57 protein-coding genes (2 of these 57 only partly in view) are annotated in these 56,082 nt (G+C 69.0%); 27 read left to right on the top strand and 30 right to left on the bottom strand.

Annotated elements, in window-relative coordinates; all coding sequences use genetic code 11:
• The 3 genes from FDZ84_RS10575 to FDZ84_RS10565 form a co-directional block, all read left to right on the top strand.
• Positions 1-52, top strand: partial view of a phosphoribosylaminoimidazolesuccinocarboxamide synthase gene (locus FDZ84_RS10575; RefSeq protein WP_168585756.1) — the 3' portion only. 842 nt of this gene lie to the left of the window's left edge; the window shows 52 of its 894 coding nt (coding positions 843-894); its start codon lies off the left edge, out of view; its stop codon occupies positions 50-52.
• 154 nt (positions 53-206) lie between these two features.
• Entirely contained in the window at positions 207-1,097 is an 891-nt protein-coding gene (locus tag FDZ84_RS10570) for an IS982 family transposase (protein ID WP_168584373.1), read from the top strand.
• Positions 1,098-1,266: 169 nt separating this feature from the next.
• The gene (locus FDZ84_RS10565) at positions 1,267-1,977 is read left to right on the top strand and encodes a DUF2334 domain-containing protein (protein WP_168585755.1); all 711 of its coding nucleotides are present in this window, start codon (positions 1,267-1,269) and stop codon (positions 1,975-1,977) included.
• 421 nt (positions 1,978-2,398) lie between these two features.
• On the opposite strand, the gene FDZ84_RS10560 is transcribed toward FDZ84_RS10565, so the two are convergent.
• Positions 2,399-3,034: an MBL fold metallo-hydrolase gene (locus FDZ84_RS10560; protein ID WP_168585754.1), complete on the bottom strand. Its 636-nt coding sequence runs from the start codon at positions 3,032-3,034 to the stop codon at positions 2,399-2,401.
• Positions 3,035-3,439: 405 nt separating this feature from the next.
• The gene (locus FDZ84_RS10555) at positions 3,440-3,841 is read right to left on the bottom strand and encodes a hypothetical protein (RefSeq protein ID WP_168585753.1); all 402 of its coding nucleotides are present in this window, start codon (positions 3,839-3,841) and stop codon (positions 3,440-3,442) included.
• Positions 3,842-4,103: 262 nt separating this feature from the next.
• Here FDZ84_RS10555 and purS point away from each other — a divergent pair, with 262 nt between their 5' ends.
• Genes purS through purL form a run of 3 tightly spaced genes read left to right on the top strand, consistent with a single transcriptional unit; the run spans position 4,104 to position 7,329 of the window.
• Positions 4,104-4,343 (top strand): phosphoribosylformylglycinamidine synthase subunit PurS, encoded by a 240-nt coding sequence (purS, locus tag FDZ84_RS10550; protein ID WP_010312709.1) that lies wholly within the window; start codon positions 4,104-4,106, stop codon positions 4,341-4,343.
• Positions 4,340-5,017, top strand: a complete 678-nt coding sequence (purQ, locus tag FDZ84_RS10545) for a phosphoribosylformylglycinamidine synthase subunit PurQ (RefSeq protein WP_168585752.1) — start codon at positions 4,340-4,342, stop codon at positions 5,015-5,017. Before purS ends, purQ begins: the two co-directional genes overlap by 4 nt.
• Entirely contained in the window at positions 5,014-7,329 is a 2,316-nt protein-coding gene (gene purL, locus FDZ84_RS10540) for a phosphoribosylformylglycinamidine synthase subunit PurL (protein ID WP_371812828.1), read from the top strand. The genes purQ and purL overlap by 4 nt, the downstream gene beginning before the upstream one ends.
• 490 nt (positions 7,330-7,819) lie before the next feature.
• Here the strand turns inward: purL and FDZ84_RS10535 are convergent, their stop codons facing one another.
• The 3 genes from FDZ84_RS10535 to FDZ84_RS10525 all read right to left on the bottom strand — a co-directional run bounded on the left by FDZ84_RS10535 (position 7,820) and on the right by FDZ84_RS10525 (position 11,013).
• Positions 7,820-8,917 (bottom strand): pentapeptide repeat-containing protein, encoded by a 1,098-nt coding sequence (locus FDZ84_RS10535; RefSeq protein WP_168585751.1) that lies wholly within the window; start codon positions 8,915-8,917, stop codon positions 7,820-7,822.
• Entirely contained in the window at positions 8,910-10,052 is a 1,143-nt protein-coding gene (locus FDZ84_RS10530; RefSeq protein ID WP_168585750.1) for a pentapeptide repeat-containing protein, read from the bottom strand. Before FDZ84_RS10530 ends, FDZ84_RS10535 begins: the two co-directional genes overlap by 8 nt.
• Positions 10,053-10,275: 223 nt before the next feature.
• A complete protein-coding gene (locus tag FDZ84_RS10525; protein ID WP_168585749.1) occupies positions 10,276-11,013 on the bottom strand; it encodes a lysozyme in 738 nt (245 codons plus the stop codon).
• Between the two features lie 543 nt (positions 11,014-11,556).
• On the opposite strand from FDZ84_RS10525, the gene FDZ84_RS10520 reads away from it, so the two are divergent.
• The gene (locus FDZ84_RS10520) at positions 11,557-13,722 is read left to right on the top strand and encodes a bifunctional diguanylate cyclase/phosphodiesterase (protein ID WP_305852030.1); all 2,166 of its coding nucleotides are present in this window, start codon (positions 11,557-11,559) and stop codon (positions 13,720-13,722) included.
• A gap of 234 nt (positions 13,723-13,956) precedes the next feature.
• Here FDZ84_RS10520 and FDZ84_RS10515 read toward each other — a convergent pair whose 3' ends face one another.
• Entirely contained in the window at positions 13,957-14,538 is a 582-nt protein-coding gene (locus FDZ84_RS10515; RefSeq protein WP_168585748.1) for a type VII secretion system-associated protein, read from the bottom strand.
• Between the two features lie 181 nt (positions 14,539-14,719).
• On the opposite strand from FDZ84_RS10515, the gene FDZ84_RS10510 reads away from it, so the two are divergent.
• From FDZ84_RS10510 to FDZ84_RS10495, 4 genes are all read left to right on the top strand, one after another.
• Positions 14,720-15,142, top strand: a complete 423-nt coding sequence (locus tag FDZ84_RS10510; protein WP_168585747.1) for a PRC-barrel domain-containing protein — start codon at positions 14,720-14,722, stop codon at positions 15,140-15,142.
• Between the two features lie 241 nt (positions 15,143-15,383).
• A complete protein-coding gene (locus FDZ84_RS10505) occupies positions 15,384-16,556 on the top strand; it encodes a S8 family peptidase (RefSeq protein WP_168585746.1) in 1,173 nt (390 codons plus the stop codon).
• A gap of 256 nt (positions 16,557-16,812) precedes the next feature.
• Positions 16,813-17,613 carry a DNA-binding response regulator gene (locus FDZ84_RS10500; RefSeq protein ID WP_168585745.1) on the top strand — a complete coding sequence of 267 codons (801 nt, stop codon included), beginning with the start codon at positions 16,813-16,815 and terminating at the stop codon, positions 17,611-17,613.
• A 375-nt stretch (positions 17,614-17,988) separates the two neighbouring features.
• Positions 17,989-18,144 (top strand): hypothetical protein, encoded by a 156-nt coding sequence (locus tag FDZ84_RS10495; protein WP_168585744.1) that lies wholly within the window; start codon positions 17,989-17,991, stop codon positions 18,142-18,144.
• An 18-nt stretch (positions 18,145-18,162) separates the two neighbouring features.
• On the opposite strand, the gene FDZ84_RS10490 is transcribed toward FDZ84_RS10495, so the two are convergent.
• Positions 18,163-18,999 carry a transposase family protein gene (locus FDZ84_RS10490; RefSeq protein WP_168584616.1) on the bottom strand — a complete coding sequence of 279 codons (837 nt, stop codon included), beginning with the start codon at positions 18,997-18,999 and terminating at the stop codon, positions 18,163-18,165.
• 275 nt (positions 19,000-19,274) lie between these two features.
• Between FDZ84_RS10490 and FDZ84_RS10485 the strand changes: the two genes are divergently transcribed.
• Both FDZ84_RS10485 and FDZ84_RS10480 read left to right on the top strand, forming a co-directional pair.
• A complete protein-coding gene (locus FDZ84_RS10485; protein WP_168585743.1) occupies positions 19,275-19,664 on the top strand; it encodes a sterol carrier family protein in 390 nt (129 codons plus the stop codon).
• A gap of 325 nt (positions 19,665-19,989) precedes the next feature.
• Positions 19,990-20,478, top strand: a complete 489-nt coding sequence (locus FDZ84_RS10480; RefSeq protein WP_168585742.1) for a hypothetical protein — start codon at positions 19,990-19,992, stop codon at positions 20,476-20,478.
• Between the two features lie 136 nt (positions 20,479-20,614).
• Here the strand turns inward: FDZ84_RS10480 and FDZ84_RS10475 are convergent, their stop codons facing one another.
• From FDZ84_RS10475 to FDZ84_RS10465, 3 genes are all read right to left on the bottom strand, one after another.
• Complete coding sequence (locus FDZ84_RS10475; protein WP_168585741.1) at positions 20,615-21,544, bottom strand: hydroxymethylglutaryl-CoA lyase; 930 nt, start codon at positions 21,542-21,544, stop codon at positions 20,615-20,617.
• Positions 21,541-22,815 carry a hydroxymethylglutaryl-CoA reductase, degradative gene (locus tag FDZ84_RS10470; RefSeq protein ID WP_168585740.1) on the bottom strand — a complete coding sequence of 425 codons (1,275 nt, stop codon included), beginning with the start codon at positions 22,813-22,815 and terminating at the stop codon, positions 21,541-21,543. Before FDZ84_RS10470 ends, FDZ84_RS10475 begins: the two co-directional genes overlap by 4 nt.
• Positions 22,816-22,914: 99 nt before the next feature.
• The gene (locus FDZ84_RS10465) at positions 22,915-24,750 is read right to left on the bottom strand and encodes a GAF domain-containing protein (protein ID WP_168585739.1); all 1,836 of its coding nucleotides are present in this window, start codon (positions 24,748-24,750) and stop codon (positions 22,915-22,917) included.
• 201 nt (positions 24,751-24,951) lie between these two features.
• On the opposite strand from FDZ84_RS10465, the gene FDZ84_RS10460 reads away from it, so the two are divergent.
• Genes FDZ84_RS10460 through FDZ84_RS10445 form a run of 4 tightly spaced genes read left to right on the top strand, consistent with a single transcriptional unit; the run spans position 24,952 to position 31,292 of the window.
• Positions 24,952-27,009 (top strand): hydantoinase/oxoprolinase family protein, encoded by a 2,058-nt coding sequence (locus FDZ84_RS10460; RefSeq protein ID WP_168585738.1) that lies wholly within the window; start codon positions 24,952-24,954, stop codon positions 27,007-27,009.
• Positions 27,010-27,034: 25 nt separating this feature from the next.
• Positions 27,035-29,185, top strand: a complete 2,151-nt coding sequence (locus FDZ84_RS10455) for a hydantoinase B/oxoprolinase family protein (protein ID WP_168585737.1) — start codon at positions 27,035-27,037, stop codon at positions 29,183-29,185.
• 27 nt (positions 29,186-29,212) lie between these two features.
• Complete coding sequence (locus FDZ84_RS10450) at positions 29,213-30,484, top strand: CaiB/BaiF CoA-transferase family protein (RefSeq protein ID WP_168585736.1); 1,272 nt, start codon at positions 29,213-29,215, stop codon at positions 30,482-30,484.
• A 1-nt stretch (position 30,485) separates the two neighbouring features.
• Complete coding sequence (locus tag FDZ84_RS10445) at positions 30,486-31,292, top strand: enoyl-CoA hydratase/isomerase family protein (protein ID WP_168589948.1); 807 nt, start codon at positions 30,486-30,488, stop codon at positions 31,290-31,292.
• A 197-nt stretch (positions 31,293-31,489) separates the two neighbouring features.
• On the opposite strand, the gene FDZ84_RS10440 is transcribed toward FDZ84_RS10445, so the two are convergent.
• The 4 genes from FDZ84_RS10440 to FDZ84_RS10425 all read right to left on the bottom strand — a co-directional run bounded on the left by FDZ84_RS10440 (position 31,490) and on the right by FDZ84_RS10425 (position 33,741).
• Positions 31,490-31,687, bottom strand: a complete 198-nt coding sequence (locus FDZ84_RS10440) for a DUF397 domain-containing protein (RefSeq protein WP_168585735.1) — start codon at positions 31,685-31,687, stop codon at positions 31,490-31,492.
• Between the two features lie 326 nt (positions 31,688-32,013).
• The gene (locus FDZ84_RS10435; protein WP_168585734.1) at positions 32,014-32,217 is read right to left on the bottom strand and encodes a DUF397 domain-containing protein; all 204 of its coding nucleotides are present in this window, start codon (positions 32,215-32,217) and stop codon (positions 32,014-32,016) included.
• A gap of 21 nt (positions 32,218-32,238) precedes the next feature.
• Positions 32,239-32,490, bottom strand: a complete 252-nt coding sequence (locus tag FDZ84_RS10430) for a Scr1 family TA system antitoxin-like transcriptional regulator (protein WP_256413750.1) — start codon at positions 32,488-32,490, stop codon at positions 32,239-32,241.
• 189 nt (positions 32,491-32,679) lie between these two features.
• Positions 32,680-33,741, bottom strand: coding sequence for a helix-turn-helix domain-containing protein (locus tag FDZ84_RS10425; protein ID WP_246868918.1), 1,062 nt, complete (start codon positions 33,739-33,741; stop codon positions 32,680-32,682).
• Positions 33,742-33,890: 149 nt separating this feature from the next.
• On the opposite strand from FDZ84_RS10425, the gene FDZ84_RS10420 reads away from it, so the two are divergent.
• Positions 33,891-34,295 (top strand): hypothetical protein, encoded by a 405-nt coding sequence (locus tag FDZ84_RS10420; protein ID WP_168585732.1) that lies wholly within the window; start codon positions 33,891-33,893, stop codon positions 34,293-34,295.
• 27 nt (positions 34,296-34,322) lie between these two features.
• On the opposite strand, the gene FDZ84_RS10415 is transcribed toward FDZ84_RS10420, so the two are convergent.
• Complete coding sequence (locus FDZ84_RS10415; protein WP_168584088.1) at positions 34,323-34,595, bottom strand: hypothetical protein; 273 nt, start codon at positions 34,593-34,595, stop codon at positions 34,323-34,325.
• Between the two features lie 391 nt (positions 34,596-34,986).
• Between FDZ84_RS10415 and purF the strand changes: the two genes are divergently transcribed.
• Together purF and purM are read left to right on the top strand one after the other, a co-directional pair.
• Positions 34,987-36,504, top strand: a complete 1,518-nt coding sequence (gene purF / locus FDZ84_RS10405; RefSeq protein WP_168589946.1) for an amidophosphoribosyltransferase — start codon at positions 34,987-34,989, stop codon at positions 36,502-36,504.
• 108 nt (positions 36,505-36,612) lie between these two features.
• Positions 36,613-37,725, top strand: a complete 1,113-nt coding sequence (gene purM / locus FDZ84_RS10400; RefSeq protein ID WP_168585731.1) for a phosphoribosylformylglycinamidine cyclo-ligase — start codon at positions 36,613-36,615, stop codon at positions 37,723-37,725.
• A gap of 680 nt (positions 37,726-38,405) precedes the next feature.
• On the opposite strand, the gene FDZ84_RS10395 is transcribed toward purM, so the two are convergent.
• Complete coding sequence (locus tag FDZ84_RS10395) at positions 38,406-38,594, bottom strand: DUF3073 domain-containing protein (protein WP_010312648.1); 189 nt, start codon at positions 38,592-38,594, stop codon at positions 38,406-38,408.
• 237 nt (positions 38,595-38,831) lie between these two features.
• Here FDZ84_RS10395 and FDZ84_RS10390 point away from each other — a divergent pair, with 237 nt between their 5' ends.
• On the top strand, positions 38,832-39,719 hold the full coding sequence (locus FDZ84_RS10390; RefSeq protein ID WP_223839807.1) for a hypothetical protein: 888 nt from the start codon (positions 38,832-38,834) through the stop codon (positions 39,717-39,719).
• Between the two features lie 91 nt (positions 39,720-39,810).
• On the opposite strand, the gene FDZ84_RS10385 is transcribed toward FDZ84_RS10390, so the two are convergent.
• From FDZ84_RS10385 to FDZ84_RS10370, 4 genes are all read right to left on the bottom strand, one after another.
• Positions 39,811-40,620 (bottom strand): methyltransferase domain-containing protein, encoded by an 810-nt coding sequence (locus FDZ84_RS10385; protein WP_168585730.1) that lies wholly within the window; start codon positions 40,618-40,620, stop codon positions 39,811-39,813.
• Positions 40,621-41,102: 482 nt separating this feature from the next.
• Complete coding sequence (locus tag FDZ84_RS10380) at positions 41,103-41,663, bottom strand: aerial mycelium formation protein (protein ID WP_168585729.1); 561 nt, start codon at positions 41,661-41,663, stop codon at positions 41,103-41,105.
• A gap of 154 nt (positions 41,664-41,817) precedes the next feature.
• Positions 41,818-42,960 carry a folate-binding protein YgfZ gene (locus tag FDZ84_RS10375; protein WP_168585728.1) on the bottom strand — a complete coding sequence of 381 codons (1,143 nt, stop codon included), beginning with the start codon at positions 42,958-42,960 and terminating at the stop codon, positions 41,818-41,820.
• Complete coding sequence (locus tag FDZ84_RS10370) at positions 42,957-43,355, bottom strand: transcriptional repressor (protein WP_210435676.1); 399 nt, start codon at positions 43,353-43,355, stop codon at positions 42,957-42,959. The genes FDZ84_RS10375 and FDZ84_RS10370 overlap by 4 nt, the downstream gene beginning before the upstream one ends.
• A gap of 166 nt (positions 43,356-43,521) precedes the next feature.
• On the opposite strand from FDZ84_RS10370, the gene FDZ84_RS10365 reads away from it, so the two are divergent.
• Complete coding sequence (locus tag FDZ84_RS10365) at positions 43,522-44,370, top strand: aminodeoxychorismate lyase (protein ID WP_168585726.1); 849 nt, start codon at positions 43,522-43,524, stop codon at positions 44,368-44,370.
• Positions 44,371-44,545: 175 nt separating this feature from the next.
• Here FDZ84_RS10365 and FDZ84_RS10360 read toward each other — a convergent pair whose 3' ends face one another.
• Positions 44,546-45,058 (bottom strand): DinB family protein, encoded by a 513-nt coding sequence (locus tag FDZ84_RS10360; RefSeq protein ID WP_168585725.1) that lies wholly within the window; start codon positions 45,056-45,058, stop codon positions 44,546-44,548.
• Positions 45,059-45,142: 84 nt separating this feature from the next.
• A complete protein-coding gene (locus tag FDZ84_RS10355) occupies positions 45,143-45,784 on the bottom strand; it encodes an FABP family protein (protein WP_168585724.1) in 642 nt (213 codons plus the stop codon).
• A gap of 186 nt (positions 45,785-45,970) precedes the next feature.
• Here FDZ84_RS10355 and FDZ84_RS10350 point away from each other — a divergent pair, with 186 nt between their 5' ends.
• The gene (locus FDZ84_RS10350) at positions 45,971-46,777 is read left to right on the top strand and encodes a class I SAM-dependent methyltransferase (protein ID WP_246868917.1); all 807 of its coding nucleotides are present in this window, start codon (positions 45,971-45,973) and stop codon (positions 46,775-46,777) included.
• Positions 46,778-46,889: 112 nt separating this feature from the next.
• Here the strand turns inward: FDZ84_RS10350 and FDZ84_RS10345 are convergent, their stop codons facing one another.
• The 7 genes from FDZ84_RS10345 to FDZ84_RS10320 form a co-directional block, all read right to left on the bottom strand.
• Positions 46,890-47,189, bottom strand: a complete 300-nt coding sequence (locus FDZ84_RS10345; RefSeq protein ID WP_168585723.1) for a DUF1416 domain-containing protein — start codon at positions 47,187-47,189, stop codon at positions 46,890-46,892.
• Positions 47,190-47,307: 118 nt separating this feature from the next.
• Complete coding sequence (locus FDZ84_RS10340) at positions 47,308-48,156, bottom strand: sulfurtransferase (protein WP_168585722.1); 849 nt, start codon at positions 48,154-48,156, stop codon at positions 47,308-47,310.
• Between the two features lie 30 nt (positions 48,157-48,186).
• Positions 48,187-48,636, bottom strand: coding sequence for a DUF4395 domain-containing protein (locus tag FDZ84_RS10335; RefSeq protein ID WP_168585721.1), 450 nt, complete (start codon positions 48,634-48,636; stop codon positions 48,187-48,189).
• A gap of 107 nt (positions 48,637-48,743) precedes the next feature.
• The gene (locus FDZ84_RS40595; protein ID WP_350945149.1) at positions 48,744-48,818 is read right to left on the bottom strand and encodes a putative leader peptide; all 75 of its coding nucleotides are present in this window, start codon (positions 48,816-48,818) and stop codon (positions 48,744-48,746) included.
• Positions 48,819-48,961: 143 nt separating this feature from the next.
• On the bottom strand, positions 48,962-49,402 hold the full coding sequence (locus FDZ84_RS10330; RefSeq protein WP_168585720.1) for a thioredoxin family protein: 441 nt from the start codon (positions 49,400-49,402) through the stop codon (positions 48,962-48,964).
• Positions 49,399-50,202 (bottom strand): LmeA family phospholipid-binding protein, encoded by an 804-nt coding sequence (locus FDZ84_RS10325; RefSeq protein WP_168585719.1) that lies wholly within the window; start codon positions 50,200-50,202, stop codon positions 49,399-49,401. Before FDZ84_RS10325 ends, FDZ84_RS10330 begins: the two co-directional genes overlap by 4 nt.
• A gap of 57 nt (positions 50,203-50,259) precedes the next feature.
• Complete coding sequence (locus tag FDZ84_RS10320) at positions 50,260-51,018, bottom strand: alpha/beta hydrolase (protein WP_168585718.1); 759 nt, start codon at positions 51,016-51,018, stop codon at positions 50,260-50,262.
• A gap of 189 nt (positions 51,019-51,207) precedes the next feature.
• On the opposite strand from FDZ84_RS10320, the gene FDZ84_RS10315 reads away from it, so the two are divergent.
• Entirely contained in the window at positions 51,208-51,960 is a 753-nt protein-coding gene (locus FDZ84_RS10315) for a response regulator transcription factor (RefSeq protein ID WP_168585717.1), read from the top strand.
• A 296-nt stretch (positions 51,961-52,256) separates the two neighbouring features.
• On the opposite strand, the gene FDZ84_RS10310 is transcribed toward FDZ84_RS10315, so the two are convergent.
• Positions 52,257-53,486 carry an APC family permease gene (locus FDZ84_RS10310; protein ID WP_168585716.1) on the bottom strand — a complete coding sequence of 410 codons (1,230 nt, stop codon included), beginning with the start codon at positions 53,484-53,486 and terminating at the stop codon, positions 52,257-52,259.
• A 141-nt stretch (positions 53,487-53,627) separates the two neighbouring features.
• Between FDZ84_RS10310 and mshD the strand changes: the two genes are divergently transcribed.
• The 3 genes from mshD to pstC all read left to right on the top strand — a co-directional run.
• Positions 53,628-54,575 (top strand): mycothiol synthase, encoded by a 948-nt coding sequence (mshD, locus tag FDZ84_RS10305; protein WP_256413749.1) that lies wholly within the window; start codon positions 53,628-53,630, stop codon positions 54,573-54,575.
• Between the two features lie 220 nt (positions 54,576-54,795).
• Positions 54,796-55,911 (top strand): phosphate ABC transporter substrate-binding protein PstS, encoded by a 1,116-nt coding sequence (gene pstS, locus FDZ84_RS10300; RefSeq protein WP_168585714.1) that lies wholly within the window; start codon positions 54,796-54,798, stop codon positions 55,909-55,911.
• Positions 55,912-55,981: 70 nt separating this feature from the next.
• On the top strand, positions 55,982-56,082 hold the 5' portion of the coding sequence (gene pstC / locus FDZ84_RS10295; RefSeq protein ID WP_168585713.1) for a phosphate ABC transporter permease subunit PstC. 955 nt of this gene lie beyond the right edge of the window; the window shows 101 of its 1,056 coding nt (coding positions 1-101); it begins with the start codon at positions 55,982-55,984; its stop codon lies beyond the right edge, outside the window.

The raw sequence follows: 56,082 nt of genomic DNA, 5'->3' as shown, positions 1-56,082 counted from the left end.
CGAGCGGATCACCGGTCAGTCCTTCGCCGACTGGCTCGCCCCCGCGGAGTAAGCCGAAACCACCCCACCCGGGCGTGATTTCTCGCGAAATCGCGACCGTCGGGCCTTAAGCGGTCGGCCGCTTTCGCCTAGATGATTGATTCCGTGAAGATCATGTGAAGGGGGCCGGTGTGACGGCCTGGGAGGAGGGTGTTCAAGATCAAACTGTGACGAAAGAACTGAACACCCTCCTGACCGCACTCTACGTGCTGATCGATGACCATGTCGTCCCGGCTCGGACCGGACGGGGACGGCGCCCGCTGTTCACCGACAGTGAGTTGCTGACGCTGGCGGTGGCTCAGGTTCTGCTGCGTTACAACGGTGAGCGTCGCTGGATGCGGCACGTGCATAGCAACCCCGAGCTGCTGGCGATGTTCCCGCACGTGCCTCGCCAGCCCGGATACAACAAGCGTTTGAGGAACGCGCAGCCCTTGCTGTGCAAGGCAATCATCACCCTGGCCGCGTGCTGCCCGTCCTGGTTCGACGACCTGTGGATCACCGACGCCACCCCGGTGCCATGCGGCATGTCCCGGGAGACGGTGAAACGCTCGGACCTGGCCGGCCACGCCAACTATGGTTACTGCGCGTCACACTCCAGGTGGTACTGGGGCCTGAAGCTCTACCTCGTGTGTACCGGGGACGGGATGCCGGTCATGTGGTGCCTGGCCGACCCCAAGATCGGCGAACGCGAGGTGCTGGCCGCGTTACTCGACAACAACCACTACCTGATCCGCAACGGCCAGATTCTGTTGGCCGACAAGGGTTTCTCCGGCAAGGAGTTCAAGAAACTCACCGAGTCGAAGCAACTGCGGCTACTGCGCCCGGACCGCAAGGACGAAACCTACGCATGCGGCAACCTCGGCGGTGTGCGCCAGTGGATCGAGTCGGTCAACCAGACCCTCAAAAGCCAACTCGGCCTCGAACAGCACGGCGGACGCACCCCGGCAGGCGTGTTCACCCGCGTCGCCCAGCGCTTGCTGGCCATGGCCGCAGGCATCTGGCACAACTGGGAAACCGGCGCGACCAGCAAACGCTCACTCATCGCGTTCGACCACTAACACCAACTTCACGGAATCAATCATCTAGTAGGGGAATGCGTCGGCGTGTCGGCGTCCCGAGATGCCGGGGCGTGCCGAAAGTGGGCGACGTGGAGGTTCGCCGGATTTGCGCCGGGGCGACACCTGGCGGTCAGGTCTCGGACACCCTGGCCAGGCGGAATGAGGGACCGTGAGCACGCCGCTCGTCGTGTCGTTGTCCGGCCTCGGTCTCCGGGTGTTGGACCAGTGCGCGGATTTCGCCGCCGCACTGGACAGCCGCCAGGTCCCGTTGTCCCTACTGATCTCGCCGCACCCCGATCATCGCGAAGCCCGTAGCCCGCAGTCCCCGGTGCTGCACTGGGTGGCGGAGCGCCTGGCGCGGCGCGATGCCGTCAGCCTGCACGGCTTCGCCCGGGTGTCCCCGGGCCTGCGCGCCCGACTCGCGCCCGCTCGGCTTCCGGCGCACGAAGCCGGGCTCCGGCTGGCCGCCGCGTCGGCCGTGCTGGAGCAATCCGGGTTGCGGACGAACACCTTCATCCCGCCGCGCTGGCTCGGCTCGCCCGGCACGGTCACCGCGTTGCAGCGGCGCGGCTTCTCGGTCTGCGCGGATGCGCTGGCGGTCCGCGAACTCGCGACCGGAAGGGTGCACCGGGCGCGGATCCGGGTGCTGGGACCGGGCGAGCGGGTCGAACCGTGGTGGTGCCGGGCGCTCGTGCTGGGGGTCGGGCGGGCAGCCAGGCGCGGCCAGTTGGTCCGGCTCGCGCTGGACGCCGCTGAGCTGCGGAAACCGGGTGCTCGGCAGGCAGTGCTGGACGCCATCGACCTGGCGCTGCACCACGGCGCCCGACCGGTCACCTATGCCTCGTTCGCCCGCGGGTCGGCGCACCTCGGAAGTGGATGAGAACCACTTCATCCGCAGGGCCCAGCCGGCCCAACCTCCGGCGGGCGGGCTCCCGATCGTCCATTCCAGCAAGCCCTGACCTGCATCGAGAACGCCGACGATCGGTTCGACGATGCCGATGATCGGTTCGACGACTGCGACGACCACCTGGAGCACGACGACCACCACCACCAGGACGTCGACGACCAGGACGTCGACGTCGACCACCACCACGTCGACCACCAGGACGTCGACGTCGACCACCACCACGTCGATGACCGGGACGACGACCGGGACGACTGACACCACCCGTCCCGCCATCGGCGCAGCGGGCCGGTCGTCTCCGGTGCGTGGCTTCCGAGCCTGCGAGGACGAGGCGCCCCACCTGGAGCGAGCGGTCCGCGTGCGCCGTCAGCCGACGGGAAGGTCGGCCGGAGGTGGGTCACAGCGTGGTCTGGGTGCCCTTGGGCAGGACCTCGACGGCGGTGTCCTTCGGGCCGAGCTGCTCGAACATGCGGTAGTGCATCTGCGGCATTGCCAGCACCGCTTCGTGGATCGGCACCGCCGCGCGCGGCGCCACCGCGCGCAGGAAGTCGACCGCTTCGGAGAGCTTCAGCCACGGTGCCCCGGTCGGCACGCCGAGCACGTCGATCCGCTGCTCGGGGACGAAGAACGAGTCGCCGGGGTGGTAGAAGGCCCCGTGGTCGACGACGTACCCGATGTTGTCGATGACCGGGATGTCCGGGTGGATCACGGCGTGGGTGCCGCCGACGACGTTGATCGCCGCGCCACCCAGCTCCAGCGACTCGCCGGGCCGCGCGGTGGTCGCCGCCAGCCCCTTCTCGGCGACCGCCGAGGCCGAACCCGGGTCGACGATCAGGTGGGCGTCCGGGTTGGCCGAGAGCAGGGCGGGCAGCCGGTCGAGGTCCAGGTGGTCGAAGTGCTGGTGCGTGATCAGCACGGCGTCGAGGTCCCGGAGGTCCTCGAAGTCCGCGGCGAACTTGCCGGGGTCGATGAGCAGCCGCGCCGAGTCGGTCTCGATCAGCACGCAGGCATGTCCGAAGTGGGTGATCTGCACGGTGTTTCCTCCTAGCTGTGCCGGCAACCCCACTCTTCCACGACCTACCCGCCCCGGCGCAGGCCCGACGAACCCCACCATTCCGACTGGTCACACGCGACCACCCGACCACGTCCCCCCGGGGGACTGCAATTTCAATGGAAATCAGAGGTCCGATTTCCATTGAAATTGCGGAAGTTCTCCACAGCCGTCGGCGTGTCGGGATGCAACACGCCGACAATCCGCGATTTTCTTTGAGCCTTTTCCATCCTGGTCGATCCGCAGTCGCGACACCGGAAGTCCCACGACGCGAGATCGTCGCAGGTGAACGCCTTACGCCGTCAGCTGAACTTTCACGGGTGAGGGGCACCCGTGCCCGGATTGCCGGGTCGTGGGTGCCCCTCGCTCAACCCCCGGAGGGGCGGGTCACTTGGTGACGGTGATCTTCATCGTCGGTCCCGCGCCGCCGCCGATGCGGGTGTGCACGTCGTAATCGCCCGGCGGGACGTCCGCGATGGTGGCAACTGCCTCGGCCTGGCCGTCGCGGTCGTTCACGACCTGGGCCAGGCCCTCGTCCGCGCCGAACGGGTGATCCCCGTTGCGCACGAACGCCGCCGACGAGATCCAGTTGACCCCCTCGGAGCCGTGCTCCAGCCGCAGGACCAGCGTGTTGCCCGCCCGGACCTGCGCCTTGTCGGCGGTCAGCAGCGGTTCCGCCGGCGCCGCGGCCACCGGCGCCGAGCTCGGAGCGGCCATCGCCGGAACGGTGGTGGTCAGCGCGAGGCCGGTGAGCAGACCGGCCGCCAGCAGCGTCTTGAATGTGCGCATGGGTATGCGTTCCCCCTAGATAACCTGCGATCAACGCAGGGGTTTGGTTTCCCCGGACATATAGACGGCCGAACGCCCCGAAGGTTTAGACAACCGGCGAAAATGTGACACAAGACACGCGTAAACGCGTCGGTGGTGAGCCACGCCGCACCCGCGGCCCCTGCTGCGACGGGCGAACTCCCAGCTCAGTTACCCTTTGGCGGTACTGCTGGCCATCCGCCGGGGTCCCGGCGGATCTGCACGGAAACCGGGAGCAGCACCCGTGGCCCGAGTCGTTGTCGACGTCATGCCGAAGCAGGAAATCCTCGATCCGCAGGGACAGGCGGTGGCCAACGCGCTGCCCCGTCTCGGATTCGACGGCATCACCGAAGTCCGCCAGGGGAAGCGGTTCGAGCTGGAGGTCGCCGACGACGTCGACGACGACACGCTCGCCAAGATCGCCGAGACGTTGCTGGCCAACCCGGTCATCGAGGACTGGACCGTCCGCCGGGTGGAAGCATGAGCGCGAAGATCGGCGTGGTCACCTTCCCCGGCACCCTCGACGACGTCGACGCCGCTCGCGCGGTGCGCCGCGCCGGTGCCGAATCGGTCGCCCTCTGGCACGCCGACCACGACCTGAAGGGCGTGGACGCGGTGGTCGTGCCCGGCGGCTTCTCCTACGGCGACTACCTGCGCTGCGGCGCGATCGCCAAGTTCGCCCCGGTGATGACCGAGGTCGTCGAGGCCGCGCGCAAGGGCATGCCGGTGCTCGGGGTGTGCAACGGCTTCCAGATCCTGTGCGAGTCCGGGCTGCTTCCCGGAGTGCTGACCCGCAACGCGGGCCTGCACTACGTCTGCCGCGACCAGTGGTTGAAGGTGGAGAACAACAGCAGCGCCTGGACCACCCGCTACGACGCGGGCGCCGAGCTGCTGATCCCGATCAAGCACGGCGAGGGCAACTACATGGCCGATGAGGCCGTCCTCGACGAGCTCGAAGGCGAAGGCCGGGTGCTGTTCCGCTACGAGGGCGAGAACCCGAACGGTTCGCAGCGCGAAATCGCGGGCATCACCGACGCGCGCGGGCGGGTCGCGGGCATGATGCCACACCCCGAACACGCGATCGACGCCCTGACCGGCCCCACCGACGACGGCCTCGGCATGTTCCTGTCCGTTCTGGATGCACTGGTGGCAGCGTGAGCAAATTGGCAAAGGTGGACACCGACGGCCGGGCCGTCGAATTCGACACAGTCGAGCAGGCAAAAGTCTCCCCGGACACCGCCCAGCCGTTCCGCGAGCTCGGGCTGAGGGACGACGAGTACGCCCGGATCAGGGAGATCCTGGGCCGCCGGCCCACCGAGGCCGAGCTGGCCATGTACTCGGTGATGTGGAGCGAGCACTGCTCCTACAAGTCGTCGAAGGTGCACCTGAAGTACTTCGGCGAGACCACCACGGACGAGATGCGCGAGAAGATGCTCGCGGGCATCGGCGAGAACGCCGGCGTGGTCGACATCGGCGACGGCTGGGCGGTCACGTTCAAGCTGGAGAGCCACAACCACCCGTCCTACGTAGAGCCCTACCAGGGCGCGGCCACCGGTGTCGGTGGCATCGTCCGCGACATCATGGCCATGGGCGCCCGGCCGGTCGCGGTGGCCGACCCGCTGCGCTTCGGCCCGGCCGACGCCCCGGACACCAAGCGCGTGCTGCCTGGCGTGGTCGCCGGGGTCGGCGGCTACGGCAACTGCCTGGGGCTGCCGAACATCGGCGGCGAGGTCGTCTTCGACGAGTGCTACGCGGGTAACCCGCTGGTCAACGCCATGTGCGTCGGCGTGATGAAGGTCGAGGACCTGCACCTCGCGCACGCCAGCGGTAAGGGCAACAAGATCATCCTGTTCGGCGCGCGCACCGGCCTGGACGGTATCGGCGGCGTGTCGGTGCTGGCGTCGGAGACGTTTGACGGCGACGAGAGCGGCACCGGTCGCAAGAAGCTGCCCAGCGTGCAGGTCGGCGACCCGTTCGCCGAGAAGGTGCTCATCGAGTGCTGCCTGGAGCTGTACCACGCGGGCCTGGTCGTGGGCATCCAGGACCTCGGCGGTGCGGGCTTGTCCTGCGCCACCTCGGAGCTGGCGTCGGCCGGTGACGGCGGCATGCGGGTGGACCTGGACCAGGTCCCGCTGCGGGCGACCGGGATGAACCCCGCGGAGATCCTCTCCAGCGAGTCGCAGGAGCGGATGTGCGCCGTCGTGGAGCCGTCCAACGTGGACGCCTTCATGGAGGTCTGCCGCCGCTGGGACGTCACCGCGACGGTCATCGGCGAGGTCACCGACGGCGAGAACCTGGAGATCTACTGGCACGGCCAGCTCGTGGTGGACGTGCCGCCGCGCACCGTCGCGCACCAGGGCCCGGTGTACGAGCGCCCGGTCGAGCGGCCCGCCGAGCAGGACCTGATCGTCGCGGACAACGCGAACACGCTGGCCCGCCCGTCCACTCCGGACGAGCTGCGGGAGACCATCCTGCGGATGGTGGCGTCGCCGAACCTGTGCTCCCGGGCGTGGGTCACCGACCAGTACGACCGGTACGTGCGCGGCAACACCGTGCTGGCCCAGCCGTCGGACGGCGGCGTGCTGCGCATCGACGAGGAGTCCGGGCGCGGCATCGCGGTCGCCACCGACTGCAACGCCCGCTACACCCGGCTCGACCCGTACGCGGGCGCGCAGCTGGCGCTGGCCGAGGCCTACCGCAACGTGGCGACCACCGGTTCCACGCCGGTGGCGGTCACCAACTGCCTGAACTTCGGTTCGCCGGAGGACCCGGGCGTCATGTGGCAGTTCCAGCAGGCGGTGCGCGGCCTGGCCGACGCCTGCCAGGAGCTGGGCATCCCGGTGACCGGCGGCAACGTCAGCTTCTACAACCAGACCGGAGCGAAGCCGATCCTGCCCACGCCGGTGGTCGGCGTGCTGGGCACGATCGACGACGTGACCCGCCGCATCCCCACCGGAATCGGTGGCGAGGAAGGCGAAACGCTGCTGCTGCTCGGCGAGACCCACGAGGAGTTCGGCGGCTCGGAGTGGGCGCGCGTCACCCACGACCACCTCGGCGGCGTGCCGCCGAAGGTCGACCTGGCGCGCGAGAAGCTGTTGGCGGAGATCGTGGTCGCGGGCTCCCGCGACGGCATGATCTCGGCGGCGCACGACCTCTCCGAGGGCGGCCTGGCGCAGGCGCTGGTGGAGACGGCGCTGGTCGGCGAGTGCGGTGCCCGGGTGGTCCTGCCCGAGGGCGCGGACCCGTTCGTCTGGCTGTTCTCCGAGTCGGCGGGCCGGATCCTGGTGGCGGTCCCGCGCACCGAGGAACTCCGCTTCACGGACATGTGCACGGCCCGGGGCCTCCCGTGGGCCAAGGTCGGTGTCGCGGACGCGGGCTCCCAGAGCCTGGACATCCAGGACGTCGCGGACATCCCCCTGGCGGAACTCCGCGAAGCCTGGGAAGGCACCCTCCCGGCGCTCTTCGGCTGATCCCGAGCTGCCGCGAACGGCCCGTTCACCTCGTCTATCGAGGCGAACGGGCCGTTCGCTTCATCGGCCAGTGGAGAACTCCATCGTTGCACCTCCCGTTGACCGGCATGTCGTGCAATCAGGTCTCGGCTCGGCTTCTCGCTCAACGCGCGCTTGCAAAGTCGGTCGAAGACCGTGCTTAGCGCAGTCACGGCCCCGGTGTCGTCCACGAGGTGACCGCCCACCGCGTACTCCTGGGCCTCGTGAGTGTTGCTTCCGGTAAGAACCGGAAGCAACACTCACGAGACCTGACCAGCTGAAACGTCAACTTCAACGCGCAGGGAGAACCATGTTCTGGCTTCAGGCGAGCACTCGCGCGCTTCAGGCGAGCACTCGCGCGCCTGCGCATCTGACCGCGAGACCTGGTCCGGCGGAACCCCTCCCCTCGCCGGACCGCATAGTGGCCGGGCGCTCCGCCCCCGACCCGGCGTCCGGCCACCCCCTTCTCGGGCTACGCGCTCCCGGCCTTCCAGCCGGCGGGGAGGATGACTTCGTGGTCCGAGCTGGTCGTGATGCCGGTGTTCTGGACTGCACCGTGGAATGTGGTGTCGAGCATGATCGCGGCGGCTTCAAAGCGGATCGCTCGGAAGTCGGCCTCGCCGGTGAACTCGGCTTCCACCATGGACATCCGGTCGGTGAAGACGGCGTCCGAGAACTTGCTGCGGCCGTTGAAGCGGGTCCCGTCGAAGCTCGCGCGGCCGTGGAACTTGACTCGGCTGAACCACGCGCGCTCATGGAAAACCGCCTTCTCGCAGCGGAAGCGGCCGAACAGCCGGCCGGTTCCGAGGGTCGTCGCCGTGAACCACGCCGGGCCGCGGAACTCGCAACGGCTGAAGTTGTTGCTGCTGAACAGCTTCGCGTGGCGCAGCATGAGCGTGCCGATCTTCCGGCCGGACAGGTCGACGTACTCCAGCGTCGCGTTCGTCAGGTCGAGGTCGTATGCCGGTGCATCGGCATCTTCCGCACGCGGCAGCAGTTCAGCGATTAGCCGCTGCGCGGTCAGCCGCACCTGGAGCTTCCGCTCCGCGTCATCCACGGCCTCCGCGTTCCAACGCCGCTCCTGATCGGCCGCGAATCCCGAGGTGGGCGCGTTGGAATCAGCGCTGTAGCGAGGATGGGCGAACGGTCGCCGCAGGTACGAGCACAGCACGTCGATCACGGTCTGCGCGTAGTCGGGGTTGCTCCGCGCGAGCCCGGCGAGGGCGTGTAGCGCACCGACCCGGACCTGATCGGTCTCGTGCCCCAGGAGTTCCACGGCGCGGGCGAAGCGCTCGTCGGCGACCCGATCGCGGTCGAGTTCCGCTCGCCGGTTTTCCAGTTCGTGGCGCTGCCGCTCGGTTTTCTGCCGCTCCTCCTCGATGCGTCGCCGCCGATCGTTGAGCCAGAGCGCGTAGAGCGCAACGATCGAACCGGCGGCCAACCCGCCAGTCCGCAGCGCGTCGGCGCCGGTCGTCCTGGGGTCAAACATCAGCAAAGCGATGCTGACGGCGACGAGCACCACGACGGCGACGGCGATCGTCGCGACCAGCCCGATCTTGCGCTCATCCATGCGAAGGATTCTGCCCGACCGCATGCACCCGGATGCGTGCGCGATTCGCATCCGTCAGGGGTTCGAGCTGCCAATCCTCCGGCACCTGGGCGTGGATCGATGTGTCGACCTCGGTGTTGTACAGCGCGACGCTGGGCAACGGCTCGCGCACGCGGAGATCGACGCCGCCGTCGAAGCGCGCGTGCCGGAGGTCGAGCCCGGCGTGGAAGGCCGCCTGCCGGAAGGACACGTGCTCGGCGCACTTCGCCGTCTGCATATCCACCTCGCCGTGGAACTCCACGAGCTCGAAATCGATCGGTGCGCGACCGTGCAGGCACTGCAAGCTGGCCCTGCCCCGGAACACCGCCCCGGCGGCGCGCAGCGGGTGCAGGAAGGTGGCGTCGCCGAGGTCCACCTTGCCCAGGAAGACTGTCCCCTCGAAGTTCGTCTTGTGGCGAAACCAGCAGGCCTGGGCCTCGAAGGTGCCGACGACCCTGCCGGACAGGTCGAAGCGGTCCAATCGGGCGGCCGCGACGTCGATGTCGTAGCGGGGCGGGTGCGCATCGGAGGTGGTCGGCAGCAGCGACACGACGAGCTTGGCTGCGGTCTGCCGCACCGTCCGCTCGCGTTGCTGCTCATCGGTGACCACGTCCACGCTCCGCTCGATCGTCCACTTCGGATGGTCGAACGGTCGCCGCAGGTACGAGCACAGCACGTCGAGCACGGTCTGGGTGTATTCGGGTTGGTTGCGGGCGAGCCCCGCGAGGGCGTGCATGGCGCCCACCCGCACCTGGTCGGCCTCGTTGCCGAGCAGCTCCACCGCCCGCGCGAAGCGCTCGTCCGCCGCGCGGTCCCGATCCTGGTCGGTCCGGCGATCCTCCAGGGCTTGCCGCTGCTGTTCTAGCGCGTAGCGCTGCCGATCCAGCTCCTGCCGCTGGCTATCGAGCTCCTGCCGCTTCTCCTCGACGCGTCGGCGCCGGTCGTTGAGCCACAGCGCGTAGAGAGCGACGACCGAGCCGGCCGCCAGCCCGCCGGTTCGCAGCGCGTCGGCGCCGGTCGTCCGGGGATCGAAGACCAGTAAGGCGATGCTGACGCCGATCAGCACCACGACGGCGACGGCGATCGTTGCGACCAAGCCGATCTTGCGTTCACCCATGCGAGCGATTCTGCCTTGCGCGACGCGCCATTCGGCACCTGGAGCCTGCGCGCATCGACGCCGCGGCTCGGGCTCGGGGAGCGGCGATTTCGCGCGAAATCGTCATCCGGCACGCGTGGGATGTGACGGTTTCGCGCGAAATCGCCACCCACCCCGGACCGCGCGCGCCCGGGAAAGCCGACCACGCGGTGCCGGGGTTTGCCGGCACCGCGTGGTCGACCGGTCAGCCGTTGGCCAGCGCTTGGAGGCGGTCGTAGGCGCCGTTGAACGCGTTCTTGTCCAGCGGCGACGACGTGTACTGCCAGATCGTCCAGATGCCCCAGTTGTAGGGCAGCTGTCCGACGGCGCTCGCGTAGCGGGCGACCCACAGCGGGTTGGTCGAGCTGAAGTCGCCGCCCACGCACTGGTTCCACCAGCTGGTGCTGGTGTAGATGACTGGCCAGCGCCCGGTGCGGGAGTGGTAGGTGTCGCTGAAGTCCTTGATCCAGGCGGTCATCCCGCTCTTGGACTTGCCGTAGCAGGTGCCCCCGTACGGGTTGTACTCCATGTCCAGCGCGCCCGGCAGGGTCTTGCCGTCCTTGGACCAGCCGCCGCCGTTGTCCACGAAGTAGTTGGCCTGCGCGGCGCCGCTGGAGCGGTCCGGCAGCGCGAAGTGGTACGCCCCGCGGATCATGCCCACGTTGTAGGAACCGTTGTACTGCTGGGCGAAGTACGGGTTCTTGTAACTCGTGCCCTCCGTCGCCTTGACGTAGGCGAACCGCATGCCCTGGTCCCACCAGGACTTCCAGTTCACGTTGCGCTGGTAGCTGGCGACGTCCATGCCGGCCACTGTGGCCAGCGGGTCGACGTCCGGGGTCAGCAGCGGGTCATCGCCGCCGCCCTCGTGCTTGCGGATCTGCGAGCCCATCGTGGCGTTGGTCTCGGTTCCGCTCGGCGGTTCTTCGGTCACCTGCGTGCTCATCGCGCTTTCCCTTCCCGGAAGGGGTGTGCTGGCTTGCGTGGGCGAGCACAGGAGAAGAACGCCTGCGCAGGCAACCGATATTAAGGAGATCAGGTGTAATCGGCGACCACGTCCACTCGGAAGGCTCATCGATGCCTCTCGGGGTGTAGTTGCGGTGCGTCGTCGGGGGACCAGGCATCGGGCCCCAAAAGTGTGGCGAGAGGTTTTCGTGAGATGTAGACCCTGTGTTAGTTTTTAACCAGAATGGCCCAATCCGGACACCGCGTGTGAACCGCGGGTCCTCCGGGGTGTAGTTCTGGGCCGCGCACAACCGCTGGCTGCACGTCTCGAAAACATCAGATGTATTGGTAACGCAGCGCTGCCCGCGATCAACTAGTTGCGGACGGTAGCTGCAAAGCGGGGCTTGGCCACCTGGATGGCCTGCTCGAATGAGGTGTACAGCTACCCCGGGTGCCGTACATGATGTTCGACCGCCGGACCCATCCGGTCGTATGCTCCGAACGAACGGCCCAGGCGAGTAGGACGAGTGGAGGGCGCCCAGGCATGACTGGCTGGACAGCGCCGGTGCCCAGCGCTCACGGGGTGGTCGCCGAGGTGAACCGAGCCGATCGACGACGCTTCGCGGCTGTCTGGGCGCAGGCCCTGATGGGCACCAGCTACGTGCCGATGACCAGCGTCGAGGTCGAAGGCCGGCTGTACGGCTACACAGATCGCCTGGTCGACGCGCTGCTCAGCGATCCGTTCGACCCGTCCGCCGCGCGGTCGGTCGGGGTGGACCTGGTCGCGGTGCACTTCACCAGCGCGGAGTCGCTGGCCCGCACCGTCGACCTGATCGGCGACGAGATCCTGGACATCCTGCGGCTGGGCAGCAGTCCCGGCTGGCGCGGGCGCGTGGCCGCGCTGCAGGGCGAGCTGTGCTCCGGCTTCCTCCAGGCCGCCCGCAAGCGGACCCTGGACGAACAGGAGGCGATCCGGCAGGCCGTGCTGGACGCGCGCGACGCGGTCGAGCAGGCGCTGCGCACCAGCGAGGCCAGGTTTCGCGCGATCTTCGCCGAGGCCGCGATCGGCATCGGCATCGGCGACATGAACGGCCGGATACTCGAGGTGAACGATTCGCTGACGCGGATCATGGGGCGGACCACGGAGGAACTCCGCCGGATGATGGTGCAGGACATGATGCACCCGGACGACCTCGACAGCACCTGGCGGATGTACGAGGAGCTGGTGCGCGGCGAACGCGACCAGTTCCGGGCGGAGAAGCAGTTCAAGCGCCCCGACGGCGGCACAGTGTGGACCGAGCTGATCGTGTCCCTGGTCCGCGGCGAGGACGGCCTGCCGCTGTACCAGGTGGCGCTGATCGAAGACGTCACCGACCAGCGGATGTTGCAGGAACGCCTGCGTCACCAGGCGATGCACGATCCGCTGACCGGACTGCCCAACCGGGCGCTTTTCCTGGAACGGCTCACCGGGGTGCTGCGCGCGCACGAGTCCGGCGAGCGGGTCGCGCTGTGCTACATGGACCTCGACGGCTTCAAGGTCATCAACGACAGCCTCGGTCACCACGTCGGCGACGACCTGCTGCAGGCGGTCGCCGACCGGCTCGCCACCGCGGTGCACGGAGCCGACCGGCTGGTCGCGCGCATGGGCGGCGACGAGTTCGTGATACTGATCCAGAACTCGCTCGGCACCGAGCAGGCCATCGAGATCGCCGACACCGTGCTGGACGCGCTGGACGAGCCGATCCGCATCGGTGGCCACGAGCTCTCCGTGTCGGCCAGCATCGGCATCGTCGAGCGTCCGGTGTCCGGGCAGACCGCGGCCGAGCTGATGCGCGACGCCGACGTGACGCTGTACTGGGCGAAGTCCGAGGGCAAGAGCCGGTGGGCGCTGTTCGACCCGGACCGCAACGCCACCGAGGTCGCGCAGTTCCACCTGTCGGCGAAGATGCCCGCCGCGCTGGAGCGCGAAGAGTTCTACGTGGACTACCAGCCGCTGATCGGGCTGCGGGACTTCAGCGTGGTCGGTGTCGAGGCGCTGGTCCGCTGGGCGCATCCGGAACTGGGACGGTTGGGGCCGGACCGGTTCATCGGGCTGGCCGAGGAGACCGGGCTGATCGTGGCGCTCGGGCGCTGGGTGCTGCGGGAGGCGTGCCGGCAGGCGAAGCAGTGGCAGGACGACTTCGGGGCGGCGGCGCCGTTCGTCAGCGTCAACCTGGCGGTGCGGCAGTCGCGGGACCCGAACCTGGTGGCCGACGTCGCGGAGATCCTGGCCGAGACCGGGCTGGAGCCGTCCCGGCTGCAGCTGGAGCTCACCGAGAGCGCGATCATGGGCACCGCCGATGAGCCGTTGGATGCCCTGCGCGCGCTGTCCCGGATGGGCGTGCGGATCGCCATCGACGACTTCGGCACCGGGTACTCGAACCTGGCCTACCTGCGGCATCTCCCGGTGCACGAGCTCAAGATCGCGGGCTCGTTCATGGAGGGCCTGCGCGACGCGGAGCGGGCCGACCCCGTCGACGCGCGCATCGTCGGCACGCTGGTGGACCTCGCGCACGCCTTAGGCCTGACCGTCACGGCAGAAGGCGTGGAGACCCAGGCGCAGGCCCGCCGGATGGCGGACATCGGCTGCGAGACCGGCCAGGGCTACCTCTTCGCCCGCCCCGGATCACCCGAGAAAATAACAACTTTCATCGCCGAACACCTGGATTGAGGTGTTCCGGGCTCGCCTTGCTTGGCGATGCGGGTGGCGGAACCACAGACGAGCCGTAGTACTGGGTGAACGCGCGCCGAGTTCCGGGTTCCAGGACCGCTCCAGGCCGAGGCTAGGCACAAGGCCCGGCCCCGGCCAGTCATCGGGTTCTCCCCCCGGTGCCCGCGGTTTCAATTGGAACCGCCACCTCCCGGGGTGACGGATCCCAGTTTGAACTGAACCTGGGAACCGCGATCAGCCGTGTTGTGCTGCGACTTGGGCGAGAACTGCGTGCGGGATGACCGCTTGGATCGCGTCGTTCAGGTTCAGGCCCAGGTCGAGGCCGTTGAGCAGTTCCGGCAGCTCTCGCCCTGGCACCCGGCGGAATCCCGGCCAGTCCGCCGGAACCCGGGAGGCCGAGGTGCAGGCCGGGACCAGCTGGCTGCCGTCGGACATCTCCGCGGTGTAGATCATCGGGTCGTCCGCGCTCGGCGCGTAGAGCAGCACCTCGGCGGCGAGCACCGCCGCGGGCAGCTCGGACTCCGGGAGCTGGCCGGCCGCGATCCGGGCCAGCACGTGCTCCAGCTCGTTGGTCGGTTCCTGCTGGTTCGCCGCGAGTTCGGACGGCTGGTACGCGTCGTTGAACTGGAAGCGCTCGTCGATCTCGCCGTCGGAGTCGATGCGGTAGGCGCCGACGATGCCTTCCGGCGGCACCTCCTCGCCGTCGGCGGTGTAGCCGGGGTCGGCGATGTAAAGCCAGCTGTCGGGGTTCTGCTTGGCGTGCTCCCGCATTTCCGCGCTGATCGGCGGGGCGGGACGGTCGACGGGCTGGGACATCGGGAACTCCGTACCTGTTGATCTGGGCTCGGCGTGGATGCCGGGCGCGCGTCCGAGGGTGCCAGCACCGGGGAACGCGCGAATGAACGGTCCCGAACCAGCCGTTCCGAGGTGCCGGTCGGACGGGTCCAGGGGCAGACTGACCAGGAGGGCCAGGGGAGGGCCAGGGGAGGAGGCGGCGATGATCGGCCAGCGGGAAGCGTTGCGGATGTTCGGGTGCGAGGTCTTCGACCCGGAAGGATCCCGGATCGGCATCGTCGGCCAGCTGTTCATCGACGACGACACCGAGCAGCCCGCCTGGATCACCGTCCAAACTGGACTGTTCGGCACGAACGAGAGCTTCGTGCCGCTGGAGGGCGCGGCCTTCGACGGCGACACGCTCACCGTCGCGGTCGGCAAGGACGCGGTCCGGCAGGCCCCCCGGGTCAGCCTGCTCCAGGGCGATCTCCCGTTCGAGCAGGAGAGCGCGCTGTACCTGTACTACGGGATGACCTACGGCGTCGCCCCCGATGGCGCCGCGTCGATCGACGAGGTTTCGGAAGTCGCGCCCGAGTACGTGGAAGCCGTTCGGCTCCGATTGCGACGCTGGGTTGCCGCGACCTGAAACACGCGAACCGGGACTAGCAGGACGAACCACCACGCCCGTCGGGAAACCCCGGCGGGCGCGGTTTTGCCTGCTCATTCCCGATAAGAAACCCAGAGCTGGGAATTCGTTCACTCCACCGCCCGATTGTGTGGCGACAATTCGCCAACCGCACCCGAACGTGTGTTTTCCCTGGTTACGTTCCGTTGTGAACCATCTTTCGCTCGGCCCCACCCGAGCGAATGGACGGAGGAGGGGACACATGAGGAAGCTGCTTTACGGCACCGGGGCAGGGGTTGCCGCGGCGGCGCTCGTGTTCGCCGGTGCACCGGCAGGCGCGCAGCCGCGCATCGAGTTGGCGCCGCTGACCCTGCACTCGCAGGCAGCGGTGCGGGACGCCGACTCGGACGTCTACATCGTCAACCTGAAGGAAGGCATCGCGCCGCAGGGCGTCGCCGAAGAGCTCGGCGTGCAGGCCCGCAACGTCTACGACAAGGCGCTCAACGGGTTCTCGGCGAAGCTGACCCCGGCGCAGCTCGACGCGGTCCGCGCCAGCGGCAAGGTCGAGAACGTCTCGCAGAGCTACCACATCGCGGTCGAGCCTTCGAAGAAGAAGGCGGTCGGCTCGTGGGGCCTGGACCGGATCGATCAGCCGAACCTGCCGCTGGACGACAGCTACGCCCCCAAGGGCACCGGTGAGGGCGTCACCGCCTACATCATCGACACCGGCATCGACCCGTCCCACCCCGACTTCGGCGGGCGCGCCAAGATCGGTTTCGACGCCACGGGTGGCGACGGCACGGACAAGCAAGGCCACGGCACCCACGTCGCCGGCACCATCGGAAGCGACACCTACGGCATCGCCAAGGGCGTGAAGCTGGTCGGCGTCCGAGTCCTCGACGCCCAGGGCAGCGGCACGACCGAGCAGGTCGTCTCGGGCATCGAGTGGGTCGCGGAGAACCACCAGGGCGCTTCGGTGGCGAACATGTCGCTGGGCGGACCGAAGGACCCGGTGCTGGACGAGGCCGCGACCAAGCTGGTCAACAGCGGCGTCTTCCTCGCGGTGGCGGCCGGTAATGAAAGCCAGGACGCCGAGAACGTCTCCCCGGCCAGCGCGGAGGGCGTGTTCACCACCGCCGCGTCGGACAACACCGACACCTCGGCCGAGTTCACTAACTTCGGCGCCACCGTCGAGGGCTACGCGCCCGGCGTAGACATCGTGTCGACCGTCCCCGGTGGCGGCACCGAGACGTTGAGTGGCACCTCGATGGCCAGCCCGCACGTGGCCGGCGTCGGTGCGCTCTACCTGCAGGCCAACCCGGACGCCAAGCCGGCGGACGTGATCACCGGGCTGCAGGGTCAGGCCTCCAAAGGCGTGATCCAGAGCGCTCCGGAGGGCACCATCGCCGACCTGCTGCAGATCGGCGACCTCTGATCCGCTAGCGCAGTGCGGCACGCGGGCCCTCCCGGAATCCCCGGGGAGGGCCCGTTGTGCTTCTGATTGCTGCACTCGGGGGACGCCGGGATGCCGCCGAACGGTGGCAATCAAAGGGTCAATCCGCTGGATCGTGCAAAAGTCGGTTCCAGCGGTCGTTCCTGGTGGATACGTTGCAAAACGACGGGGGTGTCAGTGTCCATCGCGGTGCCAGCCGAATCGGTGCCGCCAGGGCACATCGAGGAGGGGGTGTGCCGTGCTTCCCGGATACACCGAAGGGCTGACGCAGTCGCCGACTGCGGTCGACGAGCGGGCCAGGGACACCGCCGCTACGGAGCCGCTGACCGAGCGGGCCGTGCAGGCGCAGGTCGCGTCGGTGGCTCGCGCCGCCCGGGCGCAGTCCGGCAACGGCGGCGTGCTGCAGGTCGTGCACGGGGCGAGGCGGGTCGGTTGGGCCGCGTACGAGCTGCAGCGTACTGCGACGCAGCTGGTCCAGGGCGTGGCGAAGCCGCCGTACGTGACGACCGGGCCGCTGGACTTGCTGGAGTCCCGCAAGCTCGCCGAAGGTGTCCAGTACCAGGTGCTCTACGACCGGTCCGCGCTGGCGCGGCCGCCGCAGCTGGACATCACCACCAAACTGGTTGCGATGGGCGAGCAGGCGCGGGTGATCCACGTGGCGCCGACCAAGCTGATCATGGTCGACGGCGAGATCGCGCTGCTGCCACTGACCGTGAGCGAGACCTCGGTGGAAAGTGCCGTGGTGGTGCGCAGCTCGGCGATGCTGGCCGCGATCGCGAGGATCTTCGAGGACCTGTGGCGCTTCGCCGCGCCGTTCACCGCGGACCAGGACCTGGTGGGCAACGAGCTGCAGCCGACCGAGGAGGAGCGGTGGATCCTGTCGCTGCTCGCCTCCGGTGCCACGGACGACACGATCGGCCGGTTGATGGGCTTCAGCGCCCGAACCGCGCACCGCAGGGTCCGCGAGCTGATCTCCCGGTTAGGAGCGGAAACCCGCTTCCAGGCGGGCATGCAAGCCGTCAAGCTCGGCTGGCTCTGAACACCTGGGTACCGGTGCGCAATTTCAATGGAAGTTGCGGATCATCGGCGTGTCGCACACCGAGACGCCGACGGCTGTGGACAACTTCCGCAATTTCAATGGAAATCGGACCTCTGATTTCCATTGAAATTGCGTGTCCACTGGTCCGAGGGATACCCAGAGCACCCGTGCCTGGTAGTCGGTGCCTGGTATTCGGTGTCTGGTATTCGGTGTCTGGTGTCTGGTGTCTGGTGTCTGGTGCCTGGTGCCTGGTGCCTGGTGTCTGGTGCCTGTGTCTGGTGTCTGGTGTCTGGTGCTGGGATAGGGGTAGGGGGTTGGGTTTGTTGTTCGTAGGCTTCTGGCATGCCGAGTTGCCGTGACGTTGATCCCGGGGAGATGCGCGAGGCCGTCTCGGCTGGCTCTGAACACCCCGGTGCCGGTGTGCAATTTCAATGGAAGTTGCGGATCATCGGCGTGTCGCACACCGACACGCCGATGGCTGTGGACAACTTCCGCAATTTCAATGGAAATCGGACCTCTGATTTCCATTGAATTGATCTCAGTAGGGGGTTATGCGAGTCGGCCGTGTTCGAATTGGGTGAGTACGAGTGCGGCTTTGACGATGAGGCCGATTTTGCGGGGGCTGGTGGTGAAGTGTCGTAGGACGCGCCAACGGCCGGTGAGCAGGGCGAATCCACGTTCGCCGAGGGCGCGCAGGCCGCGCAGCAGTTTGTTGTAGGTCTGGTTGTCGACGTCGAGTGGGCGGCCTTTGCTGGTTTTGGGGCGTTTGATCGGGGTGAGGACCCCGGCTCCGGCACCCTGGTAGCCGCCGTCGGCCAGGGTGGGTAGGTTGAGCTGGGAGTAAGCCCAGTACAGGGCGCCGAGGACGTGGTTTTCAGCGGCGGTGATGTCGTGGATGGACCCGGGCTCGACGTCGGAGGCCCACAGCGGGAACCCGTCCGGGTCTGTCAGTGCTTGGATGTTGCCGGCTTGTTCGCGGGTTTTCCCGGAGTACCACAGGTCGATCTCGGCGCCTTTGGCGCTGGTGGTCTTTTCGCCGAGACGGTCGGAGGAGAAGTTTTTGCCGTCCAGGATCAGATAGGCGTCGCCGTTGTCTTTGGCCCGTTGCAGGGCGTCGTGCAGATCCGGGGCCTGCGCGGCCAGTGCCTTGATGCCCTCGTCGACATACCGGTAGCCGGTGGCACGGGCGACACCGTGATCGCGAGCCAGTTTGGTGATGTCGGTATCGTCCCGGAACCACCGCAGGACCAGCACAGCCTGCCAGAACGTGGTCAACGCCCGGCGCCCCTTGCGGGTCCCTTTCCGGCGGCGTTCACCGGCCAACAGCCGGCTGAGGAAGACCACCAGTTCACGGGGAACATCGAGTTTGGCAGAATACGTGACCACGTGGGGCCCTCCCTGGTCGAAGATCCTTTCTTGGTCGAACTTCTTCTACCAGGGACCCCACGTCCCACTCTCCCCGGGCCAGCCCTACCCGATCACACACCCATTCCGGCAGGCCGCCCTCCAGAGACTTCTTACTGAGATCACCTCATTGAAATTGCGTGTCCACTGGTTCGGGGGTGCCCGGAGCGCGGTGCCCGGTGCCCGGCGCCCGGTGCCCGGTGCCCGTGCTTGGGGTAGGAGGGTTGGGGGTTGGGTTGTGTTCGTAGGCTTCTGGCATGCCCAGTCGCCGTGCCGTTGATCCCGGGGAGATGCGCGAGGCCGTCGCAGCCCTGCGGCCTTGGCTGGACGGCGAAGCGCCGAAGCCCGCGCGTGCCGAGCTCGCCGCCGCAGTTCGGTTGAGCCTGCGCACCTTGGAGCAGGTCGCCCCGGGCAACAGCGTCGAGGTGCGGGTGCCGCCGTTCGCGGCGGTCCAGTGCGTCGCCGGCCCTCGGCACACCCGCGGCACCCCGCCCAACGTCGTCGAGACCAACCCCCGGACCTGGCTGCTGCTGGCGACCGGCCGCCTCGGCTGGGCCGAGGCCCTCGAACGCGGCGAGCTCACCGCATCCGGTTCCCGCTCGGACGTTTCGCAGTGGTTGCCGCTGGTCCGAGTCGGCAACCCGTGAGCGTTCCGGCACCTCGCGTCCACGACCAGTTCCGGGATGAGACGGCGGACAGGGGGCGTTCGTCAGGTTGCCCCGCTCGGTGGCGCTGTTTCTGCTGCGTCAGCGCCTACACTGCCTGCGGGGCCAGCCCGACCTGAACCTTGCGACGGCACTGCGGCGCGATCCGGAACCGAGCAAGGCCGGTCCGACACCGGCAGCTGATCGCCGCAGTACGTACGCAGATATAGATAAGCAGTGGGCTACGTAGTGCCACCGATGTCTGCGTAGTCGGGACTAAAGACACTGGTGTCAACCCGACGAAAGTAGATCCGTTCAAGGAAAGGCCATGCTCCCCCTGTCCCATCCCGACCGAATCGAGCCGGATTCGCCGCAGCCCCGACGTTCGTTGCGTCCCTCCCAGCCGAGCGCCGCGGACGTACTGCGGTACGGCGAGCGCTACGCAGACCTCCGTGACCGGCGCCTTGCACACACCTTGATCATCGAGGATGCGGTGGAGGAGCGCGAGGAGATTTCGGCTCACGAGCGCATCACCTGCCACGTTCACCGTCGCTGGTCACACGAATGCATCGCTTCGCCGATGCACATCATCCCCGTCACCGGGCACCGCTGGTGCCGCCGCTGCGAGGCCGAGGCGTCCGTCGCGGTCGACGAGGTGACCGGATCGGTGACCGTGGTTTGCACGCGGTGCCGCCAGGCCCTCGAGACCGCGGCGACCCGGCAGATCATCCGGACCTGCCGAGCCAGCCTGGCCGCTGCGCACGAAAGCCGCCGAGCCCGTGTGCAGGCGCAGGATTCCGCCGCGGCGGCGGCCTGAACGGTCAGCTCGACGCCTGCCCGCCCGAATCGAACCGCCCCGTTCGCTCAGTGTCGAGGCCAGGCTGCCGAGCCCACGGTTTTGCGCCGTCGCCGTAGCGGTTGCGTAACGCGCGAGGCCGGAGCGACGGCTGGTCTCAGCTTTTCCGTAGCGCGCGCACGACCGAAGAGGGGCTTTCGCGGCCGAGGTGACCGGCCAGCCAGCTACTCGTTTCGACCAGCTTGGTGAGGTTGAGGCCGGTGCGGATGCCGAGACCTTCGAGCTGCCAGAGGATGTCTTCGGTGGCGAGGTTGCCGGTGGCGCTGTCGGCGTAGGGGCAGCCGCCCAGGCCGCCTGCCGAAGTGTCCACTGTGGTCACTCCATGCTGGAGGGCGGCGAGGGTGTTGGCGAGCCCCTGGCCGTAGGTGTCGTGGAAGTGAACGGCGATCGAGCCGATCGGGACTCTGGCGGCGGTGAGGGCGTTGAGCAGCGCGACGACGCGGCCGGGGGTGGCGACGCCAATGGTGTCGCCGAGGCTTAGTTCGGTGCAGCCGAGGGAGATCAGTTTGGTCGCGACGTCGACGACTTGTGCCGCAGGGACCGCGCCTTCCCAAGGGTCGCCCCAGCACATGGACAGGTAGCCGCGCACCGGCAGCCCGGTTTCGCGGGCCTGAGTGATGACGGGGGCGAACATCTCGAGCGACTCGGCGACCGTGCGGTTGAGGTTGGCCTTGGCGAAGCTTTCGGTTGCCGAGGCGAACACGGCGATGTCGGTGACGCCGAGGTCGAGCGCCCGCTGCAGGCCTCGCTGGTTGGGCACGAGTACGGGGTAGCGGACCGCGGGGCGGCGGTCGAGGCGACGGAGGACCTCTTCGGCGTCGGCGAGCTGTGGCACCCACTTGGGATGGACCATGCTCGTCGCCTCGATGACGGTGTGCCCGGCGTCGGCAAGGCGTTCGATGAACTCGACCTTCACGTCGGCGGGCACCGGCGTGGACTCGTTCTGGAGCCCGTCGCGGGGGCCGACCTCGCAGATGGTGACGGCTTCGGGGAGGCCAGGGAGCCGTTCGGTCCCGTAGTCGATCATCGTCCGGCCCGGAGCTCGGCGAGGACCTGCTCGGCGTGGTCGGCACGGACCTTCTGGTCCGCGATGAGCCGGGCGACGACGGCCGGGACCTCCTCGGCGGTCGCGCCGACGCCGGATGCGATGTTGCGGGCGTGCAGGGACATGTGGCCGCGCTGGATCCCTTCGGTGGCCAGCGCTCGGATGGCGGCGAGGTTCTGGGCGAGGCCGACGGCCGTGATGATCTCCGCGAGTTCGGCGGCGGTGCGGACGCCGAGCAGGGTGATCGCGGCCTGCGCGGCCGGGTGGACCTTGGTGGCGCCACCGACGAGACCGACGGGCATGGGCAGCTCGAGCGTGCCGGCGACATTGCCGTCGGCGTCTTTTTCGAAGCGGGACAACGAGGTGTAGAGCCCGGCGGGCGAGACGGCGTGGGAGTGGGCGCCGGCTTCGACGGCGCGGGTGTCGTTGCCGGTGGCGAGCACGACGGCGGTGATGCCGTTCATGATCCCCTTGTTGTGGGTGGCGGCCCGGTAGGGGTCGGCTTCGGCGAGGGCGGCGGCGTGAATGATGTTGTCGACGACCTCGGCGCCGCCGAGCGCGTCCGCGTCGAACACCGCGCGGGCACGGGAGAGCCGGAGATCGGCCTTGTTGGTGAGGATCCGCAGCAAGCTGCTCCCGCGCGCGATCTCGGCCGCCCGGGTGGCGACGGCCTCAGCCATCGTGTTGACCGCGTTGGCGCCCATGGCGTCGCGAACGTCGACCTGAAGGTGCGCGACCACGTAGGTGCCGGCGCGCGAGGGGACCAGCCGGACAGCGATGTCCCGGACGCCGCCCCCGAACTCGACGAGCTTGGGGTCCTGGTCGTTGGCGAGCGCGATCAGCTCGTCGCGGGCTTCGAGCAGCCGTACTCGCCCGGCCTCGGGGTCAGCGACGCCGACGATCTGGACCTGGGCCTGCATGACGGGTGGTGTCGAGGAGGTGGTGAACCCGCCGCGCACGCGCGCGATCTTGGCGGCGTTGCTCGCCGCCGCGACGACGGAGGCTTCCTCGGTCGCCATCGGCACCAACACGTCGGTGCCGTTGATCACGAAGTTCGTCGCTACACCCAGCGGGATGCCCAGGATCCCGGTCACGTTCTCGATCATGTGGGCTGCCAGTTCGGTGCCGAGGCCGTGCGCGGGGTCGAAGGCGGCGATCGACGCGGGGTCGATGCCGGCGGCTTCGGCGACGAACTTGCGCCGGGCCTCGACGGATAGGTCCCGGAGACCCTGGATACGACTGGTGCGCGGCATGGCGCCCCTCCCACCTCGGTGTTGCTGCGGTACGGAGGGGACGCTAGTTCGCCGCGCATTGGCCGGGAATGGGCCGATCATCCACTGCTGACGGTAGGACTATGGGCTTTTGGCCAGGGTGGCGAGGCGGACCGCGACGGTGATCCGGAAGAGCCGATCGGGCTCCTGCCAGTCCTCGCCGAGTAGCTCGGTCGTGCGTTCCAGGCGTTGGAGGACGGTGTTCTTGTGCAGGTGGAGCGCACGGGCGGTGGCGACCGGGCTCATCCGGTTGCCGAGGTAGGCGGCGAGGGTGGGCAGGAGCTTGCCCGCGTGTTTGGCATCCCAGTCCAGGACGGGCCCGATGACGCGCCGCACGTACGTCGTCACGCGCGCTTCCCCCGGGCCGAACAGGGCCGTGTACGGGAGGTACTCGTCGGTGGTGACGGCGGTGTCGTTCAGTCCGAGTGCGGGCAGGATCCGCACGCACGCCGAGGCCGCGTCGACCTGGGTGCGTAGGTCGACGGTGGCGTCGGCGATGCCTGCGCCGACCGCCAGAACTGGTGCCCGTACGGTGCGGCGCACCATGGTGTGGATGAGTGTGCTCGCGGTGGCTGGGTCGGGATAGGAGGTGATGGCCACGACTCGGTCGGCATGTTCGCCGACCGGGCCGCCGGTCCGGCGCAGGGCGCGGACGGCCTCGCGGCGCAGTTCGGCCGGCACCGAGATCACGACCACCGACCGCAGCTCGTCGAGCCGGATGCCCCGTGCGTGGGCGCGGGTGGCGATGTCGGCGCGGCGGTCGGGATCGTCGGAGAGCATGTCGGCCAGCAAGTCGTCGCGGACGCGCTGCTCGGCCTCGATCATGGCGTCCTGCTTGAGATTGAGCAGCGCGGTGATCTGAGCGGCGCGTTCGGCGGTGCGCAGCTCGACGGGGCCGAACTCGACCTCGCCCTGTTCTAGCAGCAGCGCGCCCAGCAGGGTCGGCCCGGCGAGGACGGCGACGGCGTACGTGCCGTCGCTCGCGGGCGTGCACCGACCACTGCGGCGGCTGTGGTCGACCGCGTCGGCGACGGGGCCGTCGAGGTGTTCGAGGTCGCGAAGCGTGACGTGGCAGCGCAAGGCTCGCCCGAGCGCGGTCGCGACGTCTGGTGCTTGACCGCCTTGAAGCACGAGGTTGGTGAGGTCGCTGTGCACCTCGCTGGCCCGTTCCATCGCTTCGACGTGGCGGGCGAGCTCGCCATAGGCGCGGCGGGCGTCGTCGGCCGAGTCCTGGGTGCGGGCGAGCAGGCGAGCGGTCTGCAGGACGATGGCGGCGTGGTCGGCAAAGGCTGACAGCAGGGAGATCTCCTCAGGGGAGAAAGCGTGCTCGACGCGGTTGGCGGCGAACAGCACCCCGATCACCTCGTCGCCGGCCAGTAGCGGGACGCCGAGCAGGGACACGAGACCTTCCGCAGCCACGGCGGCGTCGATCGCGGAGTCGTGCGGGGCCTCGGTCATCGCGGCGTACTTGGACGTCCAGTAGGGACGGCGTCCTTCGACCACCTGGCTGGCCAGGCCCGCGCCGGGTGGCACTCGCAAGCCGAGGAACGACGGGGCGACCGTCCCGAGCGTGGTTCGCACGCGGAGTTCGCGGCTCTTCGCATCGAACTCGGACAGGTAGGTGACGTCCGTGCCGACGAGGTCGTGCGCTCGTTCGACGAGCCGGCCAAGCAGTTCATCGACGTCGCGAAGCTGGGCAAGCTCGCGCGCGGTGGAGAACAGCGCCGCGAGTTCCTGACCGCGGCGCCGCCAGCGCTCCGAGGTGGCGCGCAGGCGGCGGATTTCGTAGCGGATCCGGGTGGTGTCCTGTTCGGACAGGGGCACGTCGGTGAGCAGGCCGTCCACATCGACTTCCTGTTCAGCCGAAGCCGCCTGCAGCAGACTGACGATAACGTCGCCTGGGAGCGTCTCCGTCACGGAGTTCACCTCGATCTGGTGTGCCGATCGCCCAGGATGTCCAGGGGAATCCTGGGCGAACGATACATAGTCTAGGGCGGGTTCGCGCTCGTACTGTCCACACCGCGGGTTAGACGGTGTCTCCCCGAAACGAACCTTTCGTGCATACCATCCGTCAGCCCGGAACGAGCCGCACCGACGCAGTCAAAGGAGACAGCGAGCATGACGCTTCACGTGGGCATCGACGTCGGTGGCACGTTCACCGACGCCGTGGCGGTCGTCGACGGGCACGCGATACGTGGCAAGGCGTTCTCGACCAAGGACGTGACCACAGGGATCCTCGGCGCGCTGGGCGTGCTGCGGGAGCGCGCAGGGATGACCGAGGCCGAGTTCTTCGCCGCGGTCGACCGATTCGTCCTGGGCAACACCATCGTCACGAACGCCGTGGATGAGCAGAAGTACGCCGCCGTAGGGCTGCTGACCACTCAGGGCTTCCGCGACACCCTGCGGATCGCCCGGTCGGCCCGCACAGACGAGCGTGACCCGCACAAGATGTCGGCGCCGCCAGACATCGTGGAGCGTCGCCGCATCGTCGAGGTCGCCGAGCGGGTCGACGCGCACGGCACCGTACTCGTCCCGCTCACCGAGGACGCGATCGCCACGGCCGTGGACGCGGTGCTGGCGACCGGCGCCGAGGCCATCGCGGTCTGCCTGCTGTGGTCGTTCCGCAATGCCGCCCACGAAAATGCGATCGGCGAATACCTCGACAGGCATCACCCGGACATCCCGTACACGCTCTCCAGCAGGCTGACGCCGGTCTACCGCGAGTACGAGCGCATGGTCACCACCGCACTGGACGCCGCGGTGAAGCCGATCGTGGCGTCGCACTTCGACCACCTCGCCGACGAGCTGTGGAGCAGGGGGCTGCGGGCTCGGGTGCAGATCATGCAGGTGCACGGCGGGTTCCTGTCGGTGGAGGAGACCGGCAAGGCCCCGATCTCGATGTTCAACTCCGGTCCGGTCGGCGGCGTTACCGGCGCGCGGCTGCTGGCCAAGCAGCTCGGCCGCCGGCGGGTGCTGACCGCGGACATGGGCGGCACGAGCCTCGACGCGGCCGCCATCATCGACGACGAGTTCCGGCTGCTGCCCCGCGCCGAGATCGGCGGCCTGCCCACCAGCCTGACCGCCGTGGACATCGAGACCATCGGCGCCGGCGGCGGCAGCCTCGCCTGGGTGGACGGACGGAACCTGCTGCGCGTCGGCCCGCACAGCGCGGGCTCCGTGCCGGGCCCGGCATGTTACGGAAAGGGCGGCACCCGGCCCGCGGTCACCGACGCCGCGCTCGTGCTCGGGCTGATCAACCCGGACTACTACCTCGGCGGCGCCGTCCCCCTCTACGAGGGCCAGGCGCGGGCCGCCCTGCGCAAGCACGTGGCCGAGCCGCTGGGCATCACCGAGGACGCGGCGGCCGAAGGCATGTACCGGCTGGCGACGTCGCAGATGTCCAACGCGCTGCGCAAGATCACCGTGAACCGCGGCCACGACCCGCGCGAATTCACCCTCGTCGGCTTCGGCGGCGCGTGCGGGCTGTTCGCGGCCAGCATCGCCGCCGAGGCCGGGGTCCGCGAGGTCGTGATCCCGCGCGACGCCGCGGTTTTCTCAGCGCACGGCCTCATGCACGCCGACTCGGTGTTCTCCGCGGTGCAGACGAGCCCGTGGACGATGGACCAGCCCGCGGCGGCGCTCGACAAGGAGTTCGCCGCCCTCGAGGAACGCGCACAAGCATGGTTCGAGGCCGAGGGGATCCCTGCGGGCCGGCGCGAGCTGCACCGCGAGGCGGACATGAAGTTCGTGGGCCAGATCTTCGAGGTCACCACCCGCCTGGCGGCGGGCACCTTCGGCGAGGCGGACAAGGACGCGCTGCGCGCCCAGTTCATCGCCGACTACGAGGAAGAGTTCGGCGCCGGCACGGCCTGGACCGAGGCCGAGATCCTGCTGGTCAACTCGCGGGTCCGGGCCATCGGCCGCAGCGAAGTGCAGACGGTGGAGCAGGCCGCCGGCACCGGCGAGGAGCGCCACGAGCTCACTCGCCGCGACGTGATCGAGCCGCTCACCGGCGAGCGCGTCGAGATCGACGTGCACCGCGGGTTCGGTGCGCTCGGCCGGGCGACCGGTCCGTGCCTGCTGGAGGAGCCCGACACCACGGTCTACGTGCCCACTGGCGCCACCGTCGAACTCACCGACAGCGGCGACTTCCTGCTGCGCCTCGCCGACCGCTGACCCCCGCCCGTCAAAGGAGACGACCATGACCAGCACCCCGCGCACGCTGCCCGACGGCTTCGACCCCGTCACCCTCGAAGTGATCCGCATGCGCCTGGACTCCATCGTGGAGGAGATGGGCATCGCGATGATCCGCTCGTCGGGCTCCCCGGTGATCACCGAGGCCGGTGACTTCAACACCGCACTGTTCGACCCCACCGGCCGCATCTACGCCTACTCGGACTATGTCCAGTTCCACATCGGCTCCGGCAGCGTCGCTGTGCAGAACCTGGTCAAGGCGATCGAGGGGGAGCCGCTCGCGCCCGGCGACGCGTTCATCTGCAACGACCCGCACACCGCGGGCGCGAGCCACCCGCCGGACACCAACGTGATCTCGCCGATCTTCCACGGCGACGAGCTGATCGGCTGGGCTCAGTCGCAAGCGCACCTGGTCGACGTCGGTGGCATGACGCCCGGCGGGTTCGCACCCGGCGCCCACGACTGCTACGCCGAGGCGCTGCGGCTGCCGCCCGGCGTCAAGATCTTCGAGCGGGGCGAGCCCGTCGAGTGGGTGCGCCGGATCCTGCTCAACAACGTCCGCGTGCCCGCGCTGTTCTGGAACGACGTGCGCAGTCTGGTGGCGAGCAACAACACCGGCATCCGGCGTCTGCTGAGCACGATCGAGGAGTTCGGGATTGAGCAGTTCCGCGACTACACGAGGCTGTCGTTCGAGCTGGCCGAGCAGGTCGTGCGCGACCGGATTGCCCGCATCCCCGACGGTACCTACACCGCCGAGGAGTGGACCGAGCACAACGGACACGTCGACGAGCTGTACCGCGTCGCGTGCACCATGACCAAACGCGACGACCAGATCACCTTCGACTTCACCGGCTCCAGCGAGCAGACCGACGGTTTCGTCAACTGCAGCTACGGTGCGCTGGTCGGCAGCGTGGCGACCGCCATCGTGCCGATCCTCGCCTGGGACGTCCCGTTCAACGAAGGCGTCATGACCGCGTTCGACATCGTCGCCGAGTCCGGGTCGATCGTGAATCCCAGGCCCCCGGCACCGATCAGCAACGGGCACCTCACCACCGGCGCCCGGGTCAGCCGCGTCGTCACGAAGCTGATGAACGACGCCTGCCGTGGCAGCGACGACGACACCATCCGCGACCGGACCCAGGGCGTGTGGGGCGACTCGTGGACCGGCGGGATCTCCGCGGGCACCACCGATGACGGCGAGTACTTCGTGCTGTTCAACATGGACGGCGGTGGCATGGGGGCCGGCGCCCAGCCGGACCGCGACGGGCTCGACTGCGCGGGGATGATGACGCAGGTCAACAACATGCTGCCCGACGTCGAGATGAACGAGATGCTGTACCCGGTGCTTTACCTGTGGAAGCAGCTCAACACCGAAAGCGCCGGGCACGGTGCCCACCGCGGCGGGCTGGGCCTGCGCTTCGCGTGGACGCTGCACGGCGCCGAGGAGGTCACGCAGACGGTGTTCGCCCCGAACGCCCAGGTCGTCGCCGACGGTTTCGGCGGCGGCTTGCCCGGCGGCGGCAGCGGCCACGAGGTCTGGCGCCAGACCGATGTCGCCCGGCTGCTCGCCGATGGCCTGGTGCCCGCCCCGGACACGCTGAGCGCGGCGGACCGGGAGTTGCTGGCGATCAACCAGCAGTCGGTCAGGGTCCGCGCCGGAGACGTGTTCGTGCAGTGGATCGCCGGCGGAGGCGGCTACGGCGACCCGCTGCTGCGCGCCCCGCAGCTCGTCGCCGCCGACGTCCGCGACGGCTACGTGACCGGCGAGACCGCGCAGCGCACCTACGGCGTGATCGTCGCCGATGGCACCGTCGACGAGGCCGCCACCCGGCGCGCCCGCACCGCGATGCGCCAGGAACGCCTCGGCGGCACCCCCGCCCAGCAGGTCCCGCCGAAGTTGCCGGCCGGGTCCTCCGCGCCACGCCGCGACGCCGACGGCTGGTACGTGCCCGCCAGCGGCGCCCGCCTGGGCACCGGCGAAGACTGGCGCGGCGAGGCGCGGCAGGTCACCTACGTCGCCGCCGAGCGGTTGGCCGAGTACGGAGTCCGCGTCCGACCGCGCACCGAGGGCCGCCGCGTGCTGATCGACGAGTTCTACAGTCCCTCGTGCGGCACCCTCCTGGAGGCCCGCGTTCGGGTGGCTGCGGCCGCGAGCTGACGAGTCACCTACGGATCAGGGGCGAACATGACCATCAATGACGACACGATCGTGGGCATGCTGCCTGGCGGGCTGTCGCGGGGCGCGCTGCGCGGCATCGTGGTCCTGGACACCACCCGGGTCGTGGCGGGCCCATTTTGCTCGATGCTGCTGGCCGACCTCGGCGCGACCGTGATCAAGATCGAGAACCCGAAGGAACCGGACTACACCCGGGACTTCCCGCCGAAGCTGACCTCGCCCGGGGAGCCGGGCGGACCGGACGAGGAATTCAGCGCGTTCTTCGCGCAGTACAACCGGAACAAGTTCGGCCTCACCCTCGATCTATCCACTGAGGACGGTAAGGACCTGCTCAAGAAGCTGGTGCGGCGCGCCGACGTCCTGGTCGAGAACTTCCGGCCGGGCACGATGGACAAGCTCGGCGTCGGCTACGACGTGCTGCGTGGCGAGAACCCGCGCCTGGTGTACACGGCGATCTCCGGCTACGGCCAGACCGGACCGTACCGGCGCCGGCCGGCCTACGACAACAGCGCGCAGGCCACCGGCGGCCTGTGGTCGATGAACGGATTCCAGGACCGGCCACCCGCCCGCGTCGGCACCATCATTGGCGACCTGTCCGCGACGCTGTACGCCGTCATCGGCACCCTGGCCGCACTGCGGCACGCCGAAAAGACAGGCGAGGGACAGCTGGTCGACGTGTCCCAACAGGACTCGGTGCTCAGCCTCACGGAGAACGCTGTCGTGTCCTACACCGTCGACGGCAAGGTCCCCGGACCGCTGGGCAACGAACATCCCTTCGTCAAGCCCTACGAGCTCTACCCGTGCAAGGACGGGTTCGTCTTCTTCGGCGGCTATACCGACAAGTTCTGGCGCCTGTCTTGCCACCTGTTCGGACAGCCCGAACTCGCTGACGACCCCGAAATCGACACCATGGCGAAGCGATTCGTACCCGAGGTCTACGAACGACGGGTCCGGACGCTGCTGCAGAAGTGGTTCCAGGACAAGACGAAGACCGAGTTGGAGGAGATTGTCGGTGACGCCGTGCCGTTGAGCGCGATCAAGAACATCGGTGAGGTCGTCGAGGACCCGCAGATCGCCGCGCGCGACATGATCGTCGACGTCGAGTACCCCGAGTTCGGGCAGCTGCGCATGTTCGGCTCGCCCATCAAGCTCGCCGGCACGCCCACTCAGCCACGTGGGCTCGCGCCGAAGGTCGGTGAGCACGCCGACACGGTCCTGCGGGCACTCGCCGATCTCGACGACGAGCGCATCGCCGAGCTGCGCGAGAAGGGGGTGATCTGATATCAGCGGCATCGCCCTCGACCGCGATGGCGCGGTCGCGATCATCCGGTTCAACCGTCCGGACAAGCTCAACGCGCTCACACTCGCGATGTACGAAGAACTCGGTGCGGCCTTCGATGAGGTCCGCGACGACGACTCACTCGCCGTCGCGATCCTCACCGGCAGCGGGGACCGCGCCTTCTGCGTCGGCGCCGACCTCACCGAGTCCATCCCAGCCCTGTCCGAAGGCCGTTTCGACATCTCGGCATGGGATGCCGCCCACCAGAAGCACACCACGCTGTTCAAGCCGGTGATCGCCGCCATCAACGGCCTGTGCCTCGGCGGCGGGTTCGAGATCATGCTGTCCACCGACATCCGCATTAGTGCCGACACCGCCGAGTTCGGGCTGCCCGAAAGCGGCGTCGGCGTCGTGCCCGCCGGCGGCACGCTCACCAGGCTGACGCGGCAGATCCCGTACGTCTGGGCGATGGAGCTGATGCTCCACGGTGACCGGATCCCGGCTACCCAAGCTCTGCGGTACGGCCTGCTTAACGACGTCGTCCCCGCGCCGCAGCTGCTCGATGCCGCGCTCGACCGCGCTCACCGGCTGGTCGGCAAGAGCGGTACCGCGCTCGCGACGATCAAGGAGGCCGTCCTTCGCCTCGGCGACCTCCCGCAGGACCAGGCTTTCCACAGCGAGGCCCTCTACGGCCAGAAGGCCTTCACCTCACCCGACGCCCGCGAAGGTCTCAGCGCCTTCGCCGAACGCCGTCCGCCGGACTTCCCGTCCCGCCACGGCACCAAGCCCCACTCCTACCGAGATGATTGATTCCGTGAAGTGGGTGTTAGTGATCGAATCATGAAGGCCGACCTCGGCCGCTACGTTCTGCCTTTTACCGGCGTTGACCGGGCGAAGGACATGACCCGCGCCCAAGAGGTCTTCGCCGAGCGCCTCCGCATCCGGGCGTGACCAGGTGGTCGTGAGTGCGAAACCGGGCTCCAGCACGGTTTCGCACTCACGACCTCTCAGCCTTGCTTGAGGCTCGTGGTGAACGATGTCCACTGCTCGGGGGTGAACAGGAGCGTGCCGCCGTCGCGGTCCTTGGTGTCTCGCACGCCGACCGCTCGCGTCATCACCGCGACCTCCACACAGTGGGCGTTGTTCGCGCTACGGCTCGACTTCCGCCGGCCCCGGGTCGGGGAAAGGGGAGGTGCCGGGGCCACCGCCACAGCCTGCTGGTTTTTCTGGGCCTTGTCGCGGCGGTGTTCGTGGTGGCCGCACTACTGCCGTTGCGCGGCGGGAGTGGTCAGCATGCTGATGCTGGTCCCGGGGCGGTGATGGTGTGGCAACTCATCGATGCGATATCGGTCGCAACCCCGCATCCCGAGCCGCCTGCCCGCCAGCCGCCGGAACCAATCGAGTGGCCGACCGAGGATTACGTCGGCCGCCATCGCCTAGCGTCGAGCTAGGCGCGCCTCCGCATCCGGGCGTGACCAGGTGGTCGTGAGTGTGAAACCGGGCTCCAGCGCGGTTTCGCACTCACGACCTCTCAGCCTTGCTTCAGGCGTGTGGTGAACGATGTCCACTGCTCCGGCGTGAACAGGAGCGTGCCGCCGTCGCGGTCCTTGGTGTCTCGCACCCCGACCGCTCGCGTCATCACCGCGACCTCCACACAGTGGGCGTTATCTGCGCTGCGGCTTGACTTCCGCCAGTTCTCAGCTCTATGTAGTCCGGCCGCTTGGGTGCTGCTCATGAGCGCAACTGTAGTCCGGGTTTACAGCTTGCTGGAAGCCTTTCTGATCAGCTCAAACGACTCTTCGCGACTGAGTGAGACCGATGTCGCGCCAGCAAGCGCGATGGAGTATTCGCGGATCGTTACGGCGTCGGAGGTGAGCGCCGTGGAAGTGATCGATTCTTGCCAGAGCACGCTCGGTAGTTCCTCGCCGGGAAACCCCGGCGGTAGGAAGTCCGTGCCACCCAAGGCATTGTGCGCGCCAGCTTCGAACGGGACGATTCGCGCCTCGATCGTCTCGGGGCGTTCGTCTTACTTGCCGGCCCGGAGGCAATGCTCCACGTGTGACATCACAAGTTGGCCGGGGAACGGCCTGCGGAAACACGGAAGCGCCGGAGAAAGATCGCCCTTTCGGCCGAGTGGTCGGCTACGCGGATAGCAGATGCTCCACTGCGCCTATGCGGAGGTCTAGCCGGGTCGAGTTCACTCCACGCGCGGCCTTGCGGGCACGGTTGATCGTTGTCCTCGCGGCGTCGAATACCCCGGCTCGGGCGTACGACTCGGCCAGCCACGTCTGGTAGAGGGCCACCTCTCGGGCATGCTCGGGGTGTATGCCGCGATGGCACCGGACAGCAGTGGCTCAGCGGTGAGTGGGTCGCCCAGCTCGGTCAGGCAGCGCCCGGCCATCACGTCGATTTCCTTGCGGTCCAGCCAGTAGACCCACTCCGGTTCCTCGACCCCGGCGGACCGCTGTTCGTAGGAGTCGTCCACCGCGTCCAGCGCCCGCTGAGTGCCGTCGCGGTCCCGGGCGCGTGCGCTGGCCCAGGCCACCCGCTCCAGCAGCAGCGCCCGGACAACCGGGGTGGTTCGGCCCTCGGTCCCCTTGACGGCCGAGCGGGCCAGTAGTGCCGCGTCGGCCGGGTCGCCCACGTTGGCGATCTGGTAGCTCAGGCTGGACAGCAGTTGCCCGGCTAGCGCGGGGTCGCCCGCGTCGCGGGCGGCGGAGACGCCGGAGAGGTAGACGCGCTGAGCCTCGGCGTAGTGCCCGGCGTCGCTGGCGACCCATCCGGCGAGCTGCGCGAGTTCGCCCACCACGGTCAGCAGTCGGCGGCCGGTCCGCTCGGTGTAGCTCGCTTCGTTGAGTACGTTTTGAGTGCTAGTGAGTTCCTTACGTACCAACGGAAAGAGGTCTCGGCCGCCGATCACGTCGTCAAGGTGACGGAGTTCGATCACACGGCCTACCAGCTTGGCCGCCAACGTCGCCCCGACTTTCCGCCCGGCGGCCGAGTGAACTTCGGCGGGGGTGTCGGCCACAAGCCACTCGTGAGCGACCCGGAGCGGGTCATCCGGCAGGCCATACAGGGTGTCCAGGGAGACGTTCAGCGCGCGGGCGTACGCGGTGACGTGCTCGGGCTTGATCGCCCGTTTCCCGGTCTCCAGCAGTCCGAGAAGCGGCTTGCTGTAGTGCGTGCGGGCTGCCATCGCAGACAGGCTCACTCCGGCATCCTCACGGGCTGCCCGCAGGTTCACGCCGAGGTCAGACACCGATCACCACCTGTAGACGCCAGTAGACGCCAAACCCATTCACATAACCCCGCTGTGATGACGAGGCTACAGGGCGGGGCTGCCCCGGCCGGTGATCGACTTTCCCCCGAAGTCTCCCCAGCCGGCCGGGTCGGCCCGACCACGACGGGGTGGAGACGATCGAAGGCGACGCGGCGGCCGGACTTGCGGGTGATCGCCAGTTCGATCGGATCATCGCGACCGCTGGTGTCCATCTTGGACAGTTTCCGTACTCCTGGGTTGAGCGCACTATCCCGGGCGGGGTGATCGTCGCCCGCTACGACGTGTGGAAGGCCAGCGAGTACCGGCCGGGGGTGGCGTGGCTGGTCGATCCGTTGTCGGGGTCGTGGGCCAGCGTGGTCCCCGAGGGGGAGCGGTTCCGGGTCCGCCAAGTCGGGCCGCGCCGGTTGTGGGATGCCGCCGAGGCGGCCTACCGGTGGTGGGTCGAACGCGGCGAGCCGCCGTTGTCGGCGTGGGAGTGGACCATCACCCCGGACCGGCAGAGCGTCACCCTGCCGCCCGATTCCGGCCGCTGAGAACGGCTGTGTTCGCCTCGGTGCCGCTCAGGCACCGGGGCGTGTCGTGTTGTTGGCGGTGCCGTGCTGCCAGCACAGGGCCGCGTGAAGCCGCTTTATGACGTGTTCGTCATCGGCCTCAGTCGGGTCGTCGCCTACGGGTAGCCACTCCTCGGCGACCGGGGTGCCGTTCACGGTGCGGGTGATCAGCATCCCGGGGTAGGCGAGCAGTTCGCCGCCGAGGTCTACGGTGCGGGTGCTCAGGGTGAGGTCCACCGCGCGGAGACCAGGCACGCGGCGGAAGTGAAGCCCTTCGGACACGGGCTCACCTGGTCTTTCGTGCGTACTGCGGAGGTAGTTCTCCTGTAAGTCGCAGAGCTCGGCGGCGGTGTTACCGGCGGCCTGTTCAAACGAATTCAACACACCTGGTCGGCGTCCGGATCGTCCAGGAGATCTCGCAGCCGGGCGTCCAGGCGGGTGGCGGCAAAGGCGAGGCGGAGCCGCATGCCGCACACCTCCGGTGACGCGGGCCTGTAGAGCCTGCTGTGACCAGGCTCAATTGACCGGAAGAAAAATCTTGGACACGGGAGCCTTACACTGAGGTGTAACTCCGGCTCCGTCCTTCAGGGAGTTCTCGGTGGTCACCGACCGGCCCCAACCGGCTAACGCAAGCACCCCTACAGACCTCTCCGGCCCTGCTCTCGAACGCGACATCCCCCGCGAGGAATGCGGCGTCTTCGGTGTTTGGGCTCCCGGCGAGGAAGTCGCGAAACTGAGCTTCTACGGCATCTTCGCCCTCCAGCACCGCGGCCAGGAAGCCGCCGGCATCGCTGTCGGCGACGGCTCGCAGGTGCTCGTCTACAAGGATTTAGGCCTGGTCAGCCAGGTGTTCACCGAGCAGACCCTGGCGTCGCTGCGCGGCCACGTCGCCGTCGGGCACGCCCGGTACTCGACCACCGGCGGCGGCAGTTGGGAGAACGCCCAGCCGACGTTCCGCACCACGGCCACCGGCAGCGTGGTGGCCCTGGGCCACAACGGCAACCTGGTCAACACGGCGGAACTGCTGGACCGCCTCGCCGCGGAGGGTGCCGACACCACGGCCAACGCGTCCTCGCCTGCCAACGGCTGCGGGCGCGCCACCAGCGACTCCGACCTGGTGACCGGCCTGCTGGCGGCGCACGCCGCCGACAAGGGCCTCGAACAGGCCGCGATGGAACTGTTCCCCACGGTGCGCGGCGCTTTCTCGATGGTCTTCTGCGACGAGCAGACCCTCTACGCGGTGCGCGACCCGCACGGCGTGCGCCCGCTGGTGCTCGGTCGGCTGGAACGCGGCTGGGTGGTGGCCAGCGAAACGGCCGCGCTGGACATCGTCGGCGCGTCGTTCGTCCGCGAGGTCGAGCCCGGCGAGCTGCTGGCCATCGACGGCGACGGACTGCGCTCCCAGCACTTCGCCAGCCCGAAGCCGAAGGGCTGCATCTTCGAGTACGTCTACCTGGCCCGCCCGGACACGACGATCTCGGGCCGCTCGGTGCACGGCACTCGCGTGGAGATCGGCCGCCGACTCGCCAAGGAACACCCGGTGGACGCCGACCTGGTGATCCCCGTTCCCGAATCGGGCACGCCCGCCGCGATCGGCTACGCCCAGGCCTCCGGCATCCCGTACGGCAACGGCCTGGTCAAGAACTCCTACGTCGGCCGGACCTTCATCCAGCCGTCGCAGACAATCCGCCAGCTCGGCATCCGGCTGAAGCTGAACCCGCTGCGCGAGGTGATCCGCGGCAAGCGCCTGGTCGTGGTGGACGACTCGATCGTCCGCGGCAACACCCAGCGCGCCCTGGTCCGGATGCTGCGCGAGGCCGGCGCGATAGAGGTGCACGTCCGGATCGCCTCGCCGCCGGTGAAGTGGCCGTGCTTCTACGGCATCGACTTCGCCTCCCGCGCCGAGCTGGTCGCCAACGGCCTGGACATGGACGGGGTGCGCCGCTCGATCGGCGCGGACAGCCTCGGCCACGTGTCGCTGGACAGCCTGGTCGCGGCGACCGAGCAGCCCCGCACCAGGCTGTGCGCGGCCTGCTTCGACGGCGACTACCCGATCCCGCTGCCGGCGGACGCCCGCATCGGCAAGTACCTGCTGGAGGGCCTCAACCAGGCAGAACGCGGTGTCGCGGGACCGGCCGAACCGGTGCTGCCGAGCAGCTACGGCGCGGCCGACGCGCTGCAGCGGCCGTGACGACCGCACCGTTGTTGCCCCGAGGTTCGCCGTCGGCGCGTAGCGTTGAACGTGCTACACATGCGCGTCCGGCGAATCGCAAACTCGCACCAAGATGTGGAGCCAGTCGTGTCCGAAGACCTGCTCGCAAGGTCTGCCCAGACCGAGAGTCCGAAAGCCACTTACGCCGCAGCGGGCGTGAGCATCGAGGCCGGTGACGAGGCGGTCGAGAAGATGCGCCCGTGGGCGCAGCGAGCGACCCGGCCCGAGGTGATCGGCTCCCTGGGCGGGTTCGCAGGGCTGTTTCAGCTCAAGCTCGACCGCTGGAAGGCGCCGGTGCTGGCGTCCTCGACGGACGGGGTCGGCACCAAGCTCGCCGTCGCGCAGGCGCTGGACGTGCACGACACCGTCGGCATCGACCTGGTCGCGATGGTGGTCGACGACCTGGTGGTCTGCGGCGCCGAGCCGCTGTTCCTGCAGGACTACGTCGCGGTCGGCAAGGTCGTGCCGGACCGGATCGCCGACCTGGTCAAGGGCATCTCGGAGGGCTGCGTGCAGGCCGGCTGCGCGCTGCTGGGCGGGGAGACCGCCGAGCACCCAGGCATGATGGCGCCCGGTGAGTACGACATCTCGGCCACCGGCGTCGGGGTCGTCGAGGCGGACGCGATGCTCGGCCCGGACAAGGTCCGCCCGGGCGACGTGGTGATCGCGATGGGCTCCTCCGGCCTGCACTCCAACGGTTACTCGCTGGCCCGGCACGTGCTGCTGGACATCGCCCGGATGCCGCTGGAGGGCCACGTCGAGGAGTTCGGCCGCACCCTCGGTGAGGAGCTGCTGGAGCCGACCCGCGTCTACGCCAAGGACTGCCTGGCGCTGGCCGCCGAGGCGGGCGTGCGGACGTTCGCGCACGTCACCGGCGGTGGCCTGGCCCAGAACCTGGCGCGGGTGATCCCGTCGGGGCTGACGGCGGTGCTTGACCGGGGCAGCTGGGCGCCGGCGCCGGTGTTCGGGCTGATCGCCCAGCGCGGCCGGGTAGAAGCCGACGAGATGGAGCGCACCTTCAACATGGGCGTCGGCATGGTCGCCGTGGTGACCGCCGAAGACGTGGACCGCGCCCTCGCGGTGCTCACGGCTCGCCACGTGCCGGCCTGGGTGCTCGGCGAGATCGCCAAGCAGCCTTCCGTCGAAGGCGCCGGCGAGGACGACCGTGTGGTCCTCCGCGGCAACCACCCGCGCTTCTGATCTCTGCGTTGCAGACTCGTCTTGCGCGGCGCTGCGGGTAGCTGCAACCTCAGGCGCCGTCTCGCTGCGGGATCCCCGACGTCATGAATGCCAATTCACACGTCGGGGACTGGCCTCGCCGGGAAGCCGTCGGGCGGGCACGGCCCGAGAACACGCGGCGGTGCCGGTTGCGGGTGGGGCCGAGCGGCTGCCCCGCGGCGAAGGCGAAGATCGAACCGCGCACGTGAAATCTGTGATCGCGACCGGGAATCCTGACGGGTTCCCGGTCGTTGGACCAATAGCTGGCGTGCGCGTGTGCCCCCGGGCTCCAACTACCGCCTGCTGGGAATACCGTCCGGCTGGAGCCCTGCAGTGCCACCCGCCGAGAGGCGGCCCGCGCGCGCCAGCGTTCCTCAACCACGCTCTTCAACCCCGCAGGGCCGCAGCTGCCCGTCGGCTATCGGCGAGTCCAGCGCGATCGTGCCGTACTCTTCTTCGGTCAGCGCCGTTTTCGGAGGCAGCAGACAGACGCGAGTGGCGTCGCCGGTCCACCGGCAACGCCACTCACGGTGCTCCTCCTATGTGGGACTTGCGAACTCGTCAACCCCACCCGCTCATGCACATCGGGTCAGACAAACGACTCCGACGCACCTCACCATCGAGCGAACAGCGTTCATCCGCTGTCCTCGTGGAGATGTGCTTCAACGTCGGTCGTAGTCGTAGTCGTCGTACCCGTCGTCGCGCGAGTCATCGCGGTCCTCACTGGACCACTCGCCGGACTCCGAGACGGACAGCTCGCGCTGCAACGCCTCGATGTCCATGGCGGGGGAACTGTATTTAAGCTCGCGGGCCACCTTCGTCTGCTTGGCCTTAGCCCGGCCGCGCCCCATGGCTCGACCCCCTCGCACAGGGTTGCGGGGCGGACAGGGGAATGTCGGCCCCGCATGATCTCGACAACTTTTCCTGTAACTACCGTACCGTGTCGAGGCGGTTGGACGCGACGTGGTGCCATGACTGAGTGGCCGTGTCTTGGGTGACGTCGAACTCTCCCCCGCCGAAGGCCCGTCTGGCAGCGGTTTTCGGTGCTCGGCGAGGCAGCCGCAGGTGCCCGCGGGCCGCATGACACCATGCTGGCTGTGCCAGAGCCGTTCGTCGCCTACCTGAGGGTGTACGAGCCCTTGTCGTCCTTCGACCCCCCGCTGCGCGAGGAACTGGCAGCGGCCGTCGAGCGCGGGCCGGTCGACCCGTTCGACGCCGGATTGCGAGAGCAGGACGTCTGGTTGCGCAGCCAGCTCGCCGCGCCGCCCCGGCTGCTGCCCGGCGAGACCGCCGACGGCGCCGTCACGGGCGTTGGTGACGTGCTGGTGCTCGACCCGGCGGACGTGCCCAGCGCTCCGGCGGCCACGGTCGGGCCGGGCCCACTGGTGTGCCCGCTGGACCTGCGCGGGCGGGCCGCCGCTGCGCTTGTCGGCTTCCTGGGGGACGCGGAGATCCCGCTGCGGACCGCGGCCCTGCAGGTGCCGGTGGAGAAGGCCAAGGTGCGGGCGAGCGCGGTGGTCAGCGAGCTCGCGGGCGGCGCGGTGCACGTTCTGTCGTCCACCTGGACCGTCCCGCTGCCCTGGTTCGTGCTGGTCGACCCGGAGGAGCGGTGCGTGTTCACCGAGCCGGGCCGGCGCCGGGTGTGCTGGCGGATGGCGATGGCCGACGCGCGGCGCCGGGTTGCCCGGGCGCACGCGATCGGCCGCAAGTCCATCGGCGAGGAAGGGCCGACGCGGATCCTGCGGGAGACCGGCCGCTGGCTGGAGCGCTTCCACCCGCATTCGGCGGTGGAGCTGGACTACGGCGGCCTGGTGCAGCTGATGACGTCCAGCGACCTGGACGCGGACACCTCGGCCGAGGACGTGCACGCGATCGTCGATGCCATGGAAGCCGACGATGCGGAAGAGGTCGCGACCCGCTACGAGACCCTGCGCGACTTCTGGTCGGAATTCGCCGCCCGAGAACGCCACAACTGAACGGAAGCTCTCCGGCATCGTCCGGCGGGAAGCGGAAGCCGGGTTGCCTGCGTTGGTCCCGGTCCTGAGCGGATGCCGGTCTTGCTCGGCTTCAGGGGCGGCAGATGATCTCGCCGTTCAGGACGGCGAACCAGCCGTCTTCGGCTTCGATCCAGCGGTGCCAGGCCGTCGCGAGTTCTTCCAGCTCGTCGCGGGTCGTCAGGCCGTGGGTCTGGGCTTGCTCGGCGAAGGTCGACCGGCGGATGCGGTCCGCCCACAGGTTGCCCCACCAGGTGCGCTCCTCGGGCGTTGCGAAGCACCACGCCGACGCCGTGCAGGTGATGTCGCTGAACCCCGCCGCCAAGGCCCAGGTCTTCAGGTACCGGCCGCCGTCGGGGAATGCCCGGTTGTGCTGCGCCACCTGCCGGTACAGCTCTAGCCAGCGGTCCAGGCCGGGGTTGTCCGGTGACCAGCGCATGCCGCCGTAGTCCGCGTCGCGGGCCGCGACGATGCCGCCCGGCTTGCACACCCGCCGCATCTCGCGCAGCGCGGCGACCGGGTCGGTCAGGTGTTGCAGCACCTGGTGGGCGTGCACGACGTCGAAGGAGTCGTCGTCGTAGGGCAGGCGGTAGACGTCGGCGTTGGCGAAGGTGATGTTGTTCAGGCCGCGTTCGGCCGCTCCGGCGCGGGCGATCTCCAGCGGTTCGTCGACGTTGTCCACGCCCAGCACTCGGCCGGGGCCGACCAGGGCAGCGAAGTCCAGCGTGATGGTGCCCGGTCCGCAGCCGATGTCGAGCACGCTGGTGCCCGGCCGCAGGTGCGGGATCAGGAACGCGGTGGAGTTCTCGGCGGTCCGCCAGCGGTGCGATCGCAGCACGCTCTCGTGGTGTCCGTGGGTGTAGGTGCCCGGCTGCGCAATCATATCGTCCATCTCAAAATATGGGATATCAGTACCATTATTTGAGCATACTAGGAAGATTTCGCTGTTGGGAAGCATTTGATGCGATGGAGAAATCCGGATGTGCCTGCCTTCGCGCGGCTGCGCGTGCGAGGCAAGGTGCGGGGTCCGCGGTATTGAAACTGCGGACCGGCACCCGGCGTTCTAGCAGGGGGAGGCGGTCGCGGACGGCCGGATCGCGATGAAATTGTCCACTGAGGATGGAAGTGGGCACCGCGGCGCCTCTGCGGTCGGCCCGCGCCGCGAGGGGACGCGCTACGCTCTCGCCGCTGCGCGGGGCCTGTGCGGGCGAGATCGGGCGTTGGCGGTTTCCGGGTTGGTTCGGAGCTTTCCGGTCACCAGCGCGGGTTTCAGCGGCGATTGCGGGCGCGCTGGCGCGGCGACGTGCCGCGCCGGGCACTGCCCGAGTCCACTTCGGATGATTCGGGCGAGCGGGGCGGAAGCGGTCACCGGCGGTCGCGTTCCTCCGCGAGGCGGTCGTCCACCGATGCGGCGCCCTCGCGGTAGCGGCGGGCGATCTCCGCGTTCAGCCGGTCCACCACGTCCTGGACCTCGTGGCGGCGCTGCGACACCGAGTCCTCTTCCCCGGTGTACGCGGCGAGGGCCTGGTCGAGCTTGACCTCCGACAGCGACATCACGTCCGACAGATCGACGTCGGAGACCAGCGCCTCGACGTGCCTGCGGTGCGCCTCGGCCCGCGAGGGCTCGGTCGTCTGGTACCGGCCGGAACCGGTCGCCGGACCGACGGCGTTGTCCGCCAGGATGTTCACCAGCTGCTCGACGACCGACGCGGACCCGCGCTCCCGGCGCCGCCGCTGCTCGGCTCGCACGATGTCGATCCGCGCGTGCAGCACGCGGCGCAGGTACGAGAGGTCCGTTTCCTCCTGCGCCGCCTCGTCGCGCAACTCCCGCACCTCGCCGAGCGTGCGCTCTTCGATGCCACTGGTGTAGTCCGGGGACAGGACCCTGTCGATGCGGCGCCGTCCACCCGGGCGGACTTCGATCACGTGGCCATCCTCCGGCACTCAGGTACAGCTCGCCAACAGTTCGGGTGATGTTGTTTTAAACAACGGTGCGAAACCGCTCGTATTCCCGGCGTGGTGGGGCACGCGCGGCGAACGTGGCGGATGCGCACGCCTACCCGCATGCCCGCCTCGTCGACTACCGGCCGCGCAGGCCCTGGGCCGCGACCCGTCCCGGCGGCTCGCCGGTGTCGGGCGGCACCGAGTCCGGGTCCACCGCCGCGGCCACCGCGCGGTCCTGCTCCGGGTCGCCGGCGACCAGCTCGCCGTCCACCGGTGCCGACCGCTTGAGCAGCGCGAGCGCCACCGGCCCGAGCTCGTGGTGCTGCACCACGCTGCCCACCCGGCCGACCTTGCGCTCGCCGAGCCAAACCGGATCGCCGGTCTCCGGCAGGATCTCCGCCGAGCCATCCAGGTGCAGCAGCACCATGCGCCGCGGCGGCTTGCCCACGTTGTGCACCTTGGCGACGGTCTCCTGGCCGCGGTAGCAGCCCTTAGCCACGTGCGCCGCCACGTGCACCCAGCCGAGCTCGTGCGGGATCGCGCGCTCGTCGGTCTCCAACCCGACTCGGGGCCGCAGCGCCTCCACCCGCAGTGCCTCGAATGCGAGGGTGCCGGAGGGGCGGATGCCCGCGTCGGTCAGCTTCGTCCACCACTCCACCAGCGACGCCCGCGGCACCACGAGGTCGATGGTGGGCAGCGCGCGGAACGGTACGAACCGGCTGAATCCACCGCCGGGCAGGGCCTTCACCTCGTACGGCTTCGACGGCACCGGCGCGAACCGGGCGAGGATGCCGCCCGCGTCCGGGCCGACCGCGGTCAGCACCGCGAACTCCGAGGTGGCGTCCCGAGTCTCCACTTTGGACCAGAATCGCATGGCGTCGAGGTACTCCAGCAGCGACTGCCTGCCGTCCACGCCCATCGTCGGCAGCGCGCTGGTGGCTTGCGCGCCCGCGTCGGTGTCCAGGTAGACGACGCCCTCGTGGTGCGCGAGCAGCATGTGGCAGTCGACGCGGCCCTGGCTGTCCAGCACGAGCGCCTCGGTGCCCTGCCCGTCCGGCAGCTCGGTCATGTGCTGCGATAGCACCAGGTGCAACCAGCTCAGCCGCTCCTCCCCGGTCACCGCGATGACCTCCCGGTGCGAGCGGTCCACCAGCACCGCCGAGCGGGTCGCCGACCGCTGCTCGGCGAACGGGTCGCCGAAGTGCCAGGGCACGCCCGCATCCACTGCATCCTCCGGTGCGGGTACCGCACCCGGCAGATCCAACAGGGGTGAACTCATCGGCGCTCCTCGACGGCGTCGGCGTTGCGGCAGCAGTTCCGGCACAGGCCGGACAGGGCCAGGTGGGTGGCGTCCAGGGCGAACCCGAACCGCGCGAACAACTCGCGGGACAGGTCGTCCAGCAGTTCGGTCGAGACCTCGTCGATCGTGCCGCAGCGGTGGCACGCCAGGTGGACGTGCTCGTGCTCCTCGACCGAGTAGGTCGGCGCGCCGTGCCCCAGGTGCGTGTGCCGCACTAGGCCCAGCTCTTCGAGCAGGTCGAGGGCGCGGTAGACCGTCGTGATGTTGACCGTCGAGGCGGTGCCCTGAACCTTGCGGCAGACCTGCTCGGGCGTCGCATGCTCCAGCTCGCGCACCGCGTCCAGCACCAGTTGGCGCTGCGGTGTCATCCGCATGCCCCGTTGGTGCAAGGTGCTGCGCAGCGATCCCTGGTCGGTCAATGCCCGCTCCTGTGCTCGGCGCGCTTGAAGGTCGGTACTCCGATCGTAACTCCGTGCGAGAACGCGCCGGTCATGCGCGGCCCACCAGCGGTTGCGGGGGTCGAGGTTCTAGGCTTCCGGCATGCGCGTACTGGCACTCTTGGACGGGACGATCGTTGATCCGCGGGCGCCGCTGTTCCGCGCCGACGACCTCGGTGTGATGCGGGGAGATGGCATCTTCGAGACGATCCTGGTCGCCGACCGGAAGCCGCGGGAACTCGGGCCGCACCTCGATCGGCTGGAGCGATCCGCCGGCCTGATGCAGATGCGCTTGCCCGAGCGCGACGCATGGGAGCGGGCCGCGCAAGCGGTCATCGACAACTGGCCGTGGGACACCGCCCCGCAGATGGCGCTGAAACTCGTCTGCACCCGCGGCGTCGACGGCGGCGACGGCACGCCGAACGGCTTCGCGATGGGCATGCAGATCGGCGCCGACACCCTGCGCAAGCGCACCGAGGGCGTTTCGGCCGTGACGCTGGAGCGCGGCTACGCCCCGGACGTGATGGAGCGGGCACCCTGGCTGCTGCTGTCCGCGAAGACCCTGTCGTACGCGGTGAACATGGCCGCGATGCGGGAGGCCGAGGCGCGCGGTGCCGACGAGGTGATCTTCACCGCCACCGACGGTTCGGTGCTGGAGGGGCCGACCTCGACGGTCGTGATCGCGCAGGGGCGCACGCTGCTGACCACGCCGCCCAGCTCGGGCATCCTCAAGGGCACCACCCAGGGCGCGCTGTTCCGGGCCGCGGAGAAGGCGGGCTGGAAGACCGAGGTCGCCAAGTTCCCGACGTCGGCGCTGTTCGAGAGCGACGGCGTGTGGCTGGCTTCGAGCGTAAGGCTGGTCAGCCAGGTGCACACCATCGACGGCACCGAGATCAAGTCGGACGCCGACCTGCACGCCGAGATCAACCGCCTCTACGAGTCCAACTACTGATCACCCGTTACCGCCTCCGGCCGCAATTTCAATGGAAATCGGACCTTCAATTTCAATGGAAATTGCGGCCGATCGGCGTGTCGGCCCACGACACGCCGGAGGATGTGGACAACTTCCGCAATTTCCATTGAAATCGCGGACCCCGGACCCCGGACCCCTGACCCCGGACCCCTGGTCAGCCCATCGTCTTCTGGCCGTCGATGGTCTCGCGGATGATGTCGGCGTGGCCCGCGTGCTGCGCGGTCTCCGCCGCGATGTGCAGCAGCACCCGCCGCACCGTCCAGCGCTTGCCCTTCTCCTCCTGCCACGGGGCGTCCGGCAGCTGGTGGGAGAGGTCCAGGTCCGGCACGGACGCGACGATCTCGTCGGTCCGCGCCGCCACCTTCTCGTACTCCGCCAGCAGCACGTCCAGCGTTTCCTCGTCGGTCGGCTGGAAGGTCGCCGCCTGCTTGGCGAACGCCGCCTCGTCGTAGGCGTCGAACGCGCGGCCGTTGCGGATGAAGTCGGCCCAGTTCAGCTCGACCGCGGTCACGTGCTTGATCAGCCCACCGAGGCACAGGTCGCTCTCGGTTGGCCGCAGGCGAGCCTGCTCGTCGGTCAGGTCCTTCACCGTGTGCCGCAGGAAGCCGCGGTGCGCTTGCAGGAGTTCCAGGATGTCGGCGCGCTCGTCGGTCAGGGTGCTGGTCATGCTTCGCCCACCTCAGGTTTCGTAGCTCGATTGCGTCGAAATCTAACCGGGGGGTCTGACAGGAACGGCGGATCTGCGCCTGGCTCAGCCGACGATGCGGTCGAGCTTCGCGGAAAGGCGCGGCTGCAGCTCGTGCTCCGAGGTGGCGCGCTCTTCGACGTAGGCCAGCGAGCCCTCGACGACGCCGTACAGCCGGCTGGCCGCGGCGACGTCCTCGCTGGTCGGCGTGCGCAGCACCGCGTCGGTGCCGAACTGCCAGGTGGTCTGGCTCTGCGGCTTGCCGAAGAACATCTCGGCGACGCCGGTCTCGTGCAAGATCAGCAGTTCGATCGTGTCGTCCGCCTGCGGGCGCCAGAAGCCGACCTCGCGGAACGCGGGCGCGACGACCTTGCCGCCCTCGCCGTCCAGGCGCCACGCGCGGCTCTCGTAGGTCAGGAACGGGCGGCCGTCGTGCGCGAGGGTGACCTGCTGGATGAAGCGGTACGGCTCGTCGAGCGAAGGGTGCGATGCCTCGCCCTCGCCGCGCCACACGCCGACCAGCGGCAGCAGCGCGAGGCAGGCGTCATTCAGCGACGGGCCCATTCGCAGGTTGGCGGTGTCGCCGGTCCCAGGCAGATCGTCGAACTCCGGCACGTTGCGGTGCCGGGTGTGCTTGGCGCGCTCCGCAGCCGCGGCGACCGCGGCATCGCCGCTGCCGCGCTGTGGTTCGTTCGGCGTAGCAGTCATCGCGTCGAGGTTACCGGTCGCGCCGGATCAGTCGCTGTACAGGCGGTACACCACGTAGCCGGCGAACCAGACGGTGGCGACCGCGGCGAGCCCGACGAGGGTGACGAGGCCGTAGTGCAGGAAGTCGATAAGTTCCACGCGGAAAGGATAACCACCGCGACGCCCGCGCGGAGTGTGGCGTCGGGCATGATCTGCGGCGGGTACCGCGCCGAACTGCGCCGAACCGATAGCAGGGACGGGGATCACATGGACTTCGAGACGTTGCGCGAGCGCGCGCTGACCTTCCGCGAGGACCTGCTGGCGCGCAAGGGCAAGATCGCGCCGGCCGACTTCTGTTGGTACCCGTACGACACGATGGCGAACATCTTCCACCTGGACGCGCTGCTGACCGGCGAGCAGCGGTCGGTGTTCGACCGGATCGCGGGCACCCGCGTCGCGGACATCGGCGCGGCCGACGGCGACTTCGGGTTCTTCCTGGAGGCCGAGCTGGGCTGCCAGGTGGACGTGATCGACAACGGCCCGACGAACTTCAACGGGCTGCGCGGCGCGCGGCGGCTCGTCGAGGAACTGGGCTCCGGCGTGCAGGTGCACGAGATCGACCTGGACTCGCAGTTCCGGATGCCCGCCGAGCGCTACGGCGCGGTGTTCTTCCTCGGGCTGCTCTACCACCTGAAGAACCCGTTCTTCGTGCTGGAGCAGCTGGCCAAGCACGCCGACCTGTGCTTCGTGTCGACCCGGATCGCGCAGGTCGCGCCGGACGGCACCCGGATCCAGCAGCAGCCGGTGGCGTACCTGCTGGACCCGGCTGAGGCCAACAACGACGCGACGAACTTCTGGATCTTCAGCGAGACGGGCCTGCGGCGGCTGTTCGACCGCACCGGCTGGGAGGTCGTGGACTTCACGACGGTCGGCTGCCGGGAGGATTCCGACCCGCGCTCCCAGGACCGCGACGAGCGGGCCTTCGCTCTCCTCCGCGCCAAGACCACCAGCTGACCGAAGCGGTCCCGATCACGCGGAAGCGCGAAGGGCACCTCTGAGCGAGCAAGTCGCCTCTTCAGCGAGCAATCGCCCAGAGGTGCCCTTCACCTCGGAAAATCCAGTTTGGTCAGGCGACCGCGATGTCCACCGCGTGGACGCCTGGGCCGGAAGTGGTGACGTCTGCCTGGCCCTTGCCATCGCGGTGAAGGGCTCGGACCGTCCAGGCGCCGGGGGCGGCGTAGAAGGTGAAGCCACCCTCCGGGGAGGACACGACCTCCGCGGTGAACTCGCCGGAGGAGTCCAGCAGGCGGACGAAAGCCCCGCCGACCGGCTGGTCTCCGGCACGTACCTTGCCCGTCACGACGACCTGGTCGGTGTCCTCGGCGACCGCCGTGCCCGACTGCTGCGGCGCTCCGCATCCGCTCATGCTCAACGCTCCTCGATCTCGTTCTTCGGTCCCTGCAACTGCGGTTCGGTTCCCGTGAGCGTTTTCGGGCGCTAGAGCACCGAAAACCGCTCACGGGCCCCGACCGGCACCGGGTTCGTCAGTTCTTGGCCTCTTCGGCCGGGTTCGCGATCGGGACGCCGACCAGCGAGCCGTACTCGGTCCACGATCCGTCGTAGTTCTTGACGTTGGTGTTGCCCAGCAGTTCGCGGAGCACGAACCAGGTGTGCGAGGAACGCTCGCCGATACGGCAGTAGGCGATGGTTTCCTTCGCCGTGTCGAGACCGGCTTCCCCGTAGATCTCCGCGAGTTCGTCGTCGGACTTGAAGGTGCCGTCCTCGTTCGCGGCCTTGCTCCACGGCACGTTGATCGCCGACGGGATGTGGCCGGCGCGCTGCGCCGACTCCTGCGGCAGGTGCGCCGGGGCCAGGAGCTTGCCCGCGAACTCGTCGGGCGAGCGGACGTCGACCAGGTTCTTGTTGCCGATCGCGTCCACGACCTCGTCCCGGAACGCCCGGATCGAGGTGTCCGGCTCCTGAGCCTGGTAGGTGGTGGCAGTCTTGTTCGGCTCGTCCTTGGTGAGCTCGCGGCCGTCGAGCTCCCACTTCTTGCGGCCGCCGTCGAGCAGCTTGACGTCGCCGTGCCCGTACAGCTTGAAGTACCAGTAGGCGTACGCGGCGAACCAGTTGTTGTTGCCGCCGTACAGGATCACCGTGTCGTCGTTGCTGATCCCCTTGGCGGACAGCAGCTTCTCGAAGCCCTCGCGGTTGACGAAGTCGCGGCGGACGTGGTCCTGGAGCTCGTTCTTCCAGTCCAGCTTGATGGCGCCCGGGATGTGCCCGCCGTCGTAGGCGGTGGTGTCCTCGTCCACCTCGGCGAACACCACGCCAGCGGTGTTCAGGTTCTGTTCGGCCCACTCGGTGGAAACCAGGACCTCTGCGCGGCTCATCGAGCGACTCCTTCGTTGATCTTCGGTGGTTCAGCAGGTGTCTGCCGTGGACGCTCCGACAGGGGCGGCGCGCCGGAGCAACAGGTACATCTGGCAGCCGAGGCAGTATCCGAACACCGCGTTGAGCAGCGCCGCCACTAGGGCGAACGTGTTCGCGACTATGCCCAGGGCGGTCCACTCCGCGGCGTAGCCGACGGTGGCCACCAGGGCGAAGGCGAAACCGACGCCCTGGGAGAACCGGACCGGTGCCGGATCTTCCCACTCGGCCCGGTCGATCGGCGCGAGGCGCGGTTGCACTGCCTGCCGGTACACGAAACCCCACGGGTTGAGCCGCATTCCGATGAATGCGCACATCCCGAACAACACCAGCTGCGTGGCGAGCACCCGCCAGCTGGTGGTGACCAGCCCGAGCGCGAGGATCGCGCTGGTCATCGCGGCGGTGAAGCGGACACCGCGCGGGTCGAGTGTTGCGGCAGACATGGGACCTCCTGACTAGTGGACTTCGACTGCCGAGTCCGTCAGGCGGGTTCGGACGCACCCAGACCGGGGCATGAGCCGCGCAAGGTGCAAGACGTACTACCGCCCGGTCAGTGCCCGCAACACAGGCTGCTACCCACGCGGCAAAGATCCACCGCGCGCCTCCGGGTCAGCAGTACATGCACGGCTGGGAGGTTACCGGCTAGACCGATCGGCGGGAAGGTTGTTCACTAGGTGAGACGCCGGTCGGGGTGCAGGTGGTGCGAACGGACTGCTCACCTCCCCTATCCGCCTCTATCCGCGTGAACGGTCCGTTCGCCCCGAACCCTCATGCCAGGTGCGGTTGGAGGGCGGTGGCGAGTTCATCGCGGCGCGGGACGCCGCCGACGCGGAACAGCTCCCGGCCCGCGCCGTCCAGCACGAGCGTCGTCGGGGTGCGGTGCACCCGCAGCGGCGTCGACCACTCCGGGTGATCCGTGAGGTCGACCTCCACGTGGCGCACGCCGTCGGTGCGCTGGACAAAGTCGGCCAGCAGGATGCGGGTGTGCCGGCACGGCGCGCAGAAGGTCGTCGACAGCTGCAGCAGCGTCACCTTCGCGTCGTCGTCCGGGGCGTCGGCGAGCCGCTGGCGCAGGCCCTCGGGAAGTTTGTCCAACACGTTCCGCTCCCCGGTCTTCGCACGTACCTTGCCCTCCCGGGCCTGCCACACCACGCCGAAGACCAAGGCGACGACGACGGCGATCAACAGTGCCCAGGTGCCCGCGTTCACCCGGTGCTCACCCCGCTGGAGCTGACGGTCACGTTTTCGGCGGTCCCCTCGACGACCAGCGCGCCCCGCTCGACGCGCACCGCGGTCGGGTTGATCTCGAACGGCAGCGCGCCGGGGTCGAGGGCGGTGCTGAACTGTTTGAGCACCGACTGCTCGAACAGCTTCGGCAGCTCGATCCGGCCCAGCGCGCTGTTGTTCAGGTCCAGCTTCCGCGGCTCGATCTGCATCTTGCCGTTGACCAGCGACAACACCGCGATCACCCGCACCTTGTTGTCGGAGCCGGCGATGTTCACGGTGCCGTCCAGCTGAACCACGGCCTTGGTGTCGTCGGTGCCCGCGGTGAGCTGCTCGTCCGCGCTGCTGACGTTGCCGTCATCGTCGGCCAGCGCGTCCTTCTGCGCGGGCTCGATCGTCAGATCCTGGATGCCGATCAGCCGGGCGATGTCGGAGGCCTTCAGCTTCACCCGGGCGACCAGCTGGTCGACGGTGAAGTGGTCAGCCGTCCCGGACAGCACGTCGGCGGTGGACACCCGGGCGCCGTGCAGGTCCGCTTCGATGCCGACCTCGTTGAGCTTCCCGACCTGCACGGCGTTGGCCGCCAGCTGCACGTCGCGGTAGTTCCCGGCGATGGCCTGGGTGAGGAACGGGAAGCCGTTGATCCGCACGTCGGGGTTCTCGCGCAGCTTGAGCTGCTCGGCGACCTTCTTCGACACCTGGTACTCGGCGATCGCTGCGGCGCCGAAGTCGGCACCCACCAGGAGGCCGACGGTGATCACGAGGGCGATGGCGAGCTTCTTCACCGAGCGGTCCGTTCTGGTCGGGGCAGGGCAGGATGGCCGGCGGTTATCCGCGGAGCGCTAGCGACCACCACGATCGGGTTGCCCCACTGTATCGGCAGCCCACCCGGCGATGCGGTCCACCAGTTCGGGGCTGGTCGCGCTCTCGGCGTGTCGCATGCCCGGTTCCAGCCACAACGCGCCCCCGCCTGCCTCGCTGAGCGCGACTGCGTCGGCCACCGGGAAATAGTGATCCTCGTCACCGTGCACGATCAGCAGTGGAACCTGGATGCGCGGAACCAGCTCGATCGGCGAGACCGGCACGTCCGGCCACGGCGGGGCGAGGCGGACGCCGAGCAGCCGGGCGCTCCACCTGCCGTGCGGCTGCTCGAGCAGCCAGTGCACCCTGCGCATCGCGGGCGTGTCGCGGACCCACCAGCGCGCCGGGCTGCTCACCGAGATCACCGCGTCCGGCGGTGCGGACAGTGCCGCGTGGCGGAGCACCACCGAGCCGCCCAGCGAGAACCCGACGGTGACGATCTTGCGGCAGCCGAGCTCGCGGAGGCGCTCGACGGCCGCGGCGATGTCCAACGCCTCCGCCGGGCCGACGGTGGTGCGGCCACCGGAACGGCCGTGGCCGCGGAAGTCGACCGCGAGCACCGGGGCGTGAGCGGCCAGCCGCTCCAGCACCCGCCGCACGTAAGGCTTGCGGACGTGATTGGTGAAGCCGTGGCCCACGACGAAACCGAGGTCTGCGGGGAGCCCCGGGCCGGGGTAGAGCAGCCCGCGCAGCGGCGTGCCGTCGGCGGCGGCGAGTGCGACCCGGCGCACGTGACACATGCCCGTAACAAATGGTCGCCTGCCGTTCATAAATGTGATGCCGCCGGTTGGACCTGGGTTTTTCCGCCGCATTTCGGTTATTCTCCTTGCCATCCACAGGCAACGACGCCGAGTCATCCGCTTCCGTGCGGATGGCCACTCTCCCACCGGTCGTCGGTGTTTCTAGCCTTGGGAACGGAGGCCCTTCAGATGAGCTCCGAGCTGCTGCTGCTGACCAGCGAAGAAGACTGCGAGGCGGTGTTGCCCTCGCTGGCCCTGCTGCCGCACCGGGTCCGCACCCTGCCCGCCGACCCCGGCGCGCTCCTCTCCGGCGGCGCGCACGACGTGATCGTCGTCGACGCCCGCAACGACCTGGCCGGTGCGCGCGACCTGTGCCGCTTGCTGGCGGCCGGGGACGTGCCGGTGGTCGCGCTGGTCAACGAGGGCGGGCTGGTCACGATCAGCGCCGAGTGGGGGGTCGACGACATCCTGCTGCCGACCACCGGACCGGCCGAGATCGACGCCCGCCTGCGGCTGCTGGTCTCGCGCCGTAACAGCTCCGGTACCAGCGGCGACGGTTCGCTGCGCGTCGGTGACCTGGTGATCGAGGAAGCGACCTACACCGCGAGGCTGAAGGGGCGGGCACTGGAGCTCACCTACAAGGAGTTCGAGCTGCTCAAGTACCTCGCTCAGCACGCGGGTCGGGTGTTCACCCGGGCCCAGCTGCTGCAGGAGGTGTGGGGTTACGACTTCTTCGGCGGCACCCGCACCGTCGACGTCCACGTGCGGCGGCTGCGCGCGAAGCTCGGCCCGGAGCACGACTCGATGATCGGCACGGTCCGCAACGTCGGCTACAAGTTCGTCCGCCCGAACCGCCACGGAGGCCGGGTGGCCGCGGAGCAGGCCGAGCTGGAGGGGGCGGAGTTCGAGGCCGCCGAATACGAGACGGCCGACGCGTACTGATCCACCCGCGAGGCACCTCAGGCCACCCCGGCCGGAGGTGCCTTTGCGCCTTTCGGGAGATTCCCGGCGAATTGTTGATCTTCGTCTGAAGTGAGAGTTTTTCCGATCTTGCCCGGAAAATTGGCGAACGATCTTCGTGTCGGACTCCCGATTCGGGTGAATTCGGGACTCATCCGGGATCTTCACCGTCCAGGGCGCGATTTCGCGAGAAATCGACGTTCACCCGGGTGACGGTCAATTTCTCGCGAAATTGCGCCGGCCCCGGGTGACGGTGCCGGGCGTCGATGATCGCAGCGTCAAGGCCTGGAGCGGTGGCGCCAGGCCCAGACGGCGGCGCCGATGGCGAAGCACGCGATGCCGCTGAGCACCGCGGTCCAGGGCAGCGCGAACGCGAGGACCACGCAACCGACGAACCCGAGCACCGGCAGCGCGCGCGGGAACCAGCGCTGGTCGCGGGGCAGGGTGAACGCCGAGGCGTTGGCGATCGCGTAGTACACCAGCACCCCGAACGACGAGAACCCGATCGCGCCCCGCAGATCCGTGACGAGCACCAGGACAACGACCGCCACGATGACCACCAGCTCCGCGCGGTGCGGAGTCGCGAAGCGCGGATGTACCGCCGCCAACGGGGCCGGCAGATCGCGCTCCCGGGCCATCGCCAACGCCGTCCGGCCCACGCCGGCGAGCAGCGCGAGCAACGCGCCCAGCGCAGCAACGCCGGCACCGAACACCGCAACCGGCGCCAGCTGCGACAACCCGCCGGCCCGGACCGCATCGGCCAGCGGAGCCGACGACGCCGCGAGGCCCGCCGGGCCGAGCGCCACCAGCAGCGAGACGGCCACCACGACGTAGAGGCACACCACGATCCCGAGCGCAATCGGGATCGCGCGGGGGATCGTGCGCTGCGGGTCGCGGACTTCTTCGCCGAGCGTCGCGATGCGGGCGTAGCCCGCGAACGCGAAGAACAGCAGCCCGGCGGACTGCAGGACGCCCAGCGGCGCAGGCGGCGGGGACGCCGAGGCGGCGGCCGAGGCACCACCGAGCCACACCGCGAGCAGCGTGCACGCGAGCGCCGCGAGCGTCAGCGCGAGCAGGATGCGAGCGAGCTTGGCGGTGCGGGTGACGCCGACGTAGTTCACCGCGCCCAGAGCCACGGCGACCACCCCGGCGACGGGCTTGGGGGCGGCGGGGGCGAGGTACTCCGCGGCGGTCAGGGCCATCGCCGCGCACGAGGCCGTTTTTCCGAGCACGAAGCCCCAGCCCGCGAGGTAGCCCCAGAACGGACCGAGGCGTTCGCGGCCGTAGACGTAGGTGCCGCCCGCCGCCGGGTACTTCGCCGCGAGCGCCGCAGAGCTGCTTGCGTTGCAGAAGGCGATGATCGCTGCGACGCCCAGGCCGATGATCAGCGCCGGTCCGGCCGCCTCGGCGGCCGGGGCGAAGGCGCTGAACAGGCCCGCTCCGATCATGGCGGAGAGGCCGATCACCACCGCGTCGGCGGTGGTCAGCCGTCGGCGAAGTTCAGTCACGCGTTGCTCCTGAAGATGTCCGCTGTCGAAGCCCACGTGCGCAACCGGCGCTCCCGGTGCCAAGGACGGGGTTCGAGGACAAGTCTTAGCGTTCCGTTCGCGTCAACCGCAAGGTTCGTGGGTAACGTCGAGGGCGTGCAGCTGACTTGGCGAAATGGACTGGACAGCAGTGAAGCGGCCGAGGTCATGGCCCTGCTCGACAAGACCGAGCAGGCCGACGGGGTGGCCCCGGTCGGCGAGCACGTGATCTTGCGGCTGAAGGCGCACCGGGACGTCGTCCACCAGATCGAGCCGGTGCAGGCCGACGTGCGTTCCGAGCACTTCGTGGTGCGCGACGCCGGCAGCATCCTCATCGGATACGCGCACCTGGACACCGAGCACGAGAAAACCGCCGGGCAGCTCGTCGCCGAGCTGGCGGTGCACCCTGACCACCGCCGCAAGGGGGCCGGCGCCCGCCTGGTCGAGGCGCTGCTGGACCGCGCCGAGCTCTCCCCGGAACCCGCGCCCGACCTGGGCCGCCTGCGGATCTGGTCGCACGGCGAGCACCCGGGCGCGGTGCGACTCGCCGAGCGCTACGGCCTCAGCCGCCCCCGCGAGCTGTGGCGGATGGGGCGGGAGCTCGCCGAGCCGGAGCTGCCCGAGGTGGCGACCGCCGAAGGCGTGTGGATCCGCACCTTCCGGCCTGGCCGCGACGAGGCCGCCGTGGTCGAGGTCAACCACCGGGCCTTCTCCTGGCATCCGGAGCAGGGCGCCATGACCGAGCAGGACCTGCGCGCCAAGGAGCGCGAGGAGTGGTTCGACCCCGCCGGGTTCCTCCTCGCCGTGAACAGCGACGACGAGCTGCTGGGCTTCCACTGGACCAAGGTCCACCCGGGCGGCATGGGCGAGGTCTACGTCGTCGGCGTCGACCCCGATGCGCAGGGCGGAGGATTGGGTCGATCACTCACGGTGGCCGGGTTGCGCCATCTCAGCGACACTGGTTGTCACCAGGTGATGCTTTACGTCGAGGGTGACAACGCGCCCGCCATCAGGGTCTACCAGCGGTTGGGATTCGAGAAATGGGACACGGACGTGCAATTTGGGCGCTGACCAAATGTAGTCGTGACTCACCAGATCACCTAGGAACCGGGCCAGTCTTCCCCTGTCGGAATGTGGTCCTGCTTACTTAGCGTGCCTTGTTCACCTGTCGTTCACTTCGATGGCGGCGATCGTCCACCCCGACTCCTTAGCGTCCCTGTCGAGCGGCAACAGCACGGGCCCGCGCGGGGCTCGGCCGCGCAACCGCAGGGTTTCCAACTGGAGGAACGAAGTGAAGATCAAGCGGCACAGCGCTGCATTCGCCGTTCTCGCCGCGGGCGCGCTCGTGCTCGCCGGCTGCGGCTCCGACCAGAACGCCCCCCAGGGCGGCGGCAACCCCGCCCTCGGCGGTGTCCAGGTCGATTGCGGCACCAAGCCGGTCTCCGCGGAAGGCTCCTCGGCCCAGAAGAACGCGATGGACGTCTTCGCCCGCGACTACGGCCTGAAGTGCCAGGGCCAGCAGCTCAACTACACGAAGTCCGGCTCCGGCAAGGGCGTCGCCGCCTTCACCGCCGGCCAGATCGACTTCGGTGGTTCGGACTCGCCGCTGAGCGAAGAGAAGGGCGAGGTCGCCAAGGCCGCCGAGCGTTGCCAGGGCAACCCGGCCTGGAACCTGCCGATGGTCTTCGGCCCGGTCGCGATCTCCTACAACCTGCCCGGCGTCACCGACCTGACGCTCAACGCCGGCGTGATCGGCAAGATCTACCAGGGCCAGATCAAGAAGTGGGACGACCCGGCGATCAAGGCGCTGAACCCGAACGCGCAGCTGCCCGCTAAGGACATCGTGCCGTTCTTCCGCTCCGACGAGTCGGGCACCACCGAGAACTTCCAGAAATACCTGACCACCGCCACCGGCGGCGCCTGGACCGGCAAGGGCAAGCAGTTCCAGGGCGGGGCGGGCGTCGGCCAGGGCCGCGACGGCAGCGACCAGGTCGCGCAGTCGGTGAAGGCCACCGAGGGCAGCATCACCTACGTCGAGTGGTCCTTCCCGAAGAACCTCGGCCTGGGCATCGCCAAGATCGACAGCGGCGCCGGCCCGGTCGAGCTGACCACCGCCAACGTCGGCAAGGCCATCGAGAACGCCGAGATCAAGGGCGAGGGCAACGACCTGCGCGTAAACCTCGACTCGATCTACGGCAACAAGGCCCCGGGTGTCTACCCGATCGTCCTGAACACCTACGAGATCGTCTGCTCCAAGGGCTACGACGCGGAGACCGCGAAGGCCGTCAAGGCGTTCCTGACCGTCGCCGCCAACGCCAACCCGCAGGAGCTGGAGAAGGCCGGTTACGTCCCGCTGCCGGAGTCCTTCAAGAGCAAGGTCCTGACTGCCGTCAACGCCATCTCGTGAGTAACCCGGTTCGCACCTAACCAGGGCGAACCAAGAGTCGAACGGACGAAGTGAGAGGCTGCAAACAGCAGTGACCGACTCGACGAGAGCCGATCTGCGCCCCGCGGACACCGAACCCGGTGCCCCGCGGGGCGCTTCGGCGCCCAGTTCCGGACCGGAGGCTCCCATTTC

This window comes from Saccharopolyspora sp. ASAGF58, assembly GCF_012277335.1.
Taxonomy (GTDB): Bacteria; Actinomycetota; Actinomycetes; order Mycobacteriales; family Pseudonocardiaceae; genus Saccharopolyspora; species Saccharopolyspora hattusasensis.
This window is presented reverse-complemented; position numbering and strand designations above follow the sequence as displayed.

Coding starts and splice junctions, on each gene's coding strand:
- FDZ84_RS10555 (WP_168585753.1), bottom strand. CDS start 3,841: ATGCGCACATTCAAGACGCTGCTGGCGGCCGGTCTGCTCACCGGCCTC.
- purQ (WP_168585752.1), top strand. CDS start 4,340: ATGAGCGCGAAGATCGGCGTGGTCACCTTCCCCGGCACCCTCGACGAC.
- FDZ84_RS10535 (WP_168585751.1), bottom strand. CDS start 8,917: ATGGATGAGCGCAAGATCGGGCTGGTCGCGACGATCGCCGTCGCCGTC.
- FDZ84_RS10530 (WP_168585750.1), bottom strand. CDS start 10,052: ATGGGTGAACGCAAGATCGGCTTGGTCGCAACGATCGCCGTCGCCGTC.
- FDZ84_RS10525 (WP_168585749.1), bottom strand. CDS start 11,013: ATGAGCACGCAGGTGACCGAAGAACCGCCGAGCGGAACCGAGACCAAC.
- FDZ84_RS10520 (WP_305852030.1), top strand. CDS start 11,557: ATGACTGGCTGGACAGCGCCGGTGCCCAGCGCTCACGGGGTGGTCGCC.
- FDZ84_RS10515 (WP_168585748.1), bottom strand. CDS start 14,538: ATGTCCCAGCCCGTCGACCGTCCCGCCCCGCCGATCAGCGCGGAAATG.
- FDZ84_RS10510 (WP_168585747.1), top strand. CDS start 14,720: ATGATCGGCCAGCGGGAAGCGTTGCGGATGTTCGGGTGCGAGGTCTTC.
- FDZ84_RS10505 (WP_168585746.1), top strand. CDS start 15,384: ATGAGGAAGCTGCTTTACGGCACCGGGGCAGGGGTTGCCGCGGCGGCG.
- FDZ84_RS10495 (WP_168585744.1), top strand. CDS start 17,989: ATGCGCGAGGCCGTCTCGGCTGGCTCTGAACACCCCGGTGCCGGTGTG.
- FDZ84_RS10485 (WP_168585743.1), top strand. CDS start 19,275: ATGCCCAGTCGCCGTGCCGTTGATCCCGGGGAGATGCGCGAGGCCGTC.
- FDZ84_RS10480 (WP_168585742.1), top strand. CDS start 19,990: ATGCTCCCCCTGTCCCATCCCGACCGAATCGAGCCGGATTCGCCGCAG.
- FDZ84_RS10475 (WP_168585741.1), bottom strand. CDS start 21,544: ATGATCGACTACGGGACCGAACGGCTCCCTGGCCTCCCCGAAGCCGTC.
- FDZ84_RS10470 (WP_168585740.1), bottom strand. CDS start 22,815: ATGCCGCGCACCAGTCGTATCCAGGGTCTCCGGGACCTATCCGTCGAG.
- FDZ84_RS10460 (WP_168585738.1), top strand. CDS start 24,952: ATGACGCTTCACGTGGGCATCGACGTCGGTGGCACGTTCACCGACGCC.
- FDZ84_RS10455 (WP_168585737.1), top strand. CDS start 27,035: ATGACCAGCACCCCGCGCACGCTGCCCGACGGCTTCGACCCCGTCACC.
- FDZ84_RS10450 (WP_168585736.1), top strand. CDS start 29,213: ATGACCATCAATGACGACACGATCGTGGGCATGCTGCCTGGCGGGCTG.
- FDZ84_RS10435 (WP_168585734.1), bottom strand. CDS start 32,217: ATGAGCAGCACCCAAGCGGCCGGACTACATAGAGCTGAGAACTGGCGG.
- FDZ84_RS10395 (WP_010312648.1), bottom strand. CDS start 38,594: ATGGGGCGCGGCCGGGCTAAGGCCAAGCAGACGAAGGTGGCCCGCGAG.
- FDZ84_RS10390 (WP_223839807.1), top strand. CDS start 38,832: ATGCTGGCTGTGCCAGAGCCGTTCGTCGCCTACCTGAGGGTGTACGAG.
- FDZ84_RS10385 (WP_168585730.1), bottom strand. CDS start 40,620: ATGATTGCGCAGCCGGGCACCTACACCCACGGACACCACGAGAGCGTG.
- FDZ84_RS10375 (WP_168585728.1), bottom strand. CDS start 42,960: ATGAGTTCACCCCTGTTGGATCTGCCGGGTGCGGTACCCGCACCGGAG.
- FDZ84_RS10370 (WP_210435676.1), bottom strand. CDS start 43,355: ATGCGGATGACACCGCAGCGCCAACTGGTGCTGGACGCGGTGCGCGAG.
- FDZ84_RS10365 (WP_168585726.1), top strand. CDS start 43,522: ATGCGCGTACTGGCACTCTTGGACGGGACGATCGTTGATCCGCGGGCG.
- FDZ84_RS10360 (WP_168585725.1), bottom strand. CDS start 45,058: ATGACCAGCACCCTGACCGACGAGCGCGCCGACATCCTGGAACTCCTG.
- FDZ84_RS10355 (WP_168585724.1), bottom strand. CDS start 45,784: ATGACTGCTACGCCGAACGAACCACAGCGCGGCAGCGGCGATGCCGCG.
- FDZ84_RS10350 (WP_246868917.1), top strand. CDS start 45,971: ATGATCTGCGGCGGGTACCGCGCCGAACTGCGCCGAACCGATAGCAGG.
- FDZ84_RS10345 (WP_168585723.1), bottom strand. CDS start 47,189: ATGAGCGGATGCGGAGCGCCGCAGCAGTCGGGCACGGCGGTCGCCGAG.
- FDZ84_RS10340 (WP_168585722.1), bottom strand. CDS start 48,156: ATGAGCCGCGCAGAGGTCCTGGTTTCCACCGAGTGGGCCGAACAGAAC.
- FDZ84_RS10335 (WP_168585721.1), bottom strand. CDS start 48,636: ATGTCTGCCGCAACACTCGACCCGCGCGGTGTCCGCTTCACCGCCGCG.
- FDZ84_RS10320 (WP_168585718.1), bottom strand. CDS start 51,018: ATGTGTCACGTGCGCCGGGTCGCACTCGCCGCCGCCGACGGCACGCCG.
- FDZ84_RS10315 (WP_168585717.1), top strand. CDS start 51,208: ATGAGCTCCGAGCTGCTGCTGCTGACCAGCGAAGAAGACTGCGAGGCG.